The following is a 55,957-nucleotide window of genomic DNA, read 5'->3' as shown; positions in this document are numbered from 1 at the left end:
GTCGCGCGGGGTGTTCTTGAACACCAGATCATCGGAGCCTTCGAGAAACGGCTTTTCCCAGTCATGCTGCCAGTCGGTGATCCGCTCGGCCATCGGGTAGAGCGCGAAATTCATCGTGCCCATGTTGAGCGAGGCCATTTCCGGGGCGGCCTCCTTGGGGGCGGCCAGACGCTCATCGAGGCTCATCACCGCGCTGCCGCCCGTGGAGAGGTTGAGCACCGCGTCGCAGCCCTGTTTGAGGCGCGGCAGGAAGGCGCGGAAATGGTCGGGATCGGCAGAAGGGCGGCCGGTTTCGGGATCGCGCGCGTGCAGGTGCAGGATCGACGCGCCCGCCTCTGCCGCCTCGACGCCCGCCTTTGCGATCTCGTCGGCGGTCACCGGCAGGTGCGGCGACATCGAGGGCGTGTGGATCGAGCCGGTGAGCGCGCAGGTGATGATGATCTCGCGCATTACACCGCCCGGCCCAGCGCGGGGCGGATTTCCTCGGTGAACTCTGCCAAAGAGGCATCCAGCATCTCGGTGATCTCGTCGAGATGCGTTTCCGTGACGATCATCGGGGGGGCAATGATGATATGATCGCCCTCCACCCCGTCGCGGGTGCGGCGCGAGTAGACGATCAACCCCTTGTCATAGGCGATCTGCACGAAGCGGTTGAAGGCATTCAGGTGCTTCGGCAGCGGGGCCTTGCTGCCCCGGTCGGCCATGAACTCGAACGCCGTCAGCAGCCCCTTGCCGCGGACGTCGCCGACGATGGCATAGCGCTGCATCAGGCCCTCCAGCCGGTCCTTGAGTTTCAGGCCCATCCGCGCGGCGTTGCCCACCAGATCCTGCCGCTCGATCTCGTCGATCACGGCCAGACCGGCGGCGCAGGCCAGCGGGTTGCCGGCATAGGTGTAGCCATGCAGGAACCCGCCCGCATCCAGCACCGCCTCGACCAGCCGCTCATGCGCCACCATCGCGCCAAGCGGCACGTAACCGGCGGCGAAGCCCTTGGACATGACAGCGATATCCGGCGTCAGCCCCCAATGCTCGGACGCGAGGAACCTGCCCGTGCGCCCCGCGCCGGTCATGACCTCGTCGAGGATCAGCAGCACGCCATATCGGCGGCAAATCTCCTGCACCCGCTCCATATAACCCTTGGGCGGCACCAGCGCGCCGGTCGAGGCGCCGCCGATCGGCTCGACCACGAAGGCCAGCACGCTCTCGGGGCCTTCCTCCAGTATCTTCGCCTCCAGCATGTCGGCGTAATGGTGGCCTGTCGCCTCGTCCTCTGGGTCAAGCCCGTCGAGATAGGCGCGCGGGGCAGGCACCTTGGGCATCGCTTGCATCATCGGCGCGAAGGGATCGGTCAGCGGCGCATAAGACGTGATGGCGAGCGCGCCGAGCGTGCAGCCGTGATAGGAGGGCGCGCGGCTGATGATCTTCCACCGGCTGCCCTCGCCGGTCGCGAGCGCGTATTGCCGCGCCAGCTTCAGCGCCGATTCCACCGCCTCGGACCCGCCCGAGACGAAGAACACCCGGTTGAGGCCCGCGGGGCACAAGGCGGCGGTCTTGGCGGCGAGTTTCTCGGATGCCTCGGTCTCGAAATGCAGGCGATACCCAAAAGTGGATTTCTCCATCTGACGGCGCATCGCCTCAAGCACATTCTCGTTGGAATGGCCGATATTGCAGACCATCGCGCCGCTTGATCCGTCCAGATAGCGCTTGCCATCCACATCCCACATGTAGACGCCGCGCGCCTGATCGAGCACCGGCTTGCGCTCGCGTCCCTGATAGAAAAGGTGAGAGGGTTTCACGTTCATTCTCTTATCCCGGAAGCGCCGCGCAATCCTGCGGACGCAGATGCAGATTGACCGCGTCGCCCGCGGCAAAGGGGCGCTCGTCGATCATGTTGATGGCTTGCAGCTGCGCCTCGCCCACACGCACGAAATAACGCACCGCCTGCCCCTGATAATCCACGGTCTCCACGGTGGCGGGCACCGAGATCACGCCCTCGGGGGCGGCATCCCTCGCAAGCAAGAGCTTTTCGGCACGCACCACCAGCTTGGCCTTGCCCGTGCCGGTCAGGTTAGGTGCCTTGGCGGCGGGCACGGTGACCTTGCCAAAGGTCGCATCCTCGACCACCACGCTCGCGCCATGCTCGATACATTGCGCCTCGGTGATGTTGGACGCCCCGAGGAAGTTGGCGACGAATTCCGAGGCAGGCGTGTTGTAGACCTCTTCGGGCTTGCCCACCTGCTCCACGCGTCCTTCGGACATCACGACGATCAGATCGGACATGGCCAACGCCTCGGATTGATCGTGCGTGACGAAAACGGTCGTCACGCCGATGCGCTCCTGAATGCGCTTCAACTCCACGCGCATATCCTCGCGCAGGTTGGCATCGAGCGCCGAGAGCGGCTCGTCCAGAAGCAGCACATCCGGCTCGATCACGATGGCACGGGCCAGCGCGATGCGCTGTTGCTGGCCGCCCGACAGTTCCTTGGGATAGCGGTCGCCGACATTGGGCAGTTGCACCAGCTCCAGCGCGTCCTGCACCTTGGCCGGGATCTCGGATTTTGGCACGTCGCGGTATTTCAGGCCGAAGGCCACGTTCTCGGCCACGGTTTTATGCGGAAAAAGCGCGTAGTTCTGAAAGACTAGGCCAAGGTTGCGCTTGTGAATGGGCACGTCATTGACGCGTTTGCCTCCGATCAGGATCTCGCCCTCGCTCGGGTCGAGAAGCCCGGCGATCATCCGCAGGTTGGTGGTCTTGCCACAGCCCGAAGGGCCGAGCAGCGTGACAAACGCGCCTTCGGGGATCTCCAGCGTGGTGCGATGCACGGCGGTGAAGCTGCCGAAACGCTTGACGATGTCTTGCAGGGTGACGGCGCTCATCGCGGTCTCCTATGTTGCGAGGCCGCGCGGGGCGGCGGGCACGCAATTTCGAAATTGCGTGACCAAGGCCGTTTCAACGGCCTTGGCACTCTTTGCGAGCCGGATCGCTCAGTAGCCGCGCTGCACGCGGCTGAAGGTCTCGGACCACTCTGCCTCATTGCCGTTCCAGTAGTTGGGATCGGCGAAGGTGAGCGAGTCGAGCGTGCCGGTCGGATCATAGGCCGGCAGCGTCGGGATCTTGTCACCCAAATCGACCTTGGTCCCGTCGAGCGCGGGCGGATAGTTCTGCCCTTCGGCCACGGCGATGGAGGTCTCCGGGGCCAGCATGAAGTTCAGGAGTTCCTCGCAGGCCTCGACCGGGCTGCCCTTGAGCACGTGCAGGCATTCCTGCCAGGCAAAGCTGCCGGGCGCGTCGTAATAGCCGATATCGTGGCCCTGCTGCTGCAGCGCCGCGATGCGGCCCGACCAGCCTTCGGTCACGTAGATTTCTTCCTCGGCCAGAAGGCTCATCAGTTCCGCGCCTGACGACCAGTATTTCAGCGCCAGATCGCGATGACTGCGGATCGCGTCCCAGACGGCCTCCATATCCTGAATGTTGTTGGGGTCTTGGCCCGTCTGCAGCGCGCCGTACCAGATCCGTGTGCGCCATTCGCCCCAACCACCGATCTTGCCCTTGTAGGCCTCGTCGATCAGGATGCTGGCGCCTTTCTCCTTCATCTCCTCGTCCGAAATATACTTGCGGTTATAGGCCAGACCCGTGGTGCCGTAATCATAAGGCACAGCCGACAGGTAATCCGGCGTCACACCCCGAAACGCGCTGGTCAGCGCATCCATCACCAGCGACATGTTGGGGATGTTGTCGAGGTTGAGTTCCACCGTCAGGCCGAAATTGACGTAGCGGGCGTAATCGAACACGCCCGACAGATGCGCGATGTTGTATTCGCCCTCCTGGCTGGAGCGGACCTGCGCGAGATATTCGTCGCTGCCCGCAAAGGTGCCGTCCACAACCTCGATGCCGGTCTCCTTGGTGTAAGGCTCAAAGGCATGCTCGCGGAACGCCTCGGACACGACACCGCCCCAGCCGTCGAAGCGGACCTGTTGCACGTCCTGCGCATGGGCGAACTTGGCAAAGGGCGTCTGCACGCCGTAGGCGAGGCCCGCCGCCCCGATCAGCCCCAGAAAATTGCGCCGGTCCAGATCGCCATTGCGATAGCGCTCCAGCAGGCGTTCATAACGTTTGGTATTGTCCATTTTTCATATCTCCTTGTTGAGGGTTAATGCGGTTCTTAAGTGCCGCTTTTCATGGCGAGTTTGCGGGCCACCGCCGCACCTAGTAGCGGCAGGCCCACGGTCATCACGATCATCACCGTGCCAAGCGCGTTGATTTCCGGGCTGATCGAATTGCGCAGCATCGAGAAGATCTGCGTCGGCACGGTCTCCACCCCACCCGGCTTCCAGAAGAGCGTGCCGGTGATGTCGTCGAAACTGATGGTGAAGGCAAAGAGCGCGCCGGCAGCCACCGCCGGAAGCATCAGCGGCAGCGTGACCGAGAAAAACGTCTGCACCGGCGAGGCCCCGAGGCTGAGGGCCGCCTCTTCGACGTCGCGCTTGATCGACACCAGCCGCGCCTGCACCACGAGGATCACGAAAGGCAGGGTAAAGATGACGTGTCCCGCCAGCAGCAAGGCGAAACTCTTGCCAAGGCCAAGCCAGTTGAGAAACAGCAAAAGCGCCACCGCCAGCACCACCTCGGGCACCAGAATGGGTGCGATCAGCAGCGTTGTGATCGTGTTGCGCCCGGGGATCTTGTAGCGCACCAGCGCAAGGCTCGCGAGAATGCCCAGCGTGGTCGAGATCACCGCCGTCATCAGCCCCAGCACGATCGAGGTGCGAAAGGCGCGCATCACCGCGTCGTTGTTCCACAATTCCTCGAACCAGCGCAGCGACATGCCGGTCATCGGGAAACTGCCGAACTGATTGGCGTTGAACGACAAGAGCACCACCACCGCCACCGGCAGGAACATGAAGCCATAGACCAGCACGGTCCAGATGCGGATCGCCTGCCAGCCCATCAGCCCAGCCCCTTGGCAAGTTGCGCCATGCCGAGATAGCGGTTGTAGATCGCCACCAGCACGCCGAGGACCGCCAGCAGCAGCAGCGACAGCGCCGAGCCGAGCGGCCAGTTGAGTTGCGTGATGATCGCCTCGAACACCAGATTGGCGAACATCGCATCGGTCGGCCCGCCAAGGATCACCGGGGTGATATAGGTGCCCGCGCCCAGCACGAAGCACAGCAATCCGCCCGCCGCCAGACCCGGCAGCGACAGCGGCAGGGTCACTTGGGTAAACGCCTCCCACCGGGTCGCCCCGAGCGAGGTGGCGGCGTCTTCGAGATTGGTGTCGATCCCCTCGAGGCTGACATAGACATTCAGCACCATGAACGGCAGCAGGAAATGCACGAGGCCGAGGATCACCGTCGCCTCGTTATAGAGCATCTGCATCGGATCGCTGATGATCCCGAGCGTCATCAGCAGGGTATTGAGCGCCCCCGACGTGCCGAGGATGTTGATCCAGCTCATCGTGCGGATGATGTAGCTGATCCAGAACGGCAGCATCAAAAGCAGCAGCAGGATCATCTTGTTGCCCTTGGACCGGGCAATGAAATAGGCCGCCGGATAGCCCATCAGCCCGCAGATCAGCGTGGTGATCGCCGCGATCTTCAGCGTATTCAGCAGGATGTCGCGATAAAACCGGTCGCTCAGCGCCTTTTGCCAGTTGTCGAGGTAGAATCCCACCTGATCCGCGCCCATCGCCGAGCGCAGCCAGAACGAATAGACCACGATGAACATCAGCGGGATGATCAGCAGGAAGAGCACCGCCGCGAGGGCGGGTGAAAGCAGTATCCACGGCTGTCTTGCCTCGCGGGCTTCGACCGACATGCGTCTCCCTTTCATGCGCGTCCCGTTCAATGCGGGCTTGCCCAGAGGGTGCAAAGCGGTCCATCATTAATCAAATAGATAAGAGGAATTGTGACAATAGATGAAATCTATGGAAAGCCGCGACAGCCCCGAACGGATCATGCGCGAGATGGATTGGAATCTCTTGCGCACCTTCGTCGTCCTCGCGCAATCACGGTCGGTCACAGATGCCGCAAACCGGCTGCGCCTGACCCAGCCTTCGGTTTCTACCGCTTTGAAAAGGCTGGAAGATAGGGTGGGAAAGCGCCTCATTCACCGCTCGCCGGGGCGGTTCGAGCTGACCGAGGCGGGTGAGGTGCTCTATCGCGAGGCGCTCGATATCCAAGGCTCGATCCTGCGGCTCTCCACCCTCATGCGCAACATGACCGACGAGGTGACAGGGCATGTGCGGGTATCCCTGGCAAGCCATGTCATCTGCCCGCTTTTTGATCAGGTGCTGGCGGAGTTCCACGCCGAGAACCCGCGCGCGACCCTCTCGATCGAGGTGCATTCCTCGGCGCAGGCGATCGAAACGGTCTCGGCGCGCTCGGCCTCTTTCGCCATCTGCCTCGTGCATCAGCGCAATCCCAAGCTGGAATATCTGCGGCTTTACCGCGAATTCTTCGGCCTGTTTTGCGGCCCGCCGCATCCCCTGTTTGGCCGCCGCGACCTGACGCGCGCCGATCTGGCGGGCCAAAGCGCCGTCAGTTTCGAGACCGATCGCTTGCAGGACGCGCTCAAACCGGTGACGCTGATGCGCGCGCAGGCGGAACTCGGCGATCAGATCATCGCCACATCGAGCCATCTGGAGGAGGTGCGGCGCATGATCATCGCGGGCCTTGGCATCGGACCCTTGCCGCTGCACGTGGCCGAACGCGACGTGCGCGACAACCTCCTGTGGCAATTACCTCCTTTCGATCAGACGGCGGCGGTGGATGTGCATGTGGTGTGGAACCCGCGCGCGGTGCTGAACCGGGCAGAGCAGTGGTTGGTTGACCGCCTGCGTGCGCGGATCGAGGCCACGCCGATTGAGGAGCGAACCTATCGCTGAGTGTTTGATGGTGGTGCGCGGGAGAGTTACTCTTCCAACCCGCCCACGTTCAAGGATTGCGTTGCGGTTGCATTTGTCAATTCTATCCAAGGTCAAGTTGAGGTACTCTTTCACCAGCCCATTGGATGGGTGTTTTAAAATTCAGACATTCAAGGAGATTTGTTTTGCAATCCCAGACTTCGACGTCCTCGCCCGTCTCGATCACCGTTTCTATTGAAGGGGCCGCACCTGTAAGCAAGACTTGCGATTTGTTGGTCATCGCTTGCGAACCGCGCAACCTGATAGGTGTCTGCGATTATACGCCGGCAGAGTTGGATGTGTTTGGTAAACTGACCAATTTCACCTTTCACACGACGTTGGTGCGGGTAAAGGTGCCCAGTCCCGCGCCGCAATACGGGATCATTCTGGCCCCGACCGAAATCGGCGAAATGTCTGGCCAAGTCAGCGGGTATCGCAATGAGACGGCAAAGCAGTTCTCGCTTGAAACCGCCAACGCCATGACTGAAAACCTTGTGACCGTCTACCAGTTGCAAGGGCCCGCCGATCCCCCGATGACCGAGGCGGAATTCATTCAGAATCTGAGGGATACTCTGCCGACGCTCGATTGGTGGCCCTATCCGGACTACGAGATCGTTTCAGATGCCCGCGGGGCCCCGGTCGATCTGCGTACACCCTATTTCGACCATTTCGACAATGCCGGGCTTCTTTCAGGCGGCCCGTGGAGTTATCTTGATCTGCAAGGAAAGAACAATACGCTGTTCGTGCATGGCTCAACCTGCTTCGAGTCTGTCCTGCAATGCTGGCAATATGGCGGGATGCTGCTCGATCACCAGGAAAAGCTCGGCTGGTCCCTGCCCGAAGACAAGAGCGCGCCGATCATCGTGCTGGGTGCGGGGCCCTCGGGTATGATGTTCGCGCACCGTCTTCAACAGCAGGGATTCACCAACGTGGAAATTCTTGAGTCCACTGACAGGTTCGGCGGCAAGACCCACACGGTTACCTATGACAGCCCCGCGCCGTCGAATGACGGTGCGGCGACTGCTTGTGAATTGGGCACCTGCTATTTGTCGCCCGCATATAATCACATGGCGGCGCATTTTGCCGAATGCGGGTTCATGACCGATAATATCCGCGAAGGCATGTACGTGAAAGCGGATCATCAGGACCCGGCAGGGCACACGATCCGCGCCATGGTGACGACCGGCCAGTTTCCGGGTGTCCCGGCCCCCGCGACGCTGATGGATTATGATGAGTTCACTCTGCTCAAAGGCTATTACGAAGCCAATAAACCCTTTGCCGACCCTCAGAACTGGCTTGACGGCTTCGACGCGGAAAAGGTCAAGGGCGAGATTCTGGTGAAATTGGCGGAATATGATTTGCTGCTGTTGCTGTATCGCGGGTTGACCATGCCGATGCCGATGACCGCACCAACGGAACTCCTGAAATACGACAGCTTTTATGATTTTCTTGAAAAGAATGACTTGCTGATCCTGACGGGTATGCTGGAATACGCTTATTCCGTGCAGGGCTATGGACCTCTAAGGCAGATCCCTGCCTATTATGGCATGATCTGGATTTCGCTGCCGCTGACGCTTGGCCTGATTTTCAGTGACAAGCCTGCGGTCACAGTACTGTCAAAAGGCTGGCTCGACATCTGGACACAAATGGCACCGACACTAAGTATCCAAAAAAATGCGCAGGTGACAAAGATTACCCGCATGCCTTAGAAAGTACCGGCGCGGAGTAAGGGCACGGTACTCCGACAGAGGGAACAGGGATGAAGACGCTGGAACGCAGGGCGACAACCATCGCCGCCGCAGACGTGGTGGGATTCTCGCGGCTGGTTACTTTGGATGAAGAAACGGTTTTCGCGCGCCTTCATGAGCTCCGACAGGGCATAATAGACCCTGCCATAGCTGAAAATGGAGGCCGGATCGTAAAATCCATGGGTGACGGGCTTCTGGTGGAGTTTCCAGACCCTGCCGCGGCCATTCGGGCATCGCTCTATGCACAACGCGCCATCGCGGCGCATGAAGATGCTGTACCGGAGGATCGGCGGATCCGCTTGCGGGTTGGAATCAACCACGGCAGCGTCTTGATCGACGGTACGGATGTGCTGGGGGATGTGGTGAATATCGCTGCCCGGCTAGAGACATTGTCGGCGCCGGGCGGTATCTGCATTTCCCGTACCGTACGAGACATGATGGCGAACGATGCAACCATGACCATCATCGGACAGGGCATGCAGTATGTGCGCAACATTCCCGCACCTGTCGAGGTCTGGCAGGTCTCCACGGGTGTCGAGGCCGCGAGCCGGAGCACCGTAACCCAGAGCGCCGACCGACCGTCCGTGATCGTCTTGCCATTTGACAACCTTTCTCCAGCTGTCGAAGATGGATTTCTCGCCGACGGAATCGCCGAAGATCTCATCAACGAACTGTCGCGCTTTCGGTCCCTCTTTGTTATCGCCCGCGGGTCTTCTTTTGCTTACAAGGAACGTCCACAGGACATGCGTCAGATCGCGCAGGACATGCGGGTGCGCTATGTGGTTCAGGGTGCTGTTAGACGTGCTGGTTCACGCCTGAGAGTCACTGCTCAGTTGATCGAGGCTGAAACCGGGCATCAGATCTGGTCAGACCGCTACGATCGTGACATGTCCGACCTTTTTGCGCTTCAAGACGATATCACGCGTTGCATTGTAACTGGCTTGACCCCCGAAATTGGTGCTCACGAGCGCGCGATGTCCCGCGCCAAACCAACAGAGAGTCTGTCGGCATGGGAGATGTGCCAGCGCGGTTTGACCGAGATCGACATGCGCACAACCGGCGGGGTGCGCACTGCGACCGCACTTTTCAAGGCGGCGGCCGAGGCGGACCCGAGCTATGCGTTGCCACACGCGCTTCTTGGCCGCGTGCACGCCGTACGCATCTATTCGGGCCGTAGCCGAAATCCTCGTGAAGACGTCGTTGCGGGCATGTATCATGCCGACCGTGCGATCGAGTTGGATGACCGGCTTGAATTGGGCCACATCACGCTGGCACAGTTGCTCACTTTGCAAGGACGTGAAAGCGATGCGCGCGATGCTCTGGCGCGTGCCCGCGCGCTCAATCACAATGACGCGCTCGTTTACAATGCTCAGACCTTCATCAACCTGTTTCAAAAAGACCCGGATACCTACGAAATGGAGGCAGCCGGGCTGGAGGCGATCCGCCTCAGTCCGCAAGATCCGATGCTTTGGTCTTTTTACTGGATGCTCGCGGTGGCGATCTGGATGCGCGATATGCATCTCGGCGAGAATACCCGCCAGTATCTCGAATCCGCTGCCCGCCATCCCGGGGCAGAGGCGTTTGTACATTCTGCCATGGCCGTCGTTTCATTGCGTGCCGGAGATACCGCAGCCGCTCGTCGATCCCTCGATCAGGCGCTGTTGGTGCGGCCGGGTTTCTCTTTGGAGATCATCAAATACGGTTTTCATTTCCCAAAATGGCCTGCTCTTGTCGCGGGTATAAAGGATGATCTGGAACCGCTTGTTGAAATGGGTCTGCCAAGACGATGATGCAATTCGTTGGGAATGTGATATACTGATCGGATAGCTTGCTGTGACAGTCGCAGTCTGTCACTTTTTTGACATTGGCCTCAAAGTACGAACGCAGATTTCAGTTTTCCGTGCCGTCCGAGGAGATTTTTGATGACGGGCATTTTCGAGTGGGCCTTTTTTCTGGCGTTGTTCCAAATCAAGCACTACCTCGCCGATTTCCGTTTCCAGACTGGCTGGATGGTCATGAACAAGGGCCGCTACGGGCATCCCTCTGGGCTGATACATGCAGCGCTTCATAGCGCGCTTAGTGTGCCGATCTTTCTTTGGGCAGGCTTGTCTGTCTGGCAGTGCCTGACCTTGGGGGCTGCGGAGTTGGTGCTGCATTATCATATCGACTGGGGCAAAGCCCGCATTGTCCGTTTGCAGGGTATTGACGAGACCGACCCCCGGTTCTGGCGCTATCTGGGTCTGGATCAAGCCCTGCACCAGATGACGTATCTCGGGTTCTTTGCGCTTGTGGCAAGCGCCTTGCAAACCGACTGAAATCCGCATGTATTTGGGTCTCGCCGCGCCGGTGGAACCCAGGCGATACTTGCAGATCAAGACAGGATGACGCGAGTCTGCCCTGCGCTCCGAGTAAGCAGCTTGTCGTCAATGACGTACGGATGCGAATGAAACCTGAAACGACGTCACGCGGTGTAACGCGGCGAAGAGTGTCTTGCGAAAGAACGGTTTGGCGAGAACAACACTCTTGCTTGCTGACGCAAGATCGCTCAGTTCGTCCTTTTCCTGACGATTGCCGAGAATGATTATTGGAACATCTCTCAACTCGCTCCGCAGATATTCTATTTCCTGCGAGACAGACCTTGCGCCCCCTATGTGATCCGCATCGACAATAAGTGCAGACCATCTGTCGGGTGCCGCGAGAAGGTCTGCCAACAGGCTATCATGATCCGAGCATAGGTGAACTTCGCAATCGTGTTCCGAGAGCCACTGGCAGCATTTCTTGCTGTTCCTGTCATTCGCCGCGCTGACAGCGATCCTGTCTTTGATACGATCCACATTTGCTCTTGGCTGAAAGGATAGCCAAACCGCTGGATCAGTTTGAGACGATGTATAATTCAGCGCGTCGATTTCTACCGCGTTACGGGGATTTCCAGTCTGTCTGAGTTTATGCAAGGCCATAAATCCTCCGATCATGAGCACGATAAAGATCATCTGTGCTCCATATCCAAATAGAATTGCCCACCAAAACGAGGTTCCCATCGCCATTGCGCCAACGGCAACACCGAGCATTGCGACCATGCTCATCAACACCACGGTCATCGCCTGTCCGGGTGGTTTGGGCTGCGTGCGCTCCTCGGCTGGATAAGCAGGATTCTGCATCAGTGCTTCGTAGGCTGTATTTGTCAAAGCTCTCTCTTTCGGTCGGCTGAACTGACGACATGTCGAAAACACCCTCGAATGGCTAAAGACTGAGATCACTCACATTTACGGGGTACGCGTTACCCTTGGACACATGCGTGTCATGTCATTGCGGCACAGACATCGCCGCACGTTATGAGGTAAAAGAACTACATCTAATGGTAGAATACAATTCAAATTAACACGTAAGAAGAGATTTTTCCGCTTGGTTCCAAACTGGCATTATTTTGCTTCTTGGACGCAGCGCATTCTAAATGACGACACGCCCTAAAGCCTGCGGACGAGAGGACCCATAATCATTGGTGTCAGATACATCGGCACCTGATAGCAGCCGATGAAGAGAAGTAGCGCGGCCCCTGTATCCGCTGGCAGCGCACCCAGAAACAGAGCGAGATTTCGATTGCCGGCGATGATCGCAAGTGCTGGTGCTTCTGATGTGAATTTGCCCCGACGCAGGATGAAAAGCGCGGCTGCTTGTGCTCCAAAATTCAAACCGCAGACGACCGCAAGAGTTGCCCAGATATCCTGCTCCATCGCAATCAGGGCAGGCCCTACTGAGGACATCAAGCCCACCACGACAACAGCCATCACCAAGGTGATGACACCGTCGACAGCCTTTCCGCCGCGCGTGGTTTGCAGAAAACCTGCGGATCGCCTTACCCAAACTCCTATGCCGCCCGCCAGTCCTATCACGCCCAGCAGGCGTGCGGCGGCGCCTGCAACAACTTCGGGTGCGCCGAATACGGGCATCAGCCAGAAAACCGGCAAGACGGTCAAGGGTAGGATCGCTGTGCCTGTAATAAGTTGGCGCAAGGCCGGGGCAGGGTCACCGCCCGCAAGAATCGTAAGGCCCGGGCTACCGGTCAGTGGGGCAGCGGCCAGCACCAGAACCACGCCAATTCCGAGTATGGAATCCAACGCCCCAATGCCCCAGAGCACGGCAATCGCCGTGAGAGGTAGTCCGATCTGCATTGCCGCGGATATGCCCACGGCGCCGGGCACATCGCGCCAGTCCCCGAACGCGCTTAGGACATCCACGCGCAGCACACTCAGAAACAGGAGAAAGACAATCATGGGAAAGATCAGCGGTGCCATCGACTCTGCAAGGCCGGGGGCAAGTATACCGACGATCAGACCAATCACCAGAACAAGCCGCCCCTGCCGTGCAAGCCCATGCAGAAGGGCTATCAAATCGCGGCCGCCCCTCTGGCGGCCTGGTCGTAGACCCCGGACAGCGCGCGCAAGAGCGCCGCCAATCTTGAAATTTCCGCCTTGTCGACCCCCATTTGAGACACGGCTCGCACAAGCAGCGCCTCTCGCACCCGTCCGTATTGTGAGCAGTAGTCCTGCCCGGCCCCGGTAATGGAAACGGTCTTTTCCTTGCCATTCCGGCCAGATTGCACAAGTCCCTGTTTTTCCAGTTTCCGCACGGCATAATTGACAAGATGCGTATCCTCTACATTCAGGACAAGGCAAATATCGGCGAGGCTCTTGGGGCGTTCCCGGTGGTGGACGAGATGCACGATGAGCACCTCCAGAGGGGTAAGCGACGGCATGCCAGCCGCCGTCATGCAGCGCACCATCCAGCGTTGAAAGGCATTGTTCGCCATGGTCAGGGCAAATTCCATCTCTGACAATTCAGGAAGGCCCGAATTGGCAAGATGCGCCGACGAGACGACAGGCCCTAACGCGCCAGCATTGTTTGAGGGATCCATAGGGCAATCTCCGGAAACAGGGTCAGAATGGCAGTGGCCAGCACAAGGAGCAGGAAAAAGGGAAACGCATATCGCGCGATCTCGAAAATGTTGCGCCCGGTGATGGATTGAAGCACGAACAGGTTAAATCCCACGGGTGGCGTGATCTGGCTCATCTCAACAACCAGAACGAGGAAGATGCCGAACCAGATCGGATCTATTCCCGCGGAAAGTACCATTGGTAGGATAACAGACGTGGTGAGTACGACGATGGAAATTCCATCAAGAAACATGCCCAGCACGATGAAGAACACGACAAGAGCAGCCAAGAGCAAGTTGGCTGAATACCCTTGTTCTCCGATCCAGGCCGCTAGCGCGCGAGGGATGCCGGTATAGCCCATGGCTACAGTCAAAAAGGCCGCTCCGGCGAGAATGAAAGAGATCATGCAAGTTGTGATCGTGGCCCCCCTCAGAGCGCCCCAAGTGCTTTCTCGGTTCAATGATCCGCCGAGCCCCGACAGAATGAGCGCGCCGAGAACACCGACGACAGCAGCCTCGGTGGGTGAGGCGAGTCCGGCATAAATAGAGCCTATAACAGCGATAATCAGTAGAATTGTCGGCCCCAGAAGGACCATGGCACGTAACTTGTCGCTCCATGTTGTCTGCGGTTCCCTCGCGGGCATCCTATCTCTATGCCAAAGAGCCCAGATCATCGTGTAGCCGGAAAAGAGCACCGCCAGGAGCAGTCCCGGCCCGATCCCGGCCAGAAAAAGCCGGGCGATGCTTTGCTCGGTCGCGGCACCGTAGACGATCAGGATGATGGATGGTGGAATGAGAAAACCGAACGTACCCGATCCTGCGAGTGTGCCGATTATCATCCGGGCGTCGTAGCCGCGCTTGGTCAATTCCGGCACCGACATGCGCCCGACGGTGGCTGTCGTGGCCGCAGAAGACCCCGAGACGGCCGCGAAGAGCGCGCAGCCAAAGATATTGGCGTGCAAGAGTCTCCCGGGGAGACGCCCGGTCAAGGGCGCGAGGCCCGAAAACATGTCGGACGAGAGCCGGGAGCGAAAAAGGATCTCGCCCATCCATATGAACATCGGAAGCGCCGTTAAATCCCATATGTTCAGCGCGCCCCAGACCTTGGTGCCAAAGACCAACTCGACCGGTGCGGTGCTTGCCAGCAGCATCGCCACAAGGCCGACTGCGATCAATGCGAAGCCAACCCAGAGGCCAAGCGCCAGAACACCGAACAGCACGACCACGAGGATCAGTGAAAGAAGTTCAATGCCCATTTTGGGCCTCCTTATCGGCTTCCACCTGTGCAAATGCCGGATCTCGTCCGCGTAGCACTGTGATCAGTTCATCCGTGAGCGCGACCCAAAGCAGAGCCAAACCCAGCATCATGACACATTGAGGTATCCACAGAGGAAACTTGGCCATGCCGAAAGAAACGGCGTTGAAAGTCCACGAGTCCCAAGCCTGAACTGCGGCGCTGTAAAGGGCGAACGTGCAAAGGAAGAGCGCGAGCAGGAGTATTATAACGGCCAGCAAGCGTCGCAGCGCCGGAGACACCGCGTGCACGAGGATCGTCACGCGCACGTGCCCGCCTGATTTCAACGTTCCCGCGAGCGCAAGAAAGACCGATCCGACAAACAGAAATCCGCCAAACTCCGAAAGCGACGTTATCGCGATGCCGACGGGCTCTTGACCAAATATCAGCATCGTTTTGTCAATCACCCTGCCCATTACCTGCACCAAGACAAGCAACGCGATCATGACGAGCGCCAATGCGGCCAGGATGAACCCCGCAGCGTAAAGGCGGTCGAGCAGCCTGCGCAGCATTGGCGGTCTCCCTTGGAACGAAGATGGCGACGCGGGAGGATTGCTCCCGCGCCAGACCGGTCAGCGTGCGTTATAGGCTGACAGGATGGCTTGCCCCGCGTCACCGGCGCTGGCCTCCCACTCTTTTGTCATGGTTGCGCCGATTTCGCGCAACTGGCTGGCCAGCTCTGCGGATGGTGCAGACACTTGCATGCCATTTTCCTTTAGAGTCGCGATCTTCTCGTCAGTTTCTTCCATGGACATTTGCCAACCTCTCGCCTCGGCAGTGGCCGACGCTTCGAAAATCGCCTGCTGCTGATCTTCGGGCAGGGCCTCGAAAGCGCGCGTGTTCACAAAAACCATGTTCTTGGGTAGCCATGCCTGGGTGTCGATGTAGTGGCTCACAAAATCCCATGCCTGAGATGAGACACCGGTCGAGGGCGAGGTGATCATCGCCTCGACGCGCGATGTGGAAAAGGCAGTCGGAATGTCACCCGCTTCAACCGTGGTCGGCACTGCGCCCATCAACTGAGCGAGGCGCTCTGTCGCGGTATTGTAGGCCCTAAAACTGACTCCCTGCATCTGATCTATGGATGTGACTTCTTCCGTCAGATAAAGGCTCTGGCCCGGCCAAGGCACGGCAAAAAGCAACGTCAGCCCCTGCTCGGCCAATTTGGCGCTGATCTCGACGCGTGAGGCATCCCAAAGTTTCTTGGCATCGTCATAGCTCGCGGCCAGAAATGGAACCGAGTCGACACCGAAGACGGCGTCTTCATTGGCAAGCTGGGACATAAGGATCTCGCCGATTGGGGCAAGGCCCCGGCGTACGGAATCACGGATCTCCGGATGTGCATAGAGCGAGCCGGCGGAATGGACGGTAATCGTCAAGTCACCGTCGGTCGCTTTATCCACGTCATCGGCGAACTGCATGATATTCTGAGTGTGAAAGACCGAGTCGCCGTAAGGCGTGGGCATATCCCAAGTGGTTTGCGCCTGTGCCGTGCCGATGCCAAAGGCGAAAGTCCCCGACAACGCAAGTGTAATTAAGTGTTTCATGATCGTCTCCCTGGTTGAGCAAGTTTCGACCGGTGTTGCCCCGGCTCAAGGAAAGCTTGACGGATCAATTATAATTTGTCAACAAAATGTAAATGAAGCGAAGCGGAGATAGGGCGGCATGAGCAACATCTGGGATTTCTGGGTCGATCGGGGTGGAACATTCACCGACATTATCGGTCGTGCTCCCGATGGTGCATTGAAACCGCTCAAACTCTTGTCCGAGAATCCCGATGCCTATGACGATGCTGCCATAGAGGGGGTCAGGCGCCTTTTGGGCGGGGAGATTGATGCGTCGCGTATTGGCAAGGTGCGCATGGGCACGACCGTCGCCACCAACGCATTACTGGAGCGCAAAGGCGATGCGACCGTCCTTTTGATCACCAAGGGTTTTCGAGATGCGCTTCGTATCGCCTACCAAGCACGTCCCGACATTTTTGCCAAAGAGATTATCCTGCCAGAACAGCTCTATTCCCGCGTTATCGAGGTCCCCGAAAGGATCTGCGCTGACGGAAGTGTAGAGATGCTTCTGGATCTGGAGGCAATTGCCGAAGACCTGTCCGAGGCTCGTCTCGCCGGAATCGACGCTGCGGCTATCGTTTTTATGCATTCTTGGAAAAACCCAGATCATGAGTTGCAGATGGCGAGAGCCGTGCGCGAGGCGGGATTTGATCAGGTCTCGGTGAGCCACGAGGTCTCGCCGCTGATAAAGCTGGTGGGGCGCGGTGATACCACAGTCGTTGATGCCTATCTTTCGCCAATCCTGCGGCGCTATGTGTCGCGTGTGGCTGACGCGCTTGGCGCGACACCGCCGGCAGAGGCGGGCCCGACCCTGCAATTCATGATGTCCTCGGGTGGCCTTACCGCTGCCGAACGGTTTCAGGGTAAAGATGCGATTCTGTCTGGCCCGGCAGGTGGCGTTGTCGGCATGGCCCAGACCGGCGCGCTTGCCGGATTCGACAAAGTGATTGGTTTCGATATGGGCGGCACGTCGACTGATGTGGCGCATTATGCCGAGGATTATGAGCGCGCTTTCGACACCGAGGTGGCGGGCGTGCGCATCCGCGCGCCGATGATGCGGGTGCATACGGTGGCGGCCGGCGGTGGCTCGGTTCTGCATGCCGAGCCGGGCCGCTTTCGTGTCGGGCCCGATAGCGCCGGCGCGCACCCTGGCCCGGCCTGTTACCGCAATGGTGGGCCGCTCACCGTGACGGATGCCAATGTGATGCTGGGGAAACTAAACCCCGATTTCTTTCCGGCCATTTTTGGGCCGGAACAGGATCAAACGCTGGATCGCGATACTGTCGCGACGCGCTTTGCCGAGATCGCGGCTGAGGCGGGCGAGGGCAAGTCGCCCGAGGAGGTGGCCGAGGGCTTTGTGCGCATCGCCGTGGAGAACATGGCAAACGCGATCAAGAAAATCTCGGTGCAGCGCGGCTATGACGTGACGCGTTACCTGCTCAATTCCTTTGGCGGCGCGGGCGGTCAGCACGCGTGCCTCGTGGCCGATGCGCTCGGCATGGAAAAGGTTCTGATCCACCCGCTGTCGGGGCTCCTGTCCGCCTACGGGATCGGCCTCGCGCGGGTCAGCGCCTCGCGGCAGCAGATGGTCGTCGAGCCGCTCGATGAAGACAGCGGCACGTCGATTGTCGCGGTGATGGACGAGCTTACCGCACAGGTCATAGAGGAAATGACGGCGCAGGGTGTGGACAAGGCTAACACGCGCCCGCGTTTGCATCTGCGCTATGATGGCACCGATACCGCACTGCCCGTCATTTACGAGACGCCTGAACAGGCCCGCGCCGATTTTGAGGCCGCCCACCTTGCGCAGTTCGGGTTCACGACGCCGGACAAGACAGTGATCATCGACAGCGCTGAGGTAGAGGCTGTGGATATCGCCGCGGCCGAGGCGCCCGAGGCAGAGGCAGAGCGTCATGATGCAGAGGCCACTGCGGATTCGCGCACGCGGTTGTTCACGGGCAGTAACTGGGTCGACGCGGACGTTTTCCGTCGTGCGGCCCTCGCACCCGGTAACAGCGTGAGGGGTCCAGCGCTGATTATCGAGGACAATCAGACCATCGTGATAGAGCCGGGTTGGCGGGCAGAGATCACCGCTCTCGATCACGTTGTGCTAACCCGGTTTGAGAAAGCCGCCCGTGATATGGCGATCGGAACCACAGAGGCCGATCCGATCCTGCTCGAGGTGTTCAACAACCTCTTCATGTCGATTGCGGAGCAGATGGGCGTCACCCTCCAGAACACTGCGCAATCGGTCAATATCAAAGAGCGGCTCGATTTCTCCTGCGCCGTGTTTGACGCCGACGGCGCGTTGGTGGCCAATGCCCCGCATATGCCGGTGCATCTGGGCTCGATGGATCGCAGCGTCGAGACGGTGATCCGTCTCAATGCAGGCGACATTCACCCCGGCGATGTCTTTGCCCTCAACGCGCCCTATAATGGCGGCACGCATCTGCCCGACATTACAGTGGTCACGCCGGTTTTCGACGCTGACGAGAAGACGATCCTCTTCTGGGTTGCTTCGCGCGGACACCATGCCGATGTGGGCGGCACGGCCCCCGGCTCGATGACGCCGCTCGCCACGACTGTGGACGAAGAGGGCGTGCTGATCGACAATTTCCGGCTGGTGTCACGAGGTGAGTTCCGCGAGGACGCGCTGCGCACGCTGTTGAACGATCACCCCTACCCCTGCCGCAACCCCGACATGAACGTGGCCGATCTCAAGGCGCAGATCGCAGCCAATGCGCGCGGTATAAACGAATTGCGAAAGATGGTGGCTAACTTCGGCCTCGATGTGGTGCAGGCGTATATGGCGCATGTACAGGACAACGCCGCCGAGGCCGTGGCGCGGGTGCTGGAAAAGCTGTCTGATGGCGAGTATGAGTATACGACAGACACCGGTCAGGTTATCCGGGTCAAGATCTCGGTCGATCGAGCGGCCCGTGAGGCGACGGTCGATTTCACCGGCACATCAGATGTGCAGCCCAACAATTTCAACGCGCCCGAGCCGGTGACCCGCGCCGCCGTGCTTTATGTCTTCCGCGTGATGGTCGAGGCGCCAATTCCGATGAATGCGGGTTGCCTGCGGCCGATCCGTATCATCGTTCCTGACGGATCGATGCTAGCGCCGCGCTATCCGGCGGCGGTCGTTGCGGGCAACGTGGAAACCTCGCAGCATGTGACGAACGCGCTGTTCGGTGCGATGGGCGCAATGGCCAACAGCCAGGGCACGATGAACAATCTCACTTTCGGCAATGACCGGTTCCAGTACTACGAGACGATCTGTTCAGGCTCGCCCGCCGGGTGCTTCAATGACGGACACATTTTTCCGGGTACATCTGGCGTGCATGTTCACATGACCAACTCCAGGCTGACCGATCCTGAAATCCTTGAGCTGCGCTTTCCCGTTCTGCTGGAAGACTTCGCCTTGCGCACAGGATCTGGTGGCGTGGGAAAGGTATCGGCGGGGGATGGTACGCGACGCACCTTGCGTTTCCTTGACCGTATGGATTGCGCGATGCTCTCGTCGCATAGGGCGAGCGCGCCCCAAGGAGCAAATGGCGGTGGTGCCGGCCAGGTTGGCCGGACCGAAATTCGGCGGCTTTCCGGTGAAATAGAGACTCTTGAAGCTTGCGATCAGACGGTGCTGGAGGCCGGTGAGGCAGTGACTGTCATCACCCCGACGGCCGGAGGTTTCGGGGAGGCATGATACTATGACCCGTCAGATTTCGGGATTCGGCAAGCTCTCGAATGCACGTTTGAGCGCATCGCCCCACCCGTCGGAAATGGTGCGAAAATACGGATCGTCCGCCTCGATCCTCTGAATGTCGGAAAGTGTGAGCGAGTCGGCCTCATAGAGACACATATCGAGCGGCAGACCGACCGAAAGGTTGGCCTTGATCGTCGAGTCGAAGCTTACAAGCAAGAGCTTCATCGCATCGGCAAAGCTCATGCCGGCCTCAAACGCGCGCACGAGAATGGGACGACCGTATTTTGTCTCTCCGATCTGGAAAAAGGGGGTCTCGTTGCTCGACTCGATGAAATTGCCCTCTGGATAGATCAGAAACAGGCGGGGCGGGCCGCCGTTGATCTGGCCGCCCAGAATGATCGTGGCGTGAAAAGAACTGTCGGCGCGCTGTCCTGTGCTGGCATGTGTCTCGATCACGTCCCGCAAGGTGCCTGCAACGAGCCGCGCGGCCTGAAACATCGACGGCACGGACAGAATGGTCGGGTCGCGCTCATCATGCGCCTTGGTGCGCTCTTCCAGCAGGCTGACCACCGCTTGTGTGGTTGCAAGATTGCCTGCGCTGAGCAGGACCAGCGCCCGCTCTCCGGGGGCTTCCCATCTGTGCATCTTGCGAAATGTCGATATATTGTCCAAGCCAGCATTGGTGCGAGTATCGGACATGAATACGATGCCACGATCCAGGCACAGGCCCACGCAATAGGTCACCGCTCAATCCTCTGTCACTGCTGCTGCGTCACGCGCAGCGTCACGTCCATGTCTTCGTCGGCCATTCCGTAGCGGTGTCCGGCGACGGGTGCGGCCTCGGTATAGTCAAGGCCGGTTGCCACACGCACATAGCGCATGTCCGGTGATATCGCGTTTGACACATCGAACCCCACCCAGCCAATGTTGTCCACATGCGCCTCGGCCCAAGCATGGGTCGCGCTTTGCTCGTCTTGTCCATCCATGCGCAAATAGCCCGAAACATAGCGCGCCGGAAGACCCATCGCGCGTGCGCAGGCAATAAAGACATGTGCATGGTCCTGACAAACGCCATGCCCGGCCGCGAGCGCGTCTTCGGCCGTCCAGGCGATCTCGGATTTGCCGGTCTCATACGCGATTGCGCCGTGGATCTGCGATGAGAGGTCATGAAGGCGCTCAAGATCAGTGCCACCTGCGATCCGACGCAGAATTTCGCGGCATCCTTTGCCCGCCTTGGTATGACCCGTGGAGGACAGAAACAGCCAGAGTGGTGTCAGCCCCTCGTGTGGCCCGACAATGCCAGCAGTATCCGCCATGTCTACCAAACCTTGCGAATGGACCACCAATTCGGTCACATCCGGATCGAAGCTGAACAACATCACATGATTGCGGTGATGGTCGTCGAACTCAACCTGCTTCGTCGCCCCTTTCACGGTGATCGACCAGTCAACCACGGTTTGTGCGCGTGTCGGCTTGGGATAGAGCCTGATCTGTTGAACACCATAAGGCACTGGCGCGGTGTAGCGATAGCGTGTGGTATGATTAATTGCGAGACGCATGGGCTATCCGTAAAACCTGTAGTCGATTTCGACCTGGTGGCTGAGGCCTGAAAGATGCCCCAGAACTTCCTGAACATATTCGTGCAAACCATAATCGAAGATTGCAGTGACGTCATGGCTCATGAATCGGCGGCAGAGCGTATCGGCGAGCTGATGACAAGGCAGGCGCAGGTCGTAATCGGAGGCAAGGTAATTGAGGTTGTCACGCAGTTTCGCACAACAGAAATTTAGGCTCCGAGGCATGCGTTTGTCGAGGATGAGGAATTGTGCAATGCCCATCGGCGTCACGTCCGGACCGACGGCCATGCGATATCCGCCTTCGGCGCTGACAGAGCGCAAGATTGTGTCCCATTGCACGTTATCGAGCCGCGATCCCACCGCTGCTGCCGACGGCAGAAGGACATAGTATTTTACATCGAGAATGCGGGCCGTGTTGTCGGCACGTTCGATGAATGTGCCGATCCGAATGAAATCATAGATCTCGTTACGGAGCATCGTACCGAGGATCGCGCCGCGCGTCAGTGCATTCCGCTCCCGGATAAGAGACAGAACCTTGGGCAAGTCGCGGATTGGGATCTTGCGCGCGAGTGCGTCCCTTAGCAGCATCCAGAAAGAGTTGACCGCCTCCCATGCTTCGTGCGTGAGGGCCGTGCGCACCAAGCGCGCGTTGGCGCGTGCCTGCGCCACGACAGCCATTACCGACGCGGGATTGTCGGGGTCGCGCAGCATCCAGTCAATTGCCTGTTCTGGCACAACTTCGCCATGTTTTTCCTGATATCCCTGCGATACCGCTGCGGCCTGAAGAACCGATAGCCAGTCATCTGCACCACTGCCTGCGCGGGTCAGCGCAATGCGCTGTCCGGTCTCGATCATGCGGGCGGTGTTTTCGGCGCGTTCCAGCAGGCGCGCCATCCAAAAAAGCCCTCCGGCGGTTTTTCCCAGCATCGCCTAGTCCTCCAGCACCCATGTGTCCTTGGTGCCCCCGCCTTGTGACGAGTTAACCACCAGCGAGCCCTTTTTCATGGCCACCCGAGTCAGCCCTCCGGGCGTCACATTGATCCGCTCTGGCGACATCAGGACGAAGGGCCGCAGATCGACATGCCGGGGTGCCAGACCCTTGTTGGTAAAGACCGGTACGGTCGAAAGGCTGAGCGTCGGCTGGGCAATATAATTGCCAGGCCGTGCACGCAGCTTACGCTCGAATGATTTCAGTTCCTTTTTGCTCGCAGCCGGCCCGATCAGCATTCCATAGCCGCCGGAGCCATGCACTTCCTTGACAACCAGCTCTGATAGATTTGCCAGGACGTAGTCTAGGCTCTCTTTTTCGTTGCAGCGCCAAGTTGGCACATTCTGCAAAATCGGGCGCTCGCCAGTATAGAACTCTACGATCTCCGGCATGTAGCTGTAGATCGCCTTGTCGTCCGAAATGCCGGTACCGGGCGCGTTGGCTATGGTGATGCCGCCGGCCCGGTACACGTCCATGATGCCCGGCACACCAAGTGTGCTTTCCGGGTTGAAGCTGAGCGGATCAAGGAAATCGTCGTCGACCCGGCGATACAGCACGTCGATCGGCTGATACCCGCGTGTGGTGCGCATCGCGACGCGCCCATCCACGATACGCAAGTCGTGACCCTCGACCAGTTCGACGCCCATCTTGTCCGCGAGAAACGCATGCTCGTAATAGGCGGAATTGTACATGCCCGGCGTCAGCACAGCCACGGTCGGCGTGCCCTCGCAGGCTGGCGGCGCGGAGGCCGCGAGCGAACGGCGCAGGTTGCGCGGATAATCCGAAACAGGCCGCACCCTGTTGGCATTGAACAACTCGGGAAACATCCGAAGCATCGTTTCCCGGTTTTCCAGCATATAACTGACGCCCGATGGCGTGCGCGCATTGTCCTCGAGCACAAAGAAGTCATCCGGCCCCGTACGAACCAGGTCAATGCCGGTGATATGGGTATAGACGCCGCCCGGAGGCATCACCCCGATCATTTGCGGCAGGAACGCCTCGTTGCCCGAAATCATCTCTTGCGGAACGCGCCCGGCGCGCAAGATTTCCTGACGGTGATAGATGTCATGCAGAAACGCGTTGATTGCGCGCACACGCTGTTCGATCCCACGCTCCAGCCGTTGCCACTCACGTCCTGATATGATGCGTGGAATTATGTCGAAAGGGATCAGACGTTCTTCGGCTTCCGAGCGACCATAGACGTTGAACGTAATACCGGTGAGGCGAAAGAGATCTTCCGCCTCGCGGCTCTTGGCGCGCAATCGCGTCGCGTCCTCCTCGCTGAGCCAGGCGTCGAACGTGGCGTAGGGGTCACGAATGTGCCCCTCTTGCCCCTGCATTTCATCAAACATATCCATACGTGTATGGTTTCCCTGTCTGGTGCGCTGCGCAATCTAAATTGTTGTGCCATGATGCGACCATCGTGAATTTTTGCCCGCTTATCTCTCAGTCATGCACAAAATTTAGGCTTTGGCAAAGCATGGCGCGCGGGGAGCGTTGGATTACGCGCTGATCAAGATCGTCCTTTTCGATAGTAAATCTTACAAAAATCATTAGAATTTATTCCTTTTGGTTAGTTGTGCTGATATTTATAACAAGGGTCACAGTCGTTACCGCCACTTTGGGGGAGTCTCTTGACCACCACGCCCAATATCTTGCGCGTCACCGTGCAGCGCGGCACCGCAGCGGCGCTGCGCCAGGAAACCTTCGACGTGCCGGCCTATGAAAATCAGACCGTGCTCGACGTGGTGACGTGGATTCAGCAGATGGCCGACCCGACGCTCAGCTACCGCTTCGCCTGCCGCGTCGGCATGTGCGGCTCCTGTGCGATGATGGTCAACGGCGTGCCACGCTGGACCTGCCGGACGCATGTCAAGAAAGTCGCCGCTGACGGCGAGCTTGACATCGGGCCGCTGCGTAACCTGCCGGTGATCAAGGATCTGGTCGCCGACATGGATCCGTTCTTTGACAAATGGGTGGCGGCGGAGGCACGGCATCACCCCTCTGCCGAGCGGGACGACGATTTCGACCCTGTTACGGCCCAAGACCCGGCCCGTGCCGAGGCGGATCTCGGGATCGAATGCATCAATTGCGGCATCTGCTACGCGGCCTGCGATACTGTGGCGGGCAATCCTGACTATCTCGGTCCTGCCGCGCTGCAACGCGCCTGGACCCTGCTCAACGACAGCCGCGACGCGGATCGCGACGGTATTCTGGCGGCGGTCTCGGGCAAGGGCGGTTGCCATAACTGTCATTCCATGGGTAGTTGCGCGCAGTATTGTCCCAATGATCTCAACCCGATGCGGGCGATTGCGGGGCTTAAGCGCGAGACCGTCCGGGCCGCTTGGGGAGGCAAGCGCGATGCTTGATCTGCGGCTCTACATGGCGCAACGGCTGAGCGCATTGGTGATGGTGCCCTTCGTTCTGGGCCATATCGCGGTGATGATTTACGCCATTCAGGGTGGCCTCTCCACCGCCGAAATCCTAGGGCGCACGCAAGGCAGCCTGCTGTGGTTCCTGTTCTACGGCACCTTCGTGATCGCCGTCTCTGTCCACGCCGCCATCGGTCTGCGCGTCATCGCGCATGAATGGGGCGGGCTGCGGGGGCGGGTGCTGGACGGGCTGATGTGGGGCATCGGCGCGTGTCTGTTTTACGTCGGTATTCTGGCGGTATTCGCGGTGGCCCTGCCATGAAAGCGCCGCCCCGCTCTCACCCCCTGTGGCTGGCCTTTGTCCTGCACCGTCTGTCGGGTCTGGCGCTGGCGCTGTTCCTGCCGGTGCATCTGTGGCTGCTGTCCCAAGCGGTCACGTCGCCTGCCACGCTCGATGGGTTCCTTGCCTTCGCGGAACACCCGCTGGTGAAGCTGGCCGAGTTCGGCCTCGTCTTCCTGCTCGCCGTTCACATGGCCGGTGGCCTGCGCCTTTTGGCGCTGGAATTTCTGCCCTGGTCCGACCGGCACAAGACCTATGCCGCCGCCGCCATCGGCGCGGCGCTGTTCCTGTCCGGCACATTCTTCCTGAGGGCGATCTGATGGTGCAAATCGACCGGCATGACACCGATATCCTGATCATCGGCACCGGCGGCGCGGGCCTCTTCGCGGCACTCCACGCGCAGCAATCGGCGCCCGCGGGCACGCGCATCACCATCGCCGTCAAGGGCCTCATTGGCAAAAGCGGCTGCACGCGGATGGTGCAGGGCGGCTATAACGTCGCGCTCGGCGGTGGTGACACCGTTGAGCGGCATTTCATGGATACGATCATGGGCGGCAAATGGCTGCCCAATCAGGACATGGCGTGGAAGCTGTGCGAACAGGCGGTGGTGCGCATCCATGAGCTGGAAAACGAGATCGGCTGCTATTTCGACCGCAACCCCGACGGCACCCTGCATCAAAAGGCCTTTGCCGGGCAGACCGCCGACCGCACGGTGCACAAGGGCGACCTGACCGGTATCGAGATCATCAGCCGGTTGATGGAGCAGGTTCTGGCGCGGCCCGTGGACAAGCTTCAGGAGCATCGCGCCATCGGATTGATCCCGACGCGCGACGGCAGCGCGCTGGCGGGTGTGCTGTTTATCGACATGCGCACTGGCGGGTTCAGGCTGGTGCGGGCCAAGACGGTGCTGATGGCCACCGGCGGCGGCCCGACCATGTACAAGTACAACACCCCCTCGGGCGACAAGACGATGGACGGCCTTGCCATGGCGCTGCGCGCGGGGCTGGAACTGCGCGATATGGAAATGGTGCAGTTTCACCCCACAGGCCTGTTGGCGGGTGATCACACGCGGATGACCGGCACGGTACTGGAGGAAGGCTTGCGCGGTGCGGGTGGGCAGCTTCTTAACGGGGCGGAAAACCGCTTCATGTTCGATTATGATCCCAAGGGTGAACGCGCCACCCGCGACGTGGTCAGCCGCGCGATCTATGCCGAGATCGCCAAGAACAACACGACGGATAATGGCGGCGTTTTCATCTCCATGTCGCATCTCGGCCCCGACCATGTGCGCGCCAAGTTCCCCGGCATGGTCAAGCGCTGCGCCGATAGCGGGTTTGATCTTGCCGGTGGTCTGGTCGAGGTGGTGCCGACCGCGCATTACTTCATGGGCGGCGTGGTCGTGGATGCCGACACCCGCACGGCGATGGAGGGGCTTTACGTCGCCGGAGAGGACGCGGGCGGCGCGCATGGCTCCAACCGGTTGGGCGGCAATGGCGTGGCCAATTCCACCGTTTATGGAGGCGTGGCGGGCGACGTGATGGGCGCGGATATCCGCCAAATGGGTGCGCTGCGCGACCCCTGCCCCGAAGTGTTGCAGGCCGAAGTGGACCGCGCCCTGCATCCGCTCAGCCGCACCCCTGGCCTCGTGCAGCCGATGCGACACGCCCTGCAAGAGGCGATGTGGGAGGATGTGGGCGTGATGCGCAATGCTCCCGGCATGGAACGCGGGCTGACCCGTATCGCCGATATCTCGTCGGAGTTGATGTTGGTCGGCGTCGCGGGTGACGATCTGGCCTTCAACCTCACCTGGCATGACTGGCTGAATCTGCGCTCGCTTTGTGATATATCCGAGGCGATCACGTTGGCAGCCCTTGCCCGCGAGAACTCTCGCGGGGCGCATTACCGCGAGGATTTCCCGGAAACGGGCGATCTCGATGCGTCCTATTTCACCGTGGTCACACAATCCGGAGAGGCGCTGGATGTGCGCCGTGACCCGGTTCAATTCACCAAGGTGCGCCCGGGCGAGACGATCATGCCCGACGGCGCACCCGAAACACTGGTGGCAGCACAATGATACCGATTGACGTGATAGAGAGCACCGCCGGGACGCTGATGGACAAGGCGGCGATCGAGATCCCCGACGACTACCTCACCGGGCTGCAACACGCCGCCGAGACCGAGGATGGCGACCTCTCGTCCTTCGTGCTTCAGGCCATGCTGGAGAATTACAAGGCCGCCAAGGAGGATCGGCGCGCGATGTGCGGCGATACCGGCTGTCCGCGCTGGTACGTCAAGATGGGCAACGAGACGCAGATCGAGGGCGGGCCGGTGGCGCTTGAATGCGCGCTCCGCCGTGCCACGGCGCAGGCGACCGACGGCGTGCCGCTGCGGCCCAATCGGGTGCACCCGCTCTGGCGCACCGATCACAATAACAATGTCGGGATCGGCGCACCCGAGATCGAATATGGCTACGAGCCGGGGGGCGAGTGGATCGACCTCATCACCGTGCACAAGGGTGGTCTGTTCGGCACCGATTACCGGATGCTGTTCCCCTCGGACGGGATCGAGGGGATCAAGCGGTTCTATCTCGACAGCCTCGTGGCCTTTGGCAAGCGCGGGCTGGCCTGTCAGCCGGCGATCATCGGCATCGGGCTTGGCGGCTCCAAGGATACCTGCATGGTTCTGGGCAAGCGCGCCGCCTGCCTGCGTGTGGTGGGCAGCGAGAACCCGGACCCCAAGATCGCGGCGCTGGAGCAGGAATTCAAGGATCTGGGCAACTCCATCGGCATGGGGGCGATGGGGTTTGTCGGCAAAAACATGGTCGTCGATTGTAATATCGAGGTGGGCTATTGCCACACCGGGGGCATGCAGATGTCGGTGCATGCCTTTTGCCTGTCGTCGCGGCGAGCGGTGGCGCGGGTCTATCCTGATGGGCGGGTCGAGTATCGCACCGACCCCGACTGGTTCACCCCCTATCAGCGGCGCGAGACGGTCGAGTGGCCGGGCAGCGCGCAGGAGGCGGCGGAATGAGCAAACCTCGTGAAATCCGGCTGAGCACCACGCCGACGCCCGAAGCGCTGGCCGAGTTGCGGCTTGGCGATATCGTCTATCTCGACGGGTTGCTCTACACCGCGCGCGAAGGCGTCTATAAGCGCGCGCTGGAAGAGCAGGCGAATATCCCGATGGAATTGCCAAGCGAGAGCGCGGCGAATTTCCATTGCTCGCCTGCCGCCGCGATCCGCTCTGACGGCAGTTTTGACATGGGGGCGGTGACGGCGACGGCGTCGTTCCGCTTTGCCAAGTGGCTGCCCGAATGGATGGCAAAGACCGGCGCGCGGCTGATCATCGGCAAGGGTGGCATGTCGTCGAAGGACTACAAGGAGTATTTCGTGCCCAACGGCGCGATTTACCTGTCGACCGTGGGGTACGGCACCGGCGCCTTGCTCGGGCGCGGGATCGAGAAGGTCGAGGCGGTGCACTGGCGTGACGAGTTGGGGCTGGCGCAGGCGATGTGGGTCATCCGCTGCAAAAAGATGGGGCCGTTCATCGTGGCGTCTGATCTGGATGGCAATTGCCTGTTCGAGCGCGAGAACGCCAAGATCGTGCAAAACCTTGATCGGGTCTATGAAGGCACCCGCCCGGCGACGCTCAAACGCTATGGCGAGACCGATGACCGCTCGGATGAGGTGATCGGCTAGAAAGCCGTTTGCAAACGGCTTTCCCCGCGATTTCGAAATCGCGGTGGAACGCCCTTGCAAGGGCGTTCTCGCTCAAAGCAGTTCGCGCGCCAGAAGCACGGCGCCGGAAATGAAAGTCATGGCGATCAGGAGCCGCCGGAAGGCTGCATCCGGCAGCCGCTTGAAGATCGCGATGCCGATCTGGGCAGATACCATTGCGCTGGGCAGAGCGAGGGCGAGGTATGTCAATGTCTGAGGCGTGTAGGCGCCTTTCATGGCGAGGGCTGCCGCGGTTAATGTGAGGACCATGACGTTGAACGGTTGCAGCACGGCGCGCGTCTCGGCCTTTGGCCAGGGGCGCAGGGCGCACCACATCATCGGCAGCGCCCCCGAGAGCGAGGCGGCACCGCCAAGGACGCCGCCCGAGAAACCCACGATCATGTCCCATACTGGAGTCGGGCGCTCAAACCGGGGCAGATGCGTGCGCAGGCTGAAGTAGCCGCCATAGAGAATGAGAAACCCGGCGACCCCCAGCTTGAGGCTGCGGGCGTCGAGCACCGAGAGCACCATGACGCCCAACGGAATCCCCATGATCCCGGGCACCAGGAATCGCATCAGGCGCTGTTTGTTCGCGCCGATGGCGTGGCGCACGATCCAGAGGCCCTGTAATCCGGTGGCTACAGATAGCACGACGACCATCGCCACGGCCTGCACAGGTGGCATGACGGTGAGAAAAAAGCCGAGCGCGAAAAGGGCAGTCCCAAATCCCGCCAGCCCATTGATCAGACCCCCCGCCATGGCTCCGGCGGCAACGTAGAGTGAAACCTCAAGGCTCATGCGGTGCTGCCGGGTCTGGCGGGCGTAAAGGTGCCGATATCGACCGCGCGCAGCAGGGCCTTGTGGATCTCCTGAATAATCCGGATCCGAGGATTGTCACGCCGCCATGCAAGGGAGAGCACCCGCGTGGGTGCCCCGTCGGGCAGGGCGAGGCGCTTGAGCGGCAGCGGGTTGTAGCCTCTTACGCAGCGCGCAGGCACGATAGACACCCCAAGCCCGGCGAGGACCATGCTTGAGATGGCTTCCAGCCCTTCGAGTTCCATCGTGACCGAGACCTTGACCCCGGTTTCGCGGAGCCAACTATCGATCATGCTGCCGACGACCGCATCACGGCTGAATCGGATGAAGGGGTGGTGTTCGAGTAGCTCAAGCGCATTGTCACTTTCGGCATCCATCGGCGCGAGCAGCTGCATCGGCTCATCGGCGACGTCTGAATACTCCATATCGGGCAGCATAGGGCCTTGACGGGACAGGATGGACGCGTCGAGCGCGCCGCGTTCGACCTCGGCAATGAGCGGTGTGGTCATTCCGGGGAACACCCTGACACGCAGATCCGGAAACCGTTCTTTCAATAGCCTCACCGCAAGGGGCGTGAGGCCGGTCAGCGTCATCGGTACTGCGCCAAGCGAGATTTCTCCCTGAAATCCCTCGTCACCCAGCACCGAGGGCACGATACCATCGTAGGCGCGCACGACCTCGCGCGCGCGGGCGACGAAGGCGCGACCCGCGGGTGTGAGCGAGGGCGAGCGGCGTGACCGGTCAAAGAGCGCGACGCCCCATTCCTCTTCCAGACTGCGCATTTGCTGGCTGACGGCCGCATGCGTGACGAATACGGCATCCGCCGCCGCGCTGAAGGTCTTGTGGTCGTCTACTGCAATCAGGGTGCGCAGGCGCCGAATTGACATATTTTGCCCCTTGCGTAATATTTTCTAACATAAGCTGTAACGGAATATTGCTTATATTAAGGTTGTCTTAAAGTTAAACCTAAAGACGGAGGCGTTGCAATCCGCGTTCAGACGGACGGCGACCTGACAGAGGAGGAGGACACAATGAAATTAAGACATCTGGGCGCAGTTTGCGCCATGGGTCTCGGACTAGGCGCACTGCCTGCCCTGGCCGAATATCCCGAACGCCCGATCAACATGGTCATTCCCTATGGGGCGGGGGGCGCGACGGACATTTCCGCGCGCACGATCGCCGAGCCATTGGGCAACGCGGTGGGCGGCACGCTGGTCATGTCGAACATCACCGGCGCGGGGGGCGCGACCGGCTCGGTCGCGGTGCAGAACGCCAAGCCGGACGGCTACACCATGCTGTTCGCGCGGGTCGGCTCGCATTCGGTGAACCCGGCGATGAAGGCGACGCTGCCCTATACGCTCGACGATTACCGTTTTGTCACGGTCTACGAGATCAACCCGGTGGCCTGTGCGGTGCGGCCTGATTCCGGCATCGAAAGCATGGAGGATCTGGTCAGCCTGACCGAGAGCGAGGGCACCAGCTATAGTTCGTCGGGCGTGGGGTCGATGCTGCATCTGGCGGCGGTCTTTGTACTGGATGAGTTCGGCGTCACGGAGCCGCTGGAAAAGGCCACGCATATCCCGCAAAAGGGTGGCGGTGCTGCGGCGACGGCGGTGCTCAACGGCACGGCGACGTTCCTGTGCACCAACACCTCGGCGCTGGCGAGTTTCGTGGCCAATGGGCAATTGAAGCCGCTGATGGTGACGACGGACGAGCCGGTGCCGGGCTTTGACGCGCCTTCGGCGAGTTCGCTTGGGAAACCCGATCTCACCCAGCTGGTTGGTTGGACCGGCATTGCCGGGCCGGATGACCTGCCCGACGACGTGGCCGCCAAATGGGGCGCGTGGATTGCCGAGGCCGCTGGCAACGAGAAATTCGTCGAGCAGATGACGGCACGCGGCTCGGTGATCGAGGTGATGAGCCCGGAAGAGGCAAACGAGTTCATCGAGACCCAATACAACACCTTCCGCGCGCTGGTGGACAAGCTGGGCATGCGGATCGAAGGCTGAGGCCTGATTGACAAACGCCCCGGGCGCCGCTGTCATGCGCCCGGGCAACAAAAGCCGTTATCTGATCGGGGAGGGTCAGGTGTGAGCCATCGGGCAATGCAGGTGCAGCTTGGCATCGGGGCCATAGTCGCGGCCCTCTTTCTTATCCTATATGCCATTCCGAACTGGGTCTCGTCGCCCAGCAATGTGCGCAATATCGTGCTGTCGCCGCTCTTTTGGCCGTATATTCTGGCCGGGCTCACGGCGTTTGTGGGGGTGGGCCTGATGTTTTCGGCGCGCGGCGCACATTCCGAAGACGGGCCGGTCAATCCACCGATTGAAGACCCCGGCAAGGGTGCGCTGCGCCTCGTGGCGATGGCGGCCTTGATGGTCGTCACGTTCCTGGTGATGCCGTGGCTCGGCATGGTCTGGACCTCGATGCTGGCCTTCGTGGCGCTGGCCTTTCTCGTCAAGACACGCCATCCGGTCGCGGCGGTGATCTGTGCGGTGGTGGTGCCGCTCGTACTCTATGCCTTTTTCGCTCATGTCGCGAGCGTGGCGATCCCGCAAGGTGAATTGGTGAGACTGCCATGAGCCTGATTGACAGCGTGATGGCGGGGCTGGCCCTTGTCGGCAATTGGGAGGCGTTCCTGTCACTGGCCATCGGTGTGGTGATCGGGGTGGTGGGTGGCGCGATCCCCGGCATTTCGGCGACCATGGCGGTGGCGCTGGCGCTACCCTTCACCTTTCCGATGGCGCCGATCAACGGCATCCTGCTGCTGCTGGGCGTCTACAAGGGCGGCATTTTCGGCGGCTCGATCCCGGCAATCCTGATCAAGACGCCGGGCACGCCTGCCTCGTCGGCCACGATCCTCGACGGCCACCCGATGGCCGAACGCGGCGAGGCGGGGCGCGCGCTGGGCATGGCGCTCTGGGCGTCTTGCACGGCGGATTTCGTCTCTAACCTTGCGCTGATCTTCTTTGCGGGCTTCCTTGCGTCCTTCGCGCTCAGTTTCGGGCCGCCGGAGTTTTTCGCGCTGATCCTGTTCTCATTGACGATCATCGCCGGTGTCTCGGGCGAGAGCCTGCTGCGCGGGGCGCTGTCGGCGCTGTTGGGGCTGCTGCTGGCCACCATCGGGCTCGATCTGGTTTACGGCACCAACCGGTTCACCTTCGGCGATCCGAACCTGATGGGCGGGCTGAATTTCATCGCTGTGCTGATCGGCCTTTTTGCCATCCCCGAGGTGATCAACATGGTCTGGCACCCCACCGGCCACATGGGCAAAGTGCAGAAGTTGGGCAGCAAATGGGTCACATTTGTGGAATACAAGCGTTGTTTTCGCTCGATCATCCGGGGCAGTTTCATCGGGGTTTTTCTCGGCTCTATTCCGGGGATCGGCGCCGCCCCGGCGGCGTTCCTCAGCTATTCCGAAGCGCGGCGCAAATCGCCCAACAAGGCGAATTTCGGCAAGGGCGAGATCGAGGGTGTCGCGGCCTCGGAGGCCGGTAACAATGGCGTGGCGGGCGCGACGCTCATTCCGCTGCTGGCGCTGGGCGTGCCGGGGGACGTGATCACCGCGATCATCATCGGGGCGTTCATGGTGCACGGGCTGCAACCGGGTCCGATGATGTTCATCATGAATGTCGACATCATATACGGGCTCTTTATCGGCCTTATCCTGTCCTCTGGGATTCTGTTCGTCGTCGGGGGGCTGGCTATTCGCGGTTTTCGCCCGGTGGCGGATATTCCCAAGCGCATCCTGATGCCGATGGTGTTGGTGCTGTGCATCTACGGGGTGTTCGCGGTCAACAACAACATTTTCGACGTCGGTGTGATGTTCGTGATGGGGGGCGTCGGCTTTGCCATGGGGCGCTATCATATCCCGCCGGCACCGTTTCTGATCGCGTTCATCCTCGGGCCATTGCTTGAGGACAACTTTCGCCAATCCATGCTGATGTCGGGCGGTAGCCCCGATATCTTGCTCCGGGGTCCGATCACTTGGGTGTTCTGGGCACTCACGGTTCTGGCGATCGTGACGATCGCACGGGGAACGCTGAACGCCGCGCGCGAAGGCAACTGAACACGTATCAGGGGGCCGGCGTATTCGAGTCTGACGGGGCGGCGCAGGCAAAACGCAGGGCGCGGACCCGGTCGGCATTGTCCCGCGCAACCCGGCCATCGGCATGCCAGAGTGAATTTTCAAATCCGACCCGCATCTTGCCGCCCAGGTGATGCGCCCGGCAAAGACAGGCCGTTTCGGCCACGCCAAAGGCGCAGAGCGCCCAGTCGGGTGCGATGTTTTCCCGGGTCAACGCCTTGAGAAATGCCTCCAGATCCGTCGGGTCGCTCTGTTGCCCGGCGGTATACCGCCCGAGGACAAAGATCAGTTGCAGATCGGGCGCGGTGAAGAGCGTGGGTGGTAACACATTGCGCAGAAGCTCCAGATCGCCCGCCTCGTAGAGAATGTGTTGGACGGCGATACCACGCTCGGCACAGTCCTGGTAGAACCGCATTACGATGTTTTGGGCCGTATCAGTGACGATTTCGCGTGGTGCGATCGAGACCAGCCCGGCCCCAGAATGCAGGGCGACGTGGCGTTGGTGTTCCGACGCGTAGAGCCCGACCGCCTCGGTCGTGACCTGTAGCGCCATGCCCGGCACCGCGCTGCGCAACTCGGCAAGCGCCTCGGCGTAGAGACCGGCATCAAGCACATGGCGCCCCTGCGCGTCGCGCAAATGCAGATGCAGCCCATCCGCGCCCTCGGCGGCGCAGGCGCGCGCGGTGGCGACGATCTCGGGCAGGGTCATCGGCAAGGCCGGGTGATCGGCCTTGGTCCTGCGCGCGCCGTTCGGGGCGACCATGAGGGCGGGCAGTGCCGTCATCCGAGCACCGTGGTCAATGCTGTAGAAAGTTTGCCGGTCAATTCGTCGACCTGCGCATCGGTCAGAATGAACGGTGGAGCCAGCAGAACATGATCGCCGCGTTGCCCGTCAATCGTGCCGCCCATGGGGTAACAGATAAGTCCCGCCTCGAAGGTGGCGGCCTTGAGCGCCTTGTGAACCGCACGTTCCGGGGCGAACGGTGCCTTGGTGCCACGATCCTCGACGAGTTCGAGACCGCGAAACATGCCGCGACCGCGAATGTCGCCGATATGGGGGTGTTGTCCAAAAACCTCGTGCAGCGCGGTGTCCAAGCGTTCGCCCATGCGCCTGGCGCGCTCGGTCAATCCACCGTCGGTCAGCTTGGTCACGACGGCATCGGCCGCGGCGCAGGCCATCGGGTGACCGACATAGGTGTGACCATGCTGAAAGAACCCCGATCCATGCTCTATTTCGCCGTAGATCTCGCCCGAGCACAGCATCGCGCCAATCGGCTGATAGCCCGCGCCAAGACCCTTGGCGATGGTCACGATGTCGGGGCGCACGCCGTCCTGCTCACAGGCAAAGAGCGTGCCGGTGCGCCCCATCCCGCACATCACCTCGTCGAGGATCAGGAGGATACCGTATGTGTCACAAATCTCGCGGATTCGGGCAAAATAGCCCGGAACCGGCGGCACCGCGCCGAGGGTTGCGCCGACCACGGGTTCGGCCACGAAGCCGATCACGGTCTCGGGGCCAAGACGCAGAATCTCTGCTTCGAGTTCATTCGCGACGCGCAGGCCATACGCCTGCGGTGTCTCGTCCTCGGCGCGCCCGCGATATTCGTAGCAGGGGGCAATATGGCTGGTTTCGACCATCAACGGCGCAAACGGCGCGCGCCGCCACGCATTCCCGCCGGTCCCGAGCGCCCCGAGTGTATTGCCGTGATAGCTCTGACGACGTGCGATAAAGCAATGCCGCTCGGGTGCGCCGGTTTCGATGCAATATTGGCGTGCGAGTTTGAGCGCGGCCTCGACGGCCTCTGACCCTCCCGAGACGAAATAGACACGGTCTATTCCCTCGGGGGCGTGTGCGATCAACCTGTCGGCAAGGGATTCGGCCGGGTCCGAGGTAAAGAACCCGGTATGCGCAAAGGCAAGGCGATCCGCCTGCGCCTTGATCGCCGCCGTCACGTCCGGATCGGAATGCCCGAGACATGACACCGCCGCACCGCCGGATCCGTCAAGATACGCCTTTCCGCTGCTGTCGTAGATATATGCGCCCTCGCCGCGCTGGGCTGTGGGCAGGTGGGCCTTGGTGTGACGGGGAAAGACATGGGACATGGGGTGCTCCGGTTAGGTCCTCGATCTGAAACAGATGATTCACTTATTGACAAGATATGAAACACCTGAAACGCTCAATCCGACCGAAAGCGTGGGGCGGTATTGGACACATCCTTTGAACAGAGACTGGCCGAGAGATCCGATGCGCTGAGCGAAAAATTGCGGCGTGCGGGTGAATATGTGGCACGTCATCCTGTCAACACGGCGACCCGGTCCTTGCGGGTTGTGGCGCAGGATAGCGGCCTTGCCCCGGCCACGTTTTCGCGGATGGCACGCGCGCTCGACTATGCGAGCTTTGAAGAGCTGCGCGAAGTCATGCGCCGGAAAATAAACAACCGTGTCAACAGCTTTGCAACTCGGGCGCAGCGCATGCAGGAAATCAGCGCGAGCGGGGAGGTGACGTTTTTCGAGGCGCATATCGCCGCCTGCCAGAGCAACCTGCAAAGCCTGGCGCACGAGATAGATCAAGCCCTGCTGGAGCGGACCGTGGCGCGGCTGCATACCTGCCGCAGCGTCTTGTTGATGGGTGCGCTCGGGTCGACCGGGGTCGTCGAGTACCTCGCCTACATGGCAAGTTTCGCGTGTTCCAAATGGTCTATTGCGGGGCGCATGGGGTCGTCTTTTGCCTCGGGGCTTACGGGGCTGGCAGAGGAGGACGCGGTGATCATCGTCACCAAGCCGCCGTTTTCCACGCGTGTGATTCGTGCCGCCGAGCAGGCGCATGCGCAAGGTGCGTTCATCGTGGTCATCACGGATACGCATGCCTGCCCCGCCTTGCGCCATGCCTCGGCCGGGTTTGTCGTGCCCACCGAAAGCCCGCATTTTTATTCGTCCTATGTCGCGACCATGGTTCTGGTCGAAACCATGGTCGGCATGCTGGTCAACCGCGCCGGGCCCGAAGCGCGCGCGCGCATTGCCCAGATCGAAGAGAGCAACCGCCGTCTGCAAGAGGTTTGGGACGGCTGAGCGTTGAACCCAGAAACATCGACTAAAAGGGAGAGAATGATGTTTGCAAAATTCAAGATCACAGTCTGCGCCGCGGCACTTGCGGCGATGGCGGCTCCGGCGGCACAGGCCGAAGAGTTCATTACCATCGGCACGGGCGGTGTGACCGGGGTCTATTACCCCACGGGCGGCGCGATTTGCCGTCTGGTGAACAAGGGGCGCAAGGATCATGGCATTCGCTGTTCGGTCGAATCGACCGGTGGATCGGTCTACAACATCAACACGATCCGCGAGGGTGAGCTGGAATTTGGTGTCGCGCAGTCGGACTGGCAGTACCACGCCTATAACGGCACCTCGCGGTTTGAAGAAGCCGGGCCGTTTGAGGGGCTGCGCGCGGTGTTTTCGGTGCATCCAGAGCCGTTCACTGTCGTGGCGCGCGCCGACTCCGATGTCAGCGAGTTCCAGGATCTCAAGGGCAAGCGCGTCAATATCGGCAACCCCGGCTCCGGCCAGCGTGGCACGATGGAGGTTCTGCTCGACGCGATGGGCTGGAGCACGGATGATTTCGCGCTCGCGACAGAGCTGAAAGCGGCAGAGCAGTCGGCGGCGCTCTGCGATAACCAGATCGATGCGATGGTCTATACTGTCGGGCACCCGTCCGGCTCGATTCAGGAGGCCACGACGGCGTGTGATTCGGTGTTGGTGAACGTGACCGGCGATGCCGTGGACAAGCTGATCGCCGACAATGCGTTTTACCGCACCGCAACCATCCCCGGTGGCATGTATCGCGGCAATGACGAAGACACGACGACCTTTGGCGTGGGGGCGACGTTTGTGACATCCACCGATGTCTCGGAAGAGGCCGTGTATACCGTGGTGAAGTCGGTGTTCGAGAATTTCGACGACTTCAAGGGTCTGCACCCGGCGTTTTCCATCCTTGAGCCCGAAGAAATGGCGACTGCGGGTCTTTCGGCGCCGCTGCATGCGGGTGCTGCGAAATTCTACAAGGAACAGGGCTGGATCGAGTAAGATCTGTCCTGCTTACGTCAGGAGATGGGCGGTGCGCCGCCCTCTCCCACCGGCAAACAAGCCAGAATACGATAAAAAGCCGTAGATCACGCGGCAGTCCAGGGAGCGACAGGGATGGCTGACAAGGGCTCGGGCAAAGGCCCGCTGAGCGAAGAAGAGCTGCAAGAGCTTGTGGCATCGACCGACTCCGGTGCGCGCAATCCAACCGGGGCGGTGGCGCTGTTGTTGGTGGTTGTCGCTCTGGTCTGGTCGGTTTTCCAGGTCTTGCTGGCCTCGCCCATCGCCAATTACGTTCTGCCCGGCTCGCTGATCAACAACTCGCGGCAAATCCATCTCGCCTTCGCCGTGTTTCTGGCGTTCATGGCCTACCCGATGCTGCGGCGCAGTCCGCGCCACTACGTGCCGATCTATGATTGGGTCCTGGGGCTGATGGGGACATTCACGGCGCTTTATGGCTTCATCTTTTACGAGAAGGTCGTGCAATCGGGAGGGCTGGCCGATGATGTCGATAAGTGGTTCGCGCTTGCCGGGCTGCTTATTCTGTTCGAGGGCGCGCGGCGCGCGCTTGGCCCGGCGATGGCGATCATCGCCACGATCTTTCTGGCCTACGTCTTTTTTGGCGCCAGCGAGATCGTACCCGAGGTCATCCGCTGGAAGGGTGCCAGCCTGAAAAAGGCTATGAGCCATATGTGGATCACATCCGAGGGCGTGTTTGGCATTGCGCTGGGTGTGTCGACCAAGTTTGTCTTTCTCTTCGTGCTGTTCGGTGCGCTTCTCGATAAGGCCGGGGCGGGGAATTACTTTATCAAGATGGCGTTTGGCGCGCTCGGCCACCTGCGTGGCGGCCCGGCCAAAGCCGCTGTTGTCGGCTCTGCCGCGACCGGCCTGATTTCGGGCTCGTCCATTGCCAATGTCGTCACGACCGGCACGTTCACGATCCCATTGATGAAGCGTGTGGGCTTTACCAGCGAAAAGGCGGGTGCGGTCGAGGTCGCAAGCTCGGTCAACGGGCAGATCATGCCGCCGGTGATGGGCGCGGCTGCGTTTCTGATGGTCGAGTATGTCGGCATTTCCTATGTCGAGGTCATCACCCATGCCTTTCTGCCCGCCGCGATCAGCTATATCGCGCTGGTCTATATCGTGCATCTTGAAGCGGTGAAGCAGAACATGCCGACACTGGGCGACCGGGTTGTGAGCCTCGGGCGTACGATCGGGGGCATGTTCGCGTTCTTCGCGGGGTTTGCCGCGCTTTGCTACGGTGTGCAGTTCCCGGTGGGCTGGATCGTGGCGCTGTTTCCCGAGGGGTCGGGGCTCGTCCTGTCGGGGGTGTTGGTCCTGGCTTATCTCGGTCTGTTGTGGCTGGCATCCGGCGTGCCGGATCTCGAACCAGACGATCCGAATGCCGAAGATGTGCAACTGCCTGTGGTTGGCGAGATCTACAAGGCTGGTCTATATTACCTGCTGCCGATCATCGTGCTGGTCTATTTCCTCATGATCGAGCAGAAAAGCCCCGGCCTCTCGGCCTTTTGGGCGACGATGCTGTTGTTTGTCATCCTGCTCACGCAACGCCCGGTCAAGACACTATTCCGCGGCGAAAGCGAAACATTGAATGCCGCGCGCGCCGGATTGGGCGATCTGGTGGCCGGGCTGATCGATGGCGCGCGCAACATGATCGGGATTGCCCTTGCGACCGCGACGGCGGGTGTGATCGTGGGCACCGTGACACTGACCGGCGTCGGGCAGGTCATGGCCAATCTGGTCGAGTTCCTGTCGGGCGGAAATCTGATCCTGATGCTGGTGATGGTCGGGCTGCTCAGTCTGATCCTCGGTATGGGGCTGCCGACGACGGCCAATTATATCGTGGTCAGTTCGTTGATGGCTGGGGTCGTGGTAGAGCTTGGGGCGCAATCGGGGCTGATTGTGCCACTGATCGCGGTGCATCTCTTTGTGTTCTATTTCGGGATCATGGCGGATGTGACGCCACCTGTGGGGCTTGCCAGTTTTGCCGCTGCCGCCGTCTCTGGCGGCGATGCGATCCGCACCGGCTTTGCCGCGTTCTTCTACAGCCTGCGCACCGTGGCGCTGCCTTTCGTGTTCATCTTCAACACCAACATGCTGTTGATTGACGTCACATGGATACAGGGGATCATAACCTTTGTGGTGGCGACTATTGCCATACTCGTCTTTACCGCCGGAACAATGGGCTGGTTCGTGACCCGCAACCGCATCTACGAGAGTGTGGCCCTTGTTGCCATCGCCTTTGCGCTCTTCAGGCCGGATTATTTCATGGATCGGTTGCAACCGCCCTTTGCCATGGTTCCGCCTGCCGCGCTCGAACAGGCGCTGGACGAGGTTGAGCCGGGGCAGGATTTGCGCCTGATCGTGTCTGGCCCGGACTTTATCTCTGGCGAGCCCAAGGAAACGACGCTGGTTCTGTCGGTCACTGAAGAGGCGGACGGTGCGGCGCGCTTGCAGAATTCGGGCCTCATGCTGATGGAGGACGGCGACCGCGTGGTGATGGAAGAGCCGATGTTCGGCACGCCGTTCTCGGAGATTCTGCAAGGGTTTGATTTCTATGGTGATGATCCTGTCACGCTGGAGAGCGTCAAGGCGCCCAAGTCGCAATGGCCGCAAGAGTTGGTGTTCATTCCGGCGCTTGTCCTGCTGGGGCTGGTCGCGCTTGTGCAGCGCGCGCGCATGACAAAAGAAGGAGTCCCGGCATGAGCCGTCCAGTCCTTTGTGCTGTGGATATCAGCACGCCCCATCGTGATGACAACGTCCTGCGCAAGGCGGCGCAGCTCGCGGCACTGGAAAATGCGCAACTGGATGTGATCACCGTGGTGCCTGATTACGGGATGAGCGTGGTCGGCGGCTATTTTGACAAGACGCACCATGACAGCGTCATGCAAGAGGCCAAGCGGTTGCTCAACGATCTTGTGACGGATGTTCTCGGGGCAGAGGCCAACGCGGCCGTGCGGCACGTCATCCTGAGCGGAAGTAGCGCCTATGACGAGATTCTGCGCGTCGCGCGCGCCGATGATGCGGGTCTGATCGTGATTGGTGCCCACAAGCCCGACTTCAAGGATTATCTGCTCGGTCCCAATGCCGCGCGGGTTGTGCGGCATTCGCATTGCTCGGTCTTCGTCGTCAGATAAGTTTTGCGTGACTTGCGCCTTTCGGGCTTTGAAATGGCGGCGCGCCTTCATATATTCAAATAAGAAGATATGAAGGGCAGGGCTGACTTGCCGCTGCTGTGCCTTTGCGAAAGGACCGAACATGACCGGCTTTGAAACGGCTTTCACGCCAGTGCAGTCTCTTGTTGGCGGCGTTTTGATCGGACTGTCCGCGGTGTTGCTGATGTTCCTTCAGGGTCGCATCATGGGGGCGACCGGTATCCTGTCTGGCCTTTTGACGGCCAACACCTCGGGCGACAAAGGCTGGCGCGCGGCGATGGTCCTGGGGATGATCGCAGGACCTATCCTTGTCTTTGCCCTGACCGGTCAGATGCCTGCGGTCGATGTGCCGGTGAGTTGGCCGATGATCCTGATCGGTGGTTTCATCGTGGGGATCGGCGTGACCTTTGGCTCGGGGTGCACATCCGGGCATGGGGTGTGTGGAATGGCGCGGCTGTCGCGGCGGTCGATCAGCGCGACGATCACCTTCATGATCGCCTGCTTCATTACCGTTTTCGTCATCCGTCACGTGATTGGAGTGTAAGCCATGCGATTGCTGTCCGGTTTTCTCGTAGGACTGATCTTTGGCGTAGGGATTGCCGTTTCCGGCATGATCAACCCGGCGAAGGTGCTCAACTTCTTTGACATCGCCGGGACGTGGGACCCGAGCCTGATCTTCGTGATGGGCGGCGCGCTGGTGACCACGTTCATTGGCTACCGGGTCGTGTTGCGCCGTGACGCGCCGCTGGTCGAGCCGACGTTTCAGCTACCGACATCACGCGACATTGACACAGGTCTCATCGGCGGCTCTGCCGTGTTCGGTATCGGCTGGGGGATTGCCGGGTTTTGCCCCGGTGCCGCTGTACCGGCGCTTGGATCGGGACAGTGGGAGGTGGCGGTCTTTGTGGCCGCGCTGCTCGCCGGGCTCTGGACGGCGCGCATGATCAAGAACAGACACTCAGGAAAGGGGGCATTGGCATGACCGACTATCCCGTTGACATGACTATGAAACCGCAGGTGACCGCGTTTTTTGACGAGGCCACGAATACGATCAGCTATGTGGTGAAGGACCCGGCCTCGAATGCCTGTGCGGTGGTCGACAGTGTGATGGATATCGACATTGCGGCGGGGCGGATCACCTATGACCATGCCGACGCGATGATCACGCATATCGAGCGCGAAGGGCTCTCGCTGGAGTGGATCATCGAGACCCATGTTCACGCGGATCACCTGAGCGCGGCCCCCTATATCCAGCAAAAGCTGGGTGGCAGGATCGGGATCGGCGAAAAGATCCTGATCGTGCAGGACACGTTCGGCAAGATATTCAACGAAGGCACCGAGTTTCAGCGCGACGGGTCGCAATTCGACCGGTTGTTCAAGGATGGCGATACCTACGAGGTCGGTGGTATGCGTTGTTTTGCGATGCACACGCCCGGCCACACGCCCGCCTGCATGGTGCATGTGATGGGCGACGCGGCGTTTGTCGGGGATACGCTCTTTATGCCGGACGGCGGATCGGCGCGCGCGGATTTCCCCGGCGGCGACGCTGGCGAGCTGTATGACAGTATCCAGAAGGTGCTGGCCCTGCCTGACGCGATGCGTCTCTTCATGTGTCACGATTACGGCCCGAACGGACGTGAGATCCGGTGGGAGACCACGGTGGCCGAGGAAAAGGCCAACAATATCCATGTTGGGGGCGGCAAGACCCGTGAAGAGTTTGTGACTTTCAGGACCGAGCGCGATGCCCAACTCGCGATGCCGCGTCTGATCCTGCCGTCCTTGCAGGTCAACATGCGGGCGGGCGAGGTGCCGAAGGACGCGCAGGGTGTTCCGATGCTCAAGCTGCCCGTGAACCGCTTGTGACGCAGACCCGGGGCTGCTGGCTCAGGCGAACCCGGTGATCAGTTGCCGGAGGCCGATGGAGGCGCCGATGAATATCGCCGCAAAGGTGATCGGTGCGCTGAACGAGAGCACCGAGAACGCCGATATGCCTTGTCCAACGGTGCAGCCAAACGCCAGCACCGCCCCGAACCCCATGCAGACCGCGCCGAGGATCTGACGGCGCAGTTCGCGGGGGTCTTCGCAGGCTTCCCAACGAAAATGGCCCTTGATGAGGCTACCGCAAAAGGCACCGGCCAAGACACCAAAGACCGATGCCACGCCAAAGCTGAGCCCGCCGCCGCTCGCCGTCATGAGAAACAGGATGGATTCACCCAATGGCGCTGAAAATGTGTGGGTCTGGACCGGCTGCGGCAAAAATCCGTGGGTCGCAACCCACGAGGTGCCCGCCCACCCTGTGGTGACGGCGATACCGACCATGGCCCCCCAAAAGAGCGAACGGCGATCGGCAAGGAAGGCACGCGAGGCGAGGGCCGACAGCGCGATCAGTGCAGACACCGCGAGGCCGACGTAAATCATCGGCAGCCCGGTGAGCGCGCCGAGGACCTGCGCGTAGGATTGGCTTTCGAGAATGGGGCTGGTGGCCTCTGTCGCCATGATGCGCAAGCGCGCGAACGGCCCCGACATCATGATATAGGCGGAAATGCCCATGACCAGCACGATCACGAAAGCGCGCAGGTCGCCGCCACCGAACCGCGCGAGCGCGCCATATCCGCAATTTCCCGCCAGCGACATGCCATAGCCAAACAGCAGCCCGCCGATCACACTCGCGAGCGGCGACCAGGGTGTGATCCAGTAGGCATTTCGTTCGATCTCGAACAACCCCATTCCGGCCAGCGCAAAGGCGGAAAGCCCGGCCACGCCGATGGCGAGCCCCCACATGCGCAGGCGCGTGTCGCTGTTCTGGTAAAGCAGATCCTCGATCGCACCCAGGGTGCAAAAACGTCCCAGCCGGGCGGCGAGGCCCAAAATCAGCCCACCGCCAAAGCCGAAAAGCGCAATCAGCAAAGGTTCCGGAATGCCGCCGGGCATGGTTCTCCTCCGTTTATCGCTGGCAAGGCCCCGGCTCCTCTGTCAGGGCTGCTTGCAAAACAGATCGTAGACGACCTCAAGCATCCGTATCGCACGTCTGTCTGTCAAACGGTAAAATATCGCTTTGCCTTCACGTCGTGGTGTAACCAGCCCTTCGAGACGGAGGCGCGAAAGCTGCTGTGATACGGCCGCCTGACGGGCGGACAGCAACTCTTCGAGTTCGGTCACGGTCTTTTCGCCGGTGGCGAGGTGGCACAGGATCATCAGCCGCCCCTCGTGGCTGATCGCCTTGAGAAACTCGGCCGCGTCATGGGCATGGCCCAGCATCGTGTCGAGGCTCTCTGATGTGATGTCCATTTGTGTTGGAGGGGCTTTGCGCAGCATGGCCGGTTACCGCGCGGCCGTGGCGTCGGGATGCGCGTCGAGCAGTTGCGCCAGCAGGAACCAGAAAAACTCGTCGCCGGCATAGCCCTCCATCCGGCCCAGCTCCTGCCCGTCGTGAACCAGCACGAAGGTGGGCGTAAAGACCGGGCGCGAGGTGAAGGCCACGTCCTCGGGCAGATCACTGATCAGCACCCGGCGCAGGGGCGCGCGCGCGCCTTCCTCGGTGTTGGGATAGGCTGGGGCGATCTCGGCATTCCATTGCTCGCACCAGTGACAGCCGTGCTGCTCGACCATGATCAACTCTGCCGCCCGAAGCGGGACAGTGAGGCCAAGCGTCAGCCCGAGGCTGACCAGAACGGCGGCGCATATACGCATTTTTTTGTTCCGATTGACGGATGGAATAAAACATATGATAGTTTGAATATGTTTTCGGATCAACCCATGTAAGGCCGCTTCATGTTCGATGTCTCCCTGCTCAGCGCGTTTGTCGGCGGGCTGATCGTCTTTTTCTCGCCCTGCGTGCTGCCGATCGTGCCGTTTTACCTGAGCTACATGGCGGGCGCCTCGATGTCGGAAATCAGCGCCGAGGGGCGGCTGGCCCCCGGCGTGCGGCGCCGCGCCTTTGCCGCATCGGTGATGTTTTCGGCGGGAATCATCACAGTCTTTGTGCTGCTGGGGGCAGCGGCCTTCGGGCTCAGCCAGGCGTTTCGCGGCTTTCAGACCGAGTTTCGCCTGTTCGCGGCGCTGGTGGTGCTGATCCTCGGGCTGCATTTTCTGGGCGTGCTGCGGATCGGGTTTCTCAACCGGGTTTTCCAGATGGAGGCGGGGGACACTAAGAACATGTCGGTTCTGGGGGCCTATGTGGTCGGCTTTGCCTTTGCCGCCGGGTGGACGCCCTGCGTGGGCGGCGTGCTGACCGCTGTCGTCTTTACCGCGAGCACCGAGTCCACGGCGATGGAGGGGCTGGGGCTGCTGCTGGTCTTTGGCTTTGCGATGACCACGCCGTTCATGGTGGCGTCGCTCTTTATCGGGCCGTTCCTGCGGTTTGCCTCGAAATTCCGCCGCCATCTGCCCAAGGTGGAAAAGGCGATGGGGCTGCTGCTGATCGTGTTTGCCGGGCTGATCGCCACCGACAGCGTCAACCATATCGCGCAATGGATGCTGGAGACGTTTCCGGCATTTCAAACTATCTAGGAGAGGAGGAATCATGACACGTTTTCTGAGCCTGCTGGCGGCCTGTCTGCTGGCGCTACCGGTTGCCGCCGCCGAGTTGGGCGATGACGGGCTGCACAAGACCGACTGGATGCGCGACACGTTCAAGGACCTGCGCGAGGATCTGGATGAGGCGAATGACGAGGGCAAGCGGCTGATGATCATGGTCGAGCAGCGCGGCTGCATCTACTGCACGCGGATGCACGAGCACGTATTCCCGCGCCCCGAGATCGCCGATTATATCCGCGAGAACTTCTTTGTCGTGCAGCTCAACCTGCATGGCGACATCGAGGTGACCGATTTCGACGGGGAATCACTGAGCGAAAAGGCCGCGACCCGCAAATGGGGTCTGCTGTTCACGCCGTCGATTCTGTTCCTGCCCGAAGAGGTGCCCGAGGGCCAGACGGCGGCGCAGGCGGCGGTGGCGCTGATGCCCGGCGCGTTCGAGGCAGGCACCACGCTCGATATGCTGACATGGGTGAACGAGAAGCGGTATGCGCTTGATACGGATGAAGATTTTCAGCGTTACCACGCACGGCGCATTCAGGAGCGCGCCGCGGAATGACACCGAAGACGGGGCGCGCCGGGTGACATTAAATTCAAAAATCAGAATTTATTGTTGTGTGATCTCGCGATTGTGCCCTATGATATACAAAAATGTGAATGTGTTAGGGAGGACGCATGAAACGAACATGTCTCACGATCGCGCTGGTCGGTGCCGCAACAGGTGCCATCGCCGCAGAAATCGCCCCGGGCGAGGTTCCCTTCGAGGAGGGCGCCGTGGCCGTATCGCTGACCGGGGCGCCCGGTGATCCTGCCCGTGGCCGCGAGGTGGTGGGCAGCAAGTCGCTCGGCAATTGCGTGGCCTGCCATGCCAATTCCGACCTGAGCGACATTCCGTTTCATGGTGAGATCGGTCCGATGCTCGACGGTGCGGGCGAACGCTGGAGCGAAGCGGAGCTGCGGGGGATCGTGGCCAACGCCAAGATGATGTTCCCGGGCTCGATGATGCCGTCCTTTTACAAGGTCGATGGGTTCATCCGCCCCGGCAACGCCTATACCGGCGAGGCGGCGGATGACAGTTTTGGCCCGCTTCTCACCGCGCAACAGATCGAGGACGTGGTGGCCTATCTCGCCACCCTCAAATACTGACCGCCGCCCCTGCACCGGGCCGGCTTCGAACAGGAGTTCAGCACAATGACAATGACGAGACGTAGCGTGATGGTAATGGGCGCGGGGGCCTTGGTGGCCTTTGGTCTGCCGATGCGCGCGAGCGCCGCTGCCGAGGACGCCATCGCGGAGTTCACCGGTGGGGCGGACATGGGCAGCGAAGGCCTGACCCTGACCGCGCCCGAGATTGCCGAGAACGGCAACACCGTGCCGATCGAGGTCGACGCACCCGGCGCCGAGGCGATTCTCGTGCTGGCGATGGGCAACCCGACGCCCGGCGTGGCCGAGTTCAAGTTCGGCCCGCTGGCCGGGTCGCACAGCGCCTCGACCCGTATCCGCCTGGCCGGAACGCAGGACGTGGTGGCGATCGCCAAGATGAAGGACGGCTCTTTCGTCAAGGCATCGAGCAACGTCAAGGTCACCATCGGCGGCTGCGGCGGCTGAGGCAGGAATTAGGAGAATCCGACTATGGCAGACAATGTGAAACCCCGCGTGAAAGCGCCGCGCAAGGCAAGTGCCGGCGAGACGGTCACGATCAAGACCCTGATCAGCCACCCGATGGAATCCGGTCAGCGCAAGGACGCCGATGGCAACACCATCCCGCGCTCGATCATCAACCGCTTCACCTGCGAATTCAACGGCGAGACCGTGGTCGACGTGACCATGGAGCCCGCGATTTCGACCAACCCGTATTTCGAGTTTGAGGCGGTGATCCCCGATGCCGGTGACATGGTCTTCACCTGGTACGACGACGATGGCTCTGTCTACGAAGAGACCAAGAGCATCGCGCTGGGCTGAGAGAGGCATCACCGTCAGGGAGGGACGACAATGAAAAAAACAGCACTGATAACGGCGCTTTTGGGAGCGGGTGCAATCACGGCGGGGATGGCATGGGCCGAACCCGTCGAGGATACGCTGATCATCAACGAAGAGACCGAGCTTACCACCTGGACCGACGCCCCGGCGGCGGTTGAGGGGGCGCTGCCCGAGGTGATCTCGGGCTGGCATTTCCGCGGCACCGAGACCCGCGCCATGCAGGCCGACGATTTCGACAATCCCGGGATGATCTTTGTCGAGCAGGCGATGGATGCCTGGGACACGGTCGAGGGCGAGGCGGGCAAGTCCTGTGCAAGCTGCCATGGCGATGCCGGGGACAGCATGAAGGGCGTGCGCGCGGTCTACCCCAAGTGGAACGAGGACGCGGGCGAGGTTCGGACGCTGGAGATGCAGGTCAATGCCTGCCGCACCGAGAACATGGAGGCCGAGCCGCTGAAATACACCGGCACCGAGATGACCAGCATGCTGGCGCTGATCTCGTCCGTGTCGCGCGGCATGCCCGTGAACGTGGCGACGGATGGCCCGGTGGCCGAGACCTGGGAGGCGGGCAAGGAGCTCTACTATACCCGCACCGGCCAGCTGGAGCTGAGCTGCGCCAATTGTCACGAGGACAATTACGGCCGCATGATCCGCGCCGACCACCTGAGCCAGGGCCAGATCAACGGCTTTCCGGTCTACCGGCTGAAGAACACCAAGCTGAACGGGGTGCATGCCCGTTTCAAGGGCTGCGTGCGCGACACCCGCGCCGAGACATACAAGCCCGGCAGCCCCGAATTCGTGGCGCTTGAGCTTTATGTCGCGAGCCGCGGCAACGGTCTGTCGGTCGAGGGGCCGTCGGTCCGCAACTGAGTGAAGACCCCGCCTGGCCATGGTCCGGGCGGGGTTTTTCTTGACTAAAACATTCAAAATTCCGCATGTGATCCCTGCGGTAGTGGAAAGGTCAGACATGATCTCGCGTCGTGATTTTCTTCAAACGAGCATGGCGGCTTCGGCCATTCTGGGGGCGTCGTCCTTTGGCAACTGGGCGAAACTGGCGGCGCAACAGGCGCTGACGCAGGATCAGCTCTTGCAGTTCGACACGTTCGGCAATGTGAGCCTGATCCACATCACCGACATTCACGCGCAGCTCAAGCCGATCTATTTCCGCGAGCCGTCGATCAATATCGGCGTGGGCGACAACAAGGGGGCTGTCCCGCATGTCACCGGCGCAGAGTTCCGCAAGCTCTATGACATCGACGATGGCAGCCCGTCGCATTATGCGCTGTCCTCGGGCGACTTCAGTGCGCTGGCGCAGGGCTATGGCAAGGTCGGCGGGCTGGACCGGATGGCGACTGTGATCAATGCCATCCGCGCTGACCGGCCTGATGCGATTTTGCTGGATGGGGGCGACACGTGGCATGGCTCTTACACCTGCTATCACTCGCAAGGCCAGGACATGGTCAACGTGATGAACGCGCTCAAGCCGGATGCGATGACCTTTCACTGGGAATTCACGCTCGGCTCTGACCGGGTGCACGAGATCGTCGAGGGCCTGCCTTTTGCCGCGCTTGGCCAGAACATTTTCGACGCCGAATGGGACGAGCCTGCAGAGCTGTTCCCGCCCTACAAGTTCTTTGAACGTGGCGGGGCCAAGATCGCCGTGATCGGTCAGGCCTTCCCCTATATGCCGATTGCCAATCCGGGCTGGATGTTCCCGGAATACTCTTTCGGTATCCGCGACGAGAACATGCAGGCGATGGTCGACGAGGTGCGGGGCCAAGGCGCGGATCTCGTGGTCGTGCTCAGCCATAACGGCTTTGACGTGGACAAGAAGATGGCGGGTATCGTCAAGGGCATTGACGTCATTCTGACGGGCCACACCCACGACGCGCTGCCCGAGCCGGTGCTGGTGGGCGAGACGATCCTCATCGCGTCGGGCAGCAACGGCAAATTCGTCAGCCGCGTCGATCTGGATGTGCGTGACGGCCGGATGATGGGCTTTCGCCACAAGCTGATCCCGATTTTCAGTGACGTGATCGAACCGGACAAGGAGGTGGCCGCGCTCATTGATGAGCAGCGCGCGCCGTTCAAATCCGAGTTGGAGGAGGTGATCGGCCAGACCGAGAGTCTGCTTTACCGGCGCGGCAATTTCAACGGCTCGTGGGATGACCTGATCTGCGAGGCACTGATCGAAGAGCGCGAGGCGGATATTGCGATGTCGCCCGGCGTGCGGTGGGGGCCAAGCCTGATCCCGGGCCAAGACATCACCCGCGAGGATATCTTCAACGTGACCTCAATGACCTATGGCAAGGCCTATCGCAGTGAGATGACCGGCGAATTTATCAAGGTGATCCTCGAGGACGTGGCCGACAACATTTTCAACCCCGATCCCTATTACCAGCAGGGCGGCGACATGGTGCGGATCGGTGGCATGGGCTACCGGATCGACATCAACCAGCCGCAGGGCAGCCGGATCAGCGACATGGTGCTGCTCAAGACCGGCGAGGCGATTGACCCCGAGAAGAATTACGTGGTCGCCGGTTGGGCCAGTGTCAACGAGGACACCGAGGGCCCGCAGATCTGGGACGTGGTCGAGAACCACATCGCCAAGCAGGGCACCGTGCGTGTCGCGCCCAATGACAGCGTCAAGGTGATTGGCGCATGAGATCCAGTCGAGAGGAGGCATTCGAGATGTCTGAGCTTTTCAAGGGAAAACCCACCTCGCGCCGCGCGTTCCTGCGCGGTAGCGTGGCCGCGGCAGCCGGGGCCGTCACCGCAGGCGCGGCACAGGCGGGCACGCCCGACCCGCTGATCACGGATGTGCAGCCCTGGGCCACGGGCCTTGGCGACGGGGTCGATGCCTCGCCCTATGGGTTGCCCATCGAATACGAGTCGGACGTGGTGCGCCGCAATGTCGAGTGGCTGACCGCCGATACGATCTCCTCGATCAACTTTACGCCCATCCACGCGCTTGACGGGACGATCACGCCGCAGGGCTGCGCCTTTGAGCGGCACCATTCCGGCGCGATTGACCTCAAGAAGGAAGATTACCGGCTGATGATCAACGGGCTGGTGGATCGGCCGCTGGTGTTCACCTATGCCGATCTCGAACGCTTCCCGCGTGAGAACCACGTTTATTTCTGCGAATGCGCGGCCAACACGGGCATGGAATGGGCGGGGGCGCAACTCAATGGCGCGCAGTTCACCCATGGCATGATCCACAACATGGAATATACCGGCGTGCCGCTGCGCACCCTGCTGGAAGAGGCGGGGCTCGACGTGGCGGGCGAGTTGCAGGACAAGTGGGTCTATGTCGAGGGGGCCGATGCGTCCTCGAACGGCCGCTCGATCCCGATGGGCAAGGCGCTTGGCGACTGTCTGGTGGCGTTCAAGGCCAATGGCGAGGCGCTGCGCAAGGAACACGGATACCCTGTGCGCCTCGTCGTGCCGGGCTGGGAAGGCAACATGTGGGTCAAGTGGATCCGCCGCATCGAAGTGACTGACGGCCCCGTCGAGAGCCGCGAAGAAACCTCGAAATACACCGACACGCTGGCCGATGGCATCAGCCGCAAATGGACCTGGGTGATGGACGCCAAGTCAGTCGTCACCAGCCCCAGCCCGCAGTCGCCGATCACCCATGGCAAGGGGCCGCTGGTGATCACCGGGCTGGCCTGGTCGGGCCATGGCGCGATCACCCGCGTCGATGTCTCCAAGGATGGTGGCAAGACCTGGGAAACCGCACGGCTCGCCAAGGAAGGCGAGGCCAAGGCGCTCACCCGCTTCTACCTCGACACCGAGTGGGACGGCGAGGAGATGCTGCTGCAAAGCCGCGCGATGGATGACACCGGCTATATCCAGCCCACCAAGGCGCAGCTACGCGAGGTACGCGGCGAAAACTCGATCTATCACAACAACTGTATTCAGACATGGTGGGTGCGGCCCAACGGGGAGGCAGAGAATGTCGAAGTTTCTTAAATTCACGCTGGTCGCGGGCATCACCGTCAGCGCCACCGCCACCGCCGTCTGGTCGGGCGAATACGGGCTGGGGCGCGAGGCGCTGCCCGAAGAGATCGCCGCCTGGGACGTCAAGATCATGCCCGACGGTCGCGGTCTGCCCGAAGGGTCGGGCGACGTGTGGACAGGTGACGAGGTCTTTGCCGAACATTGCGCCGTCTGCCATGGTGACTTTGCCGAGGGTATCGGAAACTGGCCCAAGCTCGCGGGGGGGCAGGGCACGCTTGACCGCAAGGACCCGCTCAAGACCGTGGGATCCTACTGGCCGCACCTGTCGACGGTGTGGGATTACGTCAACCGCTCGATGCCCTTTGGCAATGCGCAGAGCCTGACGCCCGACGATGTCTATGCGATCACCGCCTATATCCTCTATTCCAACAATCTGGTGGAGGATGATTTCACCCTCAGCCACGAGAATTTCGCCGAGTTCGAGATGCCCAATGCCGACGGGTTCATCGTCGATAACCGGGCCGAGACCGAATATGCGATCTGGCACGGTGCGCCCTGCATGGAGAACTGCAAGGACAGTGTCGAGATCACCATGCGTGCCGCCGTGCTCGACGTGACCCCGGATGAGGAAGGCGCCGAGACCGAGGCCGCAGCGCCCGCCGCCGAGGCAGAGCCGGTCGAGACGGCTGCCGCTGAACCTGCCGCCGAGAGCGCGCCCGCGCCCGCCGCCGATCCCGAATTGGTGGCCGCCGGGGAAAAGGTGTTCCGCAAATGTAAGGCTTGCCATCAGGTGGGCGAGGGTGCCAAGAATCGCGTAGGCCCGCAGCTCAACGGTGTGGTGGGGCGTGCCGCCGGTGCCGTGGACGGGTTCAAGTATTCTTCGGCCCTCGAAGGCATGGCCGGTGACGGGCTGTTCTGGGACAATGAAAGCCTCGCCGCATTTCTGGCTGATCCGCGCGGCTTTATGAAGGGGACACGCATGGCCTTTGCCGGGCTGAGATCGGACGAGGATATTGCGGCGATCACCGCGTATCTCTCGACCTTCGGACACTGATCCGATGCGCGCGCTCCTGCCCGCGCTGACACTCGCTGCTGTGATGGTGGCGGGTGGTGCGCGGGCGGAGCTTATCGGCGATGCCGAGGCGGGGGAGGCTCAGTTCAATCAATGCAAAGGCTGTCATCAGATCGGGAAGGGGGCCGAGGACCGTATCGGGCCGCATCTCAATGGTCTCTTCGGGCGGCGTGCGGCGGCGCATGAGGACTATCGCTATTCCGACTCGATGGAACGCGCAGGCGTCGACGGGCTGATCTGGGATCTCAGGACACTCGACGCCTATATCGAGAACCCGCGCGCGCTCGTTTCCAAGACCCGGATGAGTTATCGTGGTCTCAAGGACGAACAGGCGCGCGCCGACCTGCTCGCGTATCTTCGCCGTTTTTCCGACAATCCCGCGAACATACCCGAGGCCGCACCGACGGCCATTGGCACGGATCACTCGGTCGATCCGGAAATTCTCGCCATTCAGGGCGATCCGGAATACGGCGAATATCTCAGCAGCGAATGCGTGAGCTGTCATCAGGCCGATGGCAGCGCGGACGGCATCCCCTCGATCACCCGCTGGCCGGAAGAGGATTTCGTCGTCGCGATGCATGCCTACAAGGACAAACTGCGTCCCCATCCGGTGATGCAGATGATGGCCGGACGCCTGTCGAACGAGGAGATCGCAGCGCTGGCGGCCTATTTCAAGGACCTCGACTAAACGCGGTCCGTATCTGGGAGGAGACACCATGACTTTCAACCGACGCAAATTCATTGCTGTGGGAACGGCTGCGGCTGCCACGCTCTCGTCGCCTGCGGTGCTGGCTGACGGGCATGGCAAGCCGCGGGTTGTCGTGATCGGTGGCGGCTCGGGCGGGGCCACGGCCGCGCGCTATATCGCCAAGGACAGCAAGGGTGCCATCAATGTGACGCTGGTCGAGCCCTCGCGCAGCTATTTCACCTGCTATTTCTCGAACCTCTATATCGGCGGCTTCACCGATCTGGAGGATATCAGCCATACCTACGGCGCGCTGGCCGCGAAATACGGCATCAACGTGGTGCATGACTGGGCGGTGGATGTGGACCGCGATGCCAAGACCGTTAGCCTCGCCGGGGGCACGGTGCTGCCCTATGACAAGCTGATCCTCAGCCCCGGCATTGATTTTGTCGAGGATGCCGTGCCGGGCTGGTCTGTGGCGGCGCAGAACAAGATGCCGCATGCCTACAAGGCCGGATCGCAAAGCGAGCTTTTGAAGGCGCAGATCATGGCGATGCCCGAGGGCGGGCGCTTTGCCATGGTGGCCCCGCCCAACCCCTACCGCTGCCCGCCGGGCCCCTATGAGCGGATCTCGATGGTGGCGCATGTCCTGAGCCAAATGAACCCGACCGCCAAGATCCTCGTGGCAGACCCCAAGCCTAACTTTTCCAAGCAGGCGCTCTTTGAAGAGGGCTGGCAGCGTCACTATAGCGGGATGATTGAGCGCATCGGCCCGGACTTTGGCGGTGCAAATGTCACTGTCGACCCGGAGGCCATGACAATCGACATTGACGGAATGGTCGAGACTGTGGATGTCTGCAATGTCATTCCCGCGCAAAAGGCCGGTCGTATCGCTGACATGGCGGGCGTGACAGATGGCAACTGGGCGCCGGTGAACGCGGCCGACATGTCGTCAAAGGCCGACCCGGACGTGCATGTTCTGGGCGATGCAGCGGCGCAGGGCGACATGCCCAAATCCGGCTTTGCCGCCAATTCACAGGCCAAGGTCTGTGCCATGGCGGTGCGCGGCGCGCTGACCGGGTCCAAAGTGTTCCCGGCGAAGTTTACCAATACCTGCTGGTCCCTCATCGCCGAGGATGATGGCGTCAAGGTGGGGGCAACCTACGAGGCGACGTCTGACAAGATTGCCAAGGTCGATGGGTTTATCTCGCAGACCGGCGAAGACGCCGCAACCCGCAAGGCGACCTACGAGGAATCGGTCGGTTGGTATGCCGGTATCACCACGGACATGTTCGATTGATCGGCGCGCGAACGCCTGTCTGACAAAGGAGTAAAGGCAATGAAACGGACAATTCTGGCCGGGGTTTTCGGCCTCATGGCGCTGCCGGCGGCGGCGCAGGAGGCGGTGACCTACCCGTTCAACGGCACCTTCGGCGATGCGACATTCGCGGTCGAAAGCGCAATCCTCGACCGGGGGCTGGTGATCGACCTCACCAGCCATGTCGGCGAGATGCTCAACCGCACGGGCGCGGATGTGGGTAGTGACGTCAAGATCTTCGAAGCGGCGGATATCTTCCTGTTTTGTTCCGCCACCCTGTCGCGCGAGGTGATGGAGGCCGATCCGATGAATATCGCGCATTGCCCCTATGGCGTCTTTGTCGCCGAGCGCGAGGGCGAGGTGATGGTGGGCTATCGCACCTACCCCGAAGGCGAGATGCAGAAGGTGCAGACGTTTCTGGACGAGATTGTGCAGGACGCGCTGGAATAAAGCGCCGGTGCCGGGCCGCATCCGCGCGGCCCGGATTGCCCCCCTGATTGACCCAAGTCAAGACATGCGCGCCCGTGAATGTGTATGCTGACAGCATAACGTCACGATGGAACACTGCCATGCTGGAAACACTCATCGACACCTACGGCGACGGGGCCGTGCTTGCCATGGCCGGGGCGCTCGTCGGCGTGATCTTCGGGGCGGCGGCGCAGCATTCGCGGTTTTGCCTGCGGGCGGCGACCATCGAGGTGGCGGAGCGCGGGCTGGGCCCCCGCCTGTCGATCTGGATCATCGCCTTTTCCGCCGGGGTTCTGTCGGTGCAGGGGGCCATCGCCGCAGGTTTTCTGGACGTGAGCGAGGCGCGGCCACTGGCCGCCACCGGCAGCATGTCGGGCGCGATCATTGGCGGGCTGATGTTCGGCGCGGGGATGATCCTTGCGCGCGGCTGTGCGAGCCGTCTTCTGGTGCTGTCGGCCACGGGCAATCTGCGCGCGCTCGTCACCGGGCTGGTGCTGACCATCGTGGCGCAATCGGCGCTGCGCGGCGCACTGTCGCCCGCGCGCGAGGGTCTGGCGACGCTCTGGCTGGTGCCGGGCGGCGAGGCGCGCAACATGCTCGCGCATCTCGGGCTGACGCCGCTGGTGGCAGCGGGCATCGCCGCGCTG

Annotated in this window: 57 protein-coding genes (1 of these 57 cut by a window edge); 34 read left to right on the top strand and 23 right to left on the bottom strand. The window is 61.1% G+C overall.

Annotated features, from left to right (window positions below):
• The 6 genes from Q0X85_RS03855 to Q0X85_RS03830 form a co-directional block, all read right to left on the bottom strand.
• Positions 1-450 carry the start of a 3-keto-5-aminohexanoate cleavage protein gene (locus Q0X85_RS03855; protein WP_297769254.1) on the bottom strand. The gene continues 477 nt to the left of window position 1, outside the view, so the window shows 450 of its 927 coding nt (coding positions 1-450); it begins with the start codon at positions 448-450; its stop codon lies off the left edge, out of view.
• The gene (locus Q0X85_RS03850; protein ID WP_297769252.1) at positions 450-1,802 is read right to left on the bottom strand and encodes an aspartate aminotransferase family protein; all 1,353 of its coding nucleotides are present in this window, start codon (positions 1,800-1,802) and stop codon (positions 450-452) included. The genes Q0X85_RS03855 and Q0X85_RS03850 overlap by 1 nt, the downstream gene beginning before the upstream one ends.
• 4 nt (positions 1,803-1,806) lie before the next feature.
• A complete protein-coding gene (locus Q0X85_RS03845; protein WP_297769249.1) occupies positions 1,807-2,877 on the bottom strand; it encodes an ABC transporter ATP-binding protein in 1,071 nt (356 codons plus the stop codon).
• A gap of 108 nt (positions 2,878-2,985) precedes the next feature.
• On the bottom strand, positions 2,986-4,128 hold the full coding sequence (locus tag Q0X85_RS03840) for an extracellular solute-binding protein (RefSeq protein ID WP_297769247.1): 1,143 nt from the start codon (positions 4,126-4,128) through the stop codon (positions 2,986-2,988).
• A 35-nt stretch (positions 4,129-4,163) separates the two neighbouring features.
• Positions 4,164-4,949, bottom strand: coding sequence for an ABC transporter permease (locus Q0X85_RS03835; RefSeq protein ID WP_297769244.1), 786 nt, complete (start codon positions 4,947-4,949; stop codon positions 4,164-4,166).
• Entirely contained in the window at positions 4,949-5,815 is an 867-nt protein-coding gene (locus Q0X85_RS03830; protein ID WP_297769241.1) for an ABC transporter permease, read from the bottom strand. The genes Q0X85_RS03835 and Q0X85_RS03830 overlap by 1 nt, the downstream gene beginning before the upstream one ends.
• A gap of 109 nt (positions 5,816-5,924) precedes the next feature.
• Here Q0X85_RS03830 and Q0X85_RS03825 point away from each other — a divergent pair, with 109 nt between their 5' ends.
• The 4 genes from Q0X85_RS03825 (at position 5,925) to Q0X85_RS03810 (ending at position 10,965) form a co-directional block, all read left to right on the top strand.
• Positions 5,925-6,884 carry a LysR family transcriptional regulator gene (locus Q0X85_RS03825; RefSeq protein WP_297769469.1) on the top strand — a complete coding sequence of 320 codons (960 nt, stop codon included), beginning with the start codon at positions 5,925-5,927 and terminating at the stop codon, positions 6,882-6,884.
• 248 nt (positions 6,885-7,132) lie between these two features.
• On the top strand, positions 7,133-8,611 hold the full coding sequence (locus Q0X85_RS03820; RefSeq protein ID WP_297769238.1) for an NAD(P)/FAD-dependent oxidoreductase: 1,479 nt from the start codon (positions 7,133-7,135) through the stop codon (positions 8,609-8,611).
• 50 nt (positions 8,612-8,661) lie between these two features.
• A complete protein-coding gene (locus Q0X85_RS03815; protein ID WP_297769235.1) occupies positions 8,662-10,440 on the top strand; it encodes an adenylate/guanylate cyclase domain-containing protein in 1,779 nt (592 codons plus the stop codon).
• Between the two features lie 132 nt (positions 10,441-10,572).
• Positions 10,573-10,965, top strand: a complete 393-nt coding sequence (locus Q0X85_RS03810) for a DUF3307 domain-containing protein (protein ID WP_297769233.1) — start codon at positions 10,573-10,575, stop codon at positions 10,963-10,965.
• Between the two features lie 108 nt (positions 10,966-11,073).
• Here the strand turns inward: Q0X85_RS03810 and Q0X85_RS03805 are convergent, their stop codons facing one another.
• The 6 genes from Q0X85_RS03805 to Q0X85_RS03780 form a co-directional block, all read right to left on the bottom strand.
• Entirely contained in the window at positions 11,074-11,835 is a 762-nt protein-coding gene (locus Q0X85_RS03805) for a hypothetical protein (protein ID WP_297769229.1), read from the bottom strand.
• A 279-nt stretch (positions 11,836-12,114) separates the two neighbouring features.
• On the bottom strand, positions 12,115-13,038 hold the full coding sequence (locus Q0X85_RS03800; RefSeq protein WP_297769226.1) for a hypothetical protein: 924 nt from the start codon (positions 13,036-13,038) through the stop codon (positions 12,115-12,117).
• A complete protein-coding gene (locus tag Q0X85_RS03795; RefSeq protein ID WP_297769223.1) occupies positions 13,035-13,475 on the bottom strand; it encodes a winged helix DNA-binding protein in 441 nt (146 codons plus the stop codon). The genes Q0X85_RS03800 and Q0X85_RS03795 overlap by 4 nt, the downstream gene beginning before the upstream one ends.
• 56 nt (positions 13,476-13,531) lie before the next feature.
• The gene (locus Q0X85_RS03790; protein WP_297769221.1) at positions 13,532-14,836 is read right to left on the bottom strand and encodes a TRAP transporter large permease subunit; all 1,305 of its coding nucleotides are present in this window, start codon (positions 14,834-14,836) and stop codon (positions 13,532-13,534) included.
• Entirely contained in the window at positions 14,826-15,386 is a 561-nt protein-coding gene (locus tag Q0X85_RS03785; RefSeq protein ID WP_297769219.1) for a TRAP transporter small permease subunit, read from the bottom strand. The genes Q0X85_RS03790 and Q0X85_RS03785 overlap by 11 nt, the downstream gene beginning before the upstream one ends.
• A 60-nt stretch (positions 15,387-15,446) precedes the next feature.
• Complete coding sequence (locus Q0X85_RS03780; protein WP_297769216.1) at positions 15,447-16,295, bottom strand: TRAP transporter substrate-binding protein; 849 nt, start codon at positions 16,293-16,295, stop codon at positions 15,447-15,449.
• Between the two features lie 244 nt (positions 16,296-16,539).
• On the opposite strand from Q0X85_RS03780, the gene Q0X85_RS03775 reads away from it, so the two are divergent.
• On the top strand, positions 16,540-20,145 hold the full coding sequence (locus Q0X85_RS03775; RefSeq protein WP_297769212.1) for a hydantoinase B/oxoprolinase family protein: 3,606 nt from the start codon (positions 16,540-16,542) through the stop codon (positions 20,143-20,145).
• A gap of 12 nt (positions 20,146-20,157) precedes the next feature.
• Here Q0X85_RS03775 and Q0X85_RS03770 read toward each other — a convergent pair whose 3' ends face one another.
• The 4 genes from Q0X85_RS03770 to Q0X85_RS03755 are packed head-to-tail and all read right to left on the bottom strand — an operon-like array spanning position 20,158 to position 24,068.
• Positions 20,158-20,889 carry a proteasome-type protease gene (locus Q0X85_RS03770; protein WP_297769209.1) on the bottom strand — a complete coding sequence of 244 codons (732 nt, stop codon included), beginning with the start codon at positions 20,887-20,889 and terminating at the stop codon, positions 20,158-20,160.
• A 14-nt stretch (positions 20,890-20,903) separates the two neighbouring features.
• Complete coding sequence (locus Q0X85_RS03765) at positions 20,904-21,704, bottom strand: transglutaminase family protein (RefSeq protein ID WP_297769206.1); 801 nt, start codon at positions 21,702-21,704, stop codon at positions 20,904-20,906.
• A gap of 3 nt (positions 21,705-21,707) precedes the next feature.
• Entirely contained in the window at positions 21,708-22,649 is a 942-nt protein-coding gene (locus tag Q0X85_RS03760) for an alpha-E domain-containing protein (RefSeq protein WP_297769203.1), read from the bottom strand.
• 3 nt (positions 22,650-22,652) lie between these two features.
• A complete protein-coding gene (locus Q0X85_RS03755; protein ID WP_297769200.1) occupies positions 22,653-24,068 on the bottom strand; it encodes a circularly permuted type 2 ATP-grasp protein in 1,416 nt (471 codons plus the stop codon).
• Positions 24,069-24,362: 294 nt separating this feature from the next.
• Here Q0X85_RS03755 and Q0X85_RS03750 point away from each other — a divergent pair, with 294 nt between their 5' ends.
• The 6 genes from Q0X85_RS03750 to Q0X85_RS03725 are packed head-to-tail and all read left to right on the top strand — an operon-like array spanning position 24,363 to position 29,120.
• Positions 24,363-25,079, top strand: a complete 717-nt coding sequence (locus Q0X85_RS03750; protein WP_297769467.1) for a 2Fe-2S iron-sulfur cluster-binding protein — start codon at positions 24,363-24,365, stop codon at positions 25,077-25,079.
• Positions 25,072-25,404 (top strand): succinate dehydrogenase, encoded by a 333-nt coding sequence (locus tag Q0X85_RS03745; RefSeq protein WP_297769197.1) that lies wholly within the window; start codon positions 25,072-25,074, stop codon positions 25,402-25,404. Before Q0X85_RS03750 ends, Q0X85_RS03745 begins: the two co-directional genes overlap by 8 nt.
• A complete protein-coding gene (gene sdhC / locus Q0X85_RS03740; protein ID WP_297769194.1) occupies positions 25,401-25,742 on the top strand; it encodes a succinate dehydrogenase, cytochrome b556 subunit in 342 nt (113 codons plus the stop codon). Before Q0X85_RS03745 ends, sdhC begins: the two co-directional genes overlap by 4 nt.
• Positions 25,742-27,496 carry an FAD-binding protein gene (locus Q0X85_RS03735; protein ID WP_297769191.1) on the top strand — a complete coding sequence of 585 codons (1,755 nt, stop codon included), beginning with the start codon at positions 25,742-25,744 and terminating at the stop codon, positions 27,494-27,496. Before sdhC ends, Q0X85_RS03735 begins: the two co-directional genes overlap by 1 nt.
• Positions 27,493-28,452, top strand: a complete 960-nt coding sequence (locus Q0X85_RS03730) for a fumarate hydratase (protein ID WP_297769188.1) — start codon at positions 27,493-27,495, stop codon at positions 28,450-28,452. The genes Q0X85_RS03735 and Q0X85_RS03730 overlap by 4 nt, the downstream gene beginning before the upstream one ends.
• Positions 28,449-29,120 (top strand): fumarate hydratase C-terminal domain-containing protein, encoded by a 672-nt coding sequence (locus Q0X85_RS03725; protein WP_297769185.1) that lies wholly within the window; start codon positions 28,449-28,451, stop codon positions 29,118-29,120. The genes Q0X85_RS03730 and Q0X85_RS03725 overlap by 4 nt, the downstream gene beginning before the upstream one ends.
• 72 nt (positions 29,121-29,192) lie before the next feature.
• On the opposite strand, the gene Q0X85_RS03720 is transcribed toward Q0X85_RS03725, so the two are convergent.
• Both Q0X85_RS03720 and Q0X85_RS03715 read right to left on the bottom strand, forming a co-directional pair.
• Complete coding sequence (locus Q0X85_RS03720; protein WP_297769183.1) at positions 29,193-29,936, bottom strand: sulfite exporter TauE/SafE family protein; 744 nt, start codon at positions 29,934-29,936, stop codon at positions 29,193-29,195.
• Positions 29,933-30,841, bottom strand: a complete 909-nt coding sequence (locus tag Q0X85_RS03715) for a LysR family transcriptional regulator (RefSeq protein WP_297769180.1) — start codon at positions 30,839-30,841, stop codon at positions 29,933-29,935. The genes Q0X85_RS03720 and Q0X85_RS03715 overlap by 4 nt, the downstream gene beginning before the upstream one ends.
• 144 nt (positions 30,842-30,985) lie before the next feature.
• On the opposite strand from Q0X85_RS03715, the gene Q0X85_RS03710 reads away from it, so the two are divergent.
• The 3 genes from Q0X85_RS03710 to Q0X85_RS03700 all read left to right on the top strand — a co-directional run bounded on the left by Q0X85_RS03710 (position 30,986) and on the right by Q0X85_RS03700 (position 34,023).
• Entirely contained in the window at positions 30,986-31,963 is a 978-nt protein-coding gene (locus tag Q0X85_RS03710; RefSeq protein ID WP_297769177.1) for a tripartite tricarboxylate transporter substrate binding protein, read from the top strand.
• Positions 31,964-32,044: 81 nt separating this feature from the next.
• Positions 32,045-32,536 (top strand): tripartite tricarboxylate transporter TctB family protein, encoded by a 492-nt coding sequence (locus tag Q0X85_RS03705; protein ID WP_297769175.1) that lies wholly within the window; start codon positions 32,045-32,047, stop codon positions 32,534-32,536.
• Positions 32,533-34,023, top strand: a complete 1,491-nt coding sequence (locus tag Q0X85_RS03700) for a tripartite tricarboxylate transporter permease (RefSeq protein ID WP_297769172.1) — start codon at positions 32,533-32,535, stop codon at positions 34,021-34,023. The genes Q0X85_RS03705 and Q0X85_RS03700 overlap by 4 nt, the downstream gene beginning before the upstream one ends.
• 7 nt (positions 34,024-34,030) lie before the next feature.
• Here Q0X85_RS03700 and Q0X85_RS03695 read toward each other — a convergent pair whose 3' ends face one another.
• Both Q0X85_RS03695 and Q0X85_RS03690 read right to left on the bottom strand, forming a co-directional pair.
• Positions 34,031-34,825, bottom strand: coding sequence for a 3-keto-5-aminohexanoate cleavage protein (locus Q0X85_RS03695; RefSeq protein WP_297769170.1), 795 nt, complete (start codon positions 34,823-34,825; stop codon positions 34,031-34,033).
• Complete coding sequence (locus Q0X85_RS03690; protein WP_297769167.1) at positions 34,822-36,144, bottom strand: aspartate aminotransferase family protein; 1,323 nt, start codon at positions 36,142-36,144, stop codon at positions 34,822-34,824. Before Q0X85_RS03690 ends, Q0X85_RS03695 begins: the two co-directional genes overlap by 4 nt.
• Positions 36,145-36,246: 102 nt before the next feature.
• On the opposite strand from Q0X85_RS03690, the gene Q0X85_RS03685 reads away from it, so the two are divergent.
• The 7 genes from Q0X85_RS03685 to Q0X85_RS03655 all read left to right on the top strand — a co-directional run bounded on the left by Q0X85_RS03685 (position 36,247) and on the right by Q0X85_RS03655 (position 43,154).
• Positions 36,247-37,110, top strand: coding sequence for a MurR/RpiR family transcriptional regulator (locus Q0X85_RS03685; RefSeq protein ID WP_297769165.1), 864 nt, complete (start codon positions 36,247-36,249; stop codon positions 37,108-37,110).
• Between the two features lie 39 nt (positions 37,111-37,149).
• The gene (locus Q0X85_RS03680; RefSeq protein WP_297769162.1) at positions 37,150-38,118 is read left to right on the top strand and encodes a TAXI family TRAP transporter solute-binding subunit; all 969 of its coding nucleotides are present in this window, start codon (positions 37,150-37,152) and stop codon (positions 38,116-38,118) included.
• 114 nt (positions 38,119-38,232) lie between these two features.
• Complete coding sequence (locus tag Q0X85_RS03675) at positions 38,233-40,842, top strand: TRAP transporter permease (RefSeq protein WP_297769159.1); 2,610 nt, start codon at positions 38,233-38,235, stop codon at positions 40,840-40,842.
• Positions 40,839-41,273, top strand: a complete 435-nt coding sequence (locus tag Q0X85_RS03670; RefSeq protein WP_297769156.1) for a universal stress protein — start codon at positions 40,839-40,841, stop codon at positions 41,271-41,273. Before Q0X85_RS03675 ends, Q0X85_RS03670 begins: the two co-directional genes overlap by 4 nt.
• A gap of 121 nt (positions 41,274-41,394) precedes the next feature.
• Positions 41,395-41,835, top strand: coding sequence for a YeeE/YedE family protein (locus Q0X85_RS03665; protein WP_297769153.1), 441 nt, complete (start codon positions 41,395-41,397; stop codon positions 41,833-41,835).
• A gap of 3 nt (positions 41,836-41,838) precedes the next feature.
• Positions 41,839-42,273, top strand: a complete 435-nt coding sequence (locus Q0X85_RS03660) for a DUF6691 family protein (protein WP_297769150.1) — start codon at positions 41,839-41,841, stop codon at positions 42,271-42,273.
• Complete coding sequence (locus Q0X85_RS03655; RefSeq protein WP_297769147.1) at positions 42,270-43,154, top strand: MBL fold metallo-hydrolase; 885 nt, start codon at positions 42,270-42,272, stop codon at positions 43,152-43,154. Before Q0X85_RS03660 ends, Q0X85_RS03655 begins: the two co-directional genes overlap by 4 nt.
• A gap of 21 nt (positions 43,155-43,175) precedes the next feature.
• Here the strand turns inward: Q0X85_RS03655 and Q0X85_RS03650 are convergent, their stop codons facing one another.
• From Q0X85_RS03650 to Q0X85_RS03640, 3 genes are read right to left on the bottom strand one after another with little or no spacing between them, the layout of a single operon-like run.
• Positions 43,176-44,222 carry a YeeE/YedE family protein gene (locus tag Q0X85_RS03650; protein ID WP_297769144.1) on the bottom strand — a complete coding sequence of 349 codons (1,047 nt, stop codon included), beginning with the start codon at positions 44,220-44,222 and terminating at the stop codon, positions 43,176-43,178.
• A 42-nt stretch (positions 44,223-44,264) separates the two neighbouring features.
• On the bottom strand, positions 44,265-44,579 hold the full coding sequence (locus Q0X85_RS03645; RefSeq protein ID WP_297769141.1) for a metalloregulator ArsR/SmtB family transcription factor: 315 nt from the start codon (positions 44,577-44,579) through the stop codon (positions 44,265-44,267).
• 33 nt (positions 44,580-44,612) lie between these two features.
• Positions 44,613-44,981: a hypothetical protein gene (locus Q0X85_RS03640; RefSeq protein WP_297769138.1), complete on the bottom strand. Its 369-nt coding sequence runs from the start codon at positions 44,979-44,981 to the stop codon at positions 44,613-44,615.
• A gap of 81 nt (positions 44,982-45,062) precedes the next feature.
• On the opposite strand from Q0X85_RS03640, the gene Q0X85_RS03635 reads away from it, so the two are divergent.
• The 13 genes from Q0X85_RS03635 to Q0X85_RS03575 form a co-directional block, all read left to right on the top strand.
• Positions 45,063-45,800, top strand: a complete 738-nt coding sequence (locus Q0X85_RS03635; RefSeq protein WP_297769134.1) for a cytochrome c biogenesis protein CcdA — start codon at positions 45,063-45,065, stop codon at positions 45,798-45,800.
• 13 nt (positions 45,801-45,813) lie between these two features.
• Positions 45,814-46,383: a thioredoxin family protein gene (locus Q0X85_RS03630; RefSeq protein ID WP_297769131.1), complete on the top strand. Its 570-nt coding sequence runs from the start codon at positions 45,814-45,816 to the stop codon at positions 46,381-46,383.
• Positions 46,384-46,499: 116 nt separating this feature from the next.
• A complete protein-coding gene (soxX, locus tag Q0X85_RS03625) occupies positions 46,500-46,970 on the top strand; it encodes a sulfur oxidation c-type cytochrome SoxX (protein ID WP_297769128.1) in 471 nt (156 codons plus the stop codon).
• Between the two features lie 45 nt (positions 46,971-47,015).
• Positions 47,016-47,432: a thiosulfate oxidation carrier protein SoxY gene (gene soxY, locus Q0X85_RS03620; RefSeq protein ID WP_297769125.1), complete on the top strand. Its 417-nt coding sequence runs from the start codon at positions 47,016-47,018 to the stop codon at positions 47,430-47,432.
• A 24-nt stretch (positions 47,433-47,456) separates the two neighbouring features.
• Positions 47,457-47,786 (top strand): thiosulfate oxidation carrier complex protein SoxZ, encoded by a 330-nt coding sequence (soxZ, locus tag Q0X85_RS03615; RefSeq protein ID WP_297769123.1) that lies wholly within the window; start codon positions 47,457-47,459, stop codon positions 47,784-47,786.
• A gap of 30 nt (positions 47,787-47,816) precedes the next feature.
• Complete coding sequence (gene soxA, locus Q0X85_RS03610) at positions 47,817-48,674, top strand: sulfur oxidation c-type cytochrome SoxA (RefSeq protein WP_297769119.1); 858 nt, start codon at positions 47,817-47,819, stop codon at positions 48,672-48,674.
• 97 nt (positions 48,675-48,771) lie between these two features.
• A complete protein-coding gene (soxB, locus tag Q0X85_RS03605) occupies positions 48,772-50,469 on the top strand; it encodes a thiosulfohydrolase SoxB (RefSeq protein WP_297769116.1) in 1,698 nt (565 codons plus the stop codon).
• Between the two features lie 26 nt (positions 50,470-50,495).
• Positions 50,496-51,779, top strand: a complete 1,284-nt coding sequence (gene soxC, locus Q0X85_RS03600) for a sulfite dehydrogenase (protein ID WP_297769466.1) — start codon at positions 50,496-50,498, stop codon at positions 51,777-51,779.
• The gene (locus Q0X85_RS03595) at positions 51,763-52,821 is read left to right on the top strand and encodes a c-type cytochrome (protein WP_297769113.1); all 1,059 of its coding nucleotides are present in this window, start codon (positions 51,763-51,765) and stop codon (positions 52,819-52,821) included. The genes soxC and Q0X85_RS03595 overlap by 17 nt, the downstream gene beginning before the upstream one ends.
• A 4-nt stretch (positions 52,822-52,825) precedes the next feature.
• Positions 52,826-53,527 carry a c-type cytochrome gene (locus Q0X85_RS03590; protein WP_297769110.1) on the top strand — a complete coding sequence of 234 codons (702 nt, stop codon included), beginning with the start codon at positions 52,826-52,828 and terminating at the stop codon, positions 53,525-53,527.
• 28 nt (positions 53,528-53,555) lie between these two features.
• Entirely contained in the window at positions 53,556-54,824 is a 1,269-nt protein-coding gene (locus Q0X85_RS03585; RefSeq protein WP_297769107.1) for an NAD(P)/FAD-dependent oxidoreductase, read from the top strand.
• A 39-nt stretch (positions 54,825-54,863) separates the two neighbouring features.
• Positions 54,864-55,292, top strand: a complete 429-nt coding sequence (locus Q0X85_RS03580; protein ID WP_297769105.1) for a DUF302 domain-containing protein — start codon at positions 54,864-54,866, stop codon at positions 55,290-55,292.
• A 119-nt stretch (positions 55,293-55,411) separates the two neighbouring features.
• A partial coding sequence (locus Q0X85_RS03575) for a YeeE/YedE thiosulfate transporter family protein (protein ID WP_297769102.1) occupies positions 55,412-55,957 on the top strand: 546 nt, incomplete at its 3' end.

Source organism: uncultured Roseovarius sp., assembly GCF_947259555.1.
Taxonomy (GTDB): domain Bacteria; phylum Pseudomonadota; class Alphaproteobacteria; order Rhodobacterales; family Rhodobacteraceae; genus Roseovarius.
Note: the sequence above shows the minus strand (reverse complement) of the source record. Positions and strands in the feature narration are given on the sequence as shown.

Coding starts and splice junctions, on each gene's coding strand:
- Q0X85_RS03700 (WP_297769172.1), top strand. CDS start 32,533: ATGAGCCTGATTGACAGCGTGATGGCGGGGCTGGCCCTTGTCGGCAAT.
- Q0X85_RS03745 (WP_297769197.1), top strand. CDS start 25,072: ATGCTTGATCTGCGGCTCTACATGGCGCAACGGCTGAGCGCATTGGTG.
- Q0X85_RS03760 (WP_297769203.1), bottom strand. CDS start 22,649: ATGCTGGGAAAAACCGCCGGAGGGCTTTTTTGGATGGCGCGCCTGCTG.
- Q0X85_RS03645 (WP_297769141.1), bottom strand. CDS start 44,579: ATGGACATCACATCAGAGAGCCTCGACACGATGCTGGGCCATGCCCAT.
- Q0X85_RS03585 (WP_297769107.1), top strand. CDS start 53,556: ATGACTTTCAACCGACGCAAATTCATTGCTGTGGGAACGGCTGCGGCT.
- Q0X85_RS03780 (WP_297769216.1), bottom strand. CDS start 16,295: ATGCAGTTCGCCGATGACGTGGATAAAGCGACCGACGGTGACTTGACG.
- Q0X85_RS03660 (WP_297769150.1), top strand. CDS start 41,839: ATGCGATTGCTGTCCGGTTTTCTCGTAGGACTGATCTTTGGCGTAGGG.
- Q0X85_RS03790 (WP_297769221.1), bottom strand. CDS start 14,836: ATGGGCATTGAACTTCTTTCACTGATCCTCGTGGTCGTGCTGTTCGGT.
- Q0X85_RS03845 (WP_297769249.1), bottom strand. CDS start 2,877: ATGAGCGCCGTCACCCTGCAAGACATCGTCAAGCGTTTCGGCAGCTTC.
- Q0X85_RS03765 (WP_297769206.1), bottom strand. CDS start 21,704: ATGCGTCTCGCAATTAATCATACCACACGCTATCGCTACACCGCGCCA.
- Q0X85_RS03670 (WP_297769156.1), top strand. CDS start 40,839: ATGAGCCGTCCAGTCCTTTGTGCTGTGGATATCAGCACGCCCCATCGT.
- Q0X85_RS03655 (WP_297769147.1), top strand. CDS start 42,270: ATGACCGACTATCCCGTTGACATGACTATGAAACCGCAGGTGACCGCG.
- Q0X85_RS03680 (WP_297769162.1), top strand. CDS start 37,150: ATGTTTGCAAAATTCAAGATCACAGTCTGCGCCGCGGCACTTGCGGCG.
- soxC (WP_297769466.1), top strand. CDS start 50,496: ATGTCTGAGCTTTTCAAGGGAAAACCCACCTCGCGCCGCGCGTTCCTG.
- Q0X85_RS03720 (WP_297769183.1), bottom strand. CDS start 29,936: ATGAGCCTTGAGGTTTCACTCTACGTTGCCGCCGGAGCCATGGCGGGG.
- Q0X85_RS03735 (WP_297769191.1), top strand. CDS start 25,742: ATGGTGCAAATCGACCGGCATGACACCGATATCCTGATCATCGGCACC.
- Q0X85_RS03650 (WP_297769144.1), bottom strand. CDS start 44,222: ATGCCCGGCGGCATTCCGGAACCTTTGCTGATTGCGCTTTTCGGCTTT.
- Q0X85_RS03825 (WP_297769469.1), top strand. CDS start 5,925: ATGGAAAGCCGCGACAGCCCCGAACGGATCATGCGCGAGATGGATTGG.
- Q0X85_RS03635 (WP_297769134.1), top strand. CDS start 45,063: ATGTTCGATGTCTCCCTGCTCAGCGCGTTTGTCGGCGGGCTGATCGTC.
- Q0X85_RS03810 (WP_297769233.1), top strand. CDS start 10,573: ATGACGGGCATTTTCGAGTGGGCCTTTTTTCTGGCGTTGTTCCAAATC.
- Q0X85_RS03640 (WP_297769138.1), bottom strand. CDS start 44,981: ATGCGTATATGCGCCGCCGTTCTGGTCAGCCTCGGGCTGACGCTTGGC.
- Q0X85_RS03675 (WP_297769159.1), top strand. CDS start 38,233: ATGGCTGACAAGGGCTCGGGCAAAGGCCCGCTGAGCGAAGAAGAGCTG.
- Q0X85_RS03830 (WP_297769241.1), bottom strand. CDS start 5,815: ATGTCGGTCGAAGCCCGCGAGGCAAGACAGCCGTGGATACTGCTTTCA.
- soxX (WP_297769128.1), top strand. CDS start 46,500: ATGAAACGAACATGTCTCACGATCGCGCTGGTCGGTGCCGCAACAGGT.
- Q0X85_RS03850 (WP_297769252.1), bottom strand. CDS start 1,802: ATGAACGTGAAACCCTCTCACCTTTTCTATCAGGGACGCGAGCGCAAG.
- Q0X85_RS03785 (WP_297769219.1), bottom strand. CDS start 15,386: ATGCTGCGCAGGCTGCTCGACCGCCTTTACGCTGCGGGGTTCATCCTG.
- Q0X85_RS03730 (WP_297769188.1), top strand. CDS start 27,493: ATGATACCGATTGACGTGATAGAGAGCACCGCCGGGACGCTGATGGAC.
- Q0X85_RS03690 (WP_297769167.1), bottom strand. CDS start 36,144: ATGTCCCATGTCTTTCCCCGTCACACCAAGGCCCACCTGCCCACAGCC.
- Q0X85_RS03665 (WP_297769153.1), top strand. CDS start 41,395: ATGACCGGCTTTGAAACGGCTTTCACGCCAGTGCAGTCTCTTGTTGGC.
- Q0X85_RS03725 (WP_297769185.1), top strand. CDS start 28,449: ATGAGCAAACCTCGTGAAATCCGGCTGAGCACCACGCCGACGCCCGAA.
- Q0X85_RS03755 (WP_297769200.1), bottom strand. CDS start 24,068: ATGGATATGTTTGATGAAATGCAGGGGCAAGAGGGGCACATTCGTGAC.
- Q0X85_RS03695 (WP_297769170.1), bottom strand. CDS start 34,825: ATGACGGCACTGCCCGCCCTCATGGTCGCCCCGAACGGCGCGCGCAGG.
- soxY (WP_297769125.1), top strand. CDS start 47,016: ATGACAATGACGAGACGTAGCGTGATGGTAATGGGCGCGGGGGCCTTG.
- soxA (WP_297769119.1), top strand. CDS start 47,817: ATGAAAAAAACAGCACTGATAACGGCGCTTTTGGGAGCGGGTGCAATC.
- soxZ (WP_297769123.1), top strand. CDS start 47,457: ATGGCAGACAATGTGAAACCCCGCGTGAAAGCGCCGCGCAAGGCAAGT.
- Q0X85_RS03710 (WP_297769177.1), top strand. CDS start 30,986: ATGAAATTAAGACATCTGGGCGCAGTTTGCGCCATGGGTCTCGGACTA.
- Q0X85_RS03715 (WP_297769180.1), bottom strand. CDS start 30,841: ATGTCAATTCGGCGCCTGCGCACCCTGATTGCAGTAGACGACCACAAG.
- Q0X85_RS03815 (WP_297769235.1), top strand. CDS start 8,662: ATGAAGACGCTGGAACGCAGGGCGACAACCATCGCCGCCGCAGACGTG.
- soxB (WP_297769116.1), top strand. CDS start 48,772: ATGATCTCGCGTCGTGATTTTCTTCAAACGAGCATGGCGGCTTCGGCC.
- Q0X85_RS03630 (WP_297769131.1), top strand. CDS start 45,814: ATGACACGTTTTCTGAGCCTGCTGGCGGCCTGTCTGCTGGCGCTACCG.
- Q0X85_RS03775 (WP_297769212.1), top strand. CDS start 16,540: ATGAGCAACATCTGGGATTTCTGGGTCGATCGGGGTGGAACATTCACC.
- Q0X85_RS03595 (WP_297769113.1), top strand. CDS start 51,763: ATGTCGAAGTTTCTTAAATTCACGCTGGTCGCGGGCATCACCGTCAGC.
- Q0X85_RS03835 (WP_297769244.1), bottom strand. CDS start 4,949: ATGGGCTGGCAGGCGATCCGCATCTGGACCGTGCTGGTCTATGGCTTC.
- Q0X85_RS03580 (WP_297769105.1), top strand. CDS start 54,864: ATGAAACGGACAATTCTGGCCGGGGTTTTCGGCCTCATGGCGCTGCCG.
- sdhC (WP_297769194.1), top strand. CDS start 25,401: ATGAAAGCGCCGCCCCGCTCTCACCCCCTGTGGCTGGCCTTTGTCCTG.
- Q0X85_RS03795 (WP_297769223.1), bottom strand. CDS start 13,475: ATGGAATTTGCCCTGACCATGGCGAACAATGCCTTTCAACGCTGGATG.
- Q0X85_RS03840 (WP_297769247.1), bottom strand. CDS start 4,128: ATGGACAATACCAAACGTTATGAACGCCTGCTGGAGCGCTATCGCAAT.
- Q0X85_RS03590 (WP_297769110.1), top strand. CDS start 52,826: ATGCGCGCGCTCCTGCCCGCGCTGACACTCGCTGCTGTGATGGTGGCG.